The following is a 57671-nucleotide window of genomic DNA, read 5'->3' as shown; positions in this document are numbered from 1 at the left end:
GCGTTCACGCTCGGCCTGACGACGATCATCGACGTTGTGATCGTCTTCCTCGTCACGCACCCGCTGGTCGTGATGGCGAGCCGGACAGATTTCCTGTCACGGCCGAGCATCAACGGCCTCGGCGCCGTGTCCGACGTCGCGCGCAAGCGCCGCGCCGCCGCCGCGCGTGCCAAGAAGGCAGCGGCCACCGAAGGGGAGGAGTCGTAGTGAGTTCCAACGAGACCACTGCAGAGAAGCCGACGACTGAATGGTCGGACGACGATTACGTCGCCGCCAAGAACACGTCGTTCTTCTCCCGGCTCTACTCGGGCACCGGTGCGTTCGACGTCGTCGGACCACGGTCGCGCCGACGCTTGTACGTGATCTCCGCCGTGATCATGGTGATCTGCGTCCTGTCGATGATCTTCCGCGGATTCACCCCCGGCATCGACTTCGAAGGCGGAACCCAGGTGTCGATCCCAGCGTCGGACACCGTCACGACGTCGTCGGTCAGCGAGGCCTTCACCGCCGCGCTCGGACACGATCCGGAGTCGGTGCAGAAGGCGGGCACCGGTGAGGCCGCCACCATTCAGGTGCGGACCGAGACGCTGTCGCACGAAGACGCGGCGAAGCTGACCGAAGGTCTCGCGTCCACGTTCAAGATCAATCAGTCCGATGTGAGCAGTTCCGACGTCAGCTCCACGTGGGGCGCCGAGATCACCCGCAAGATGGTCATCGCGCTGATCGTGTTCCTCGTCGCCGTGTTCATCTACATCGCGATTCGCTTCGACCGGGAGATGTCGGCGGCGGCCCTGGTGTCGCTCCTGTTCGACGTCGTCGCCACCGCGGGTGTCTACTCGATCGTCGGTTGGGAGGTGACGCCGGCGACCGTCATCGGCCTGCTGACGATCCTCGGCTTCTCGGTCTACGACACCGTGGTCGTCTTCGACAAGGTGGAGGAGAACACCAGATCGGTGTTCGCGTCGTCGCGCCGCACCTACTCCGAGCAGACCAACCTGGCCGTCAACCAGACGTTCATGCGGTCGATCAACACCACGGTGATCTCGGTGCTCCCGATCATCGCCCTGATCGTCATCGCGGTCTGGATGCTCGGTGTCGGCACGCTCAAGGACCTCGCCCTGATCCAGCTCGTGGGTGTCGTCGTCGGCACGTACTCGTCGATCTTCCTCGCATCGCCGCTGTTGGTGACGCTGAAGGAGATGCGTGAGGACGTGAAGCGGCACACTGCGAAGGTCATCGCCCGACGGGAACGGGCAGCGGCATGATCGGCCCGCGGCTGCGCCGGGTCGCAGCGCTCACTGCGACCCTCGCGGCCGCGGGATCTCTTCTCGTGGCATGCGGCGACGACGAGCAGTCGAGCGTCGACTATCTCGTCGACGCACGCGTCCGCAGCCTCAACGTGAACACCAGGGACGGCTACGCGGACGGTGCGCTGATGGCGCTCACCCGCGTGCTGCCCGGATTCTCCTACGTCGGGCCCCAGGGCCAGACGGTGGCCGACCGGGACGTCGGCACCGCCACCGTTCAGGAGTCGACGCCCCTCACGGTCCGCTACGAGTTCACTGACGGTGCCGTCTACTCCGACGGGCACGCGATGTCGTGCGACGACCTTCTGCTCGCTGCAACAGCGATGGGCGGCAAGGTCAAGGGCTTCGACGCGTCGACCAACGCCGGTTACCGGAACATCGACAAGGTCGACTGCAAGCCCGGCGCTCGTACCGCGACAGTCACTTTCGCCTCCGGATCCACTTTTGGCGACTGGTCGAGTCTGTTCGGTGCAGGTTCCCTGCTGCCGGCCCACGTCGTCGGACGCCTTGCCGGGGTGCCCGATGTCGTCGGCGCGATCAACCGCAAGGACTCCAAGGCGTTGGCGAAGATCGCGACCGCGTGGAACACCGGCTTCGGATTGAAGCCGGGCGGTGAGATCGACCCGAAGACGATCCTCTCGTCGGGCCCGTACCGCCTGGAGTCGTACACCACTGACAAAGGCCTGCGTCTGGTGGCCAACGACAAGTGGTGGGGCAGGAAGCCCGCGCTGGGCGACGTGACAGTCTGGCCTCGCGGCACCGACGGCGCGGCCGCGCTGGCCGACGGGCGTGTCGAGGTCGTCGACTCGGGCGACCTGTCCGCATCCGACGTCCTCGCCGGTCGTGAGACCCCGATCACGGACCGGGGCTCCGCGCGCGACATCGCGCCGGTGTCGGTGACGAATCTCGTCTTCGCCCGGACCGGCGTCGCTTCCGACATCCTGGTGCGCCGTGCGCTCGCGTCGTGCATGCCGCGAAACCAATTGGCCCGTGCTCACGGGTCGAACGGGCTCGTCTGGAACCTGCGGAGCGCCGCGCCCGCGGACACCCTGGGGCCGTCCCTCAACGCGCAGTTCGGCAGGCGGTACCCGCGGTCGGACGTCGCGCGAGCGCGCGGTCTTCTGGAGCAGCGACCCGTCGACGCCAACGGTCGTCGTGCCAAGCCCGTGATCCGCATCGGCTACCCGGCGGGATCGACGGTCGACAAGTCGATCGTCGACACGATCGCCCAGTCGTGTGTGAAAGCCGGGATCACCGTGCGCGACGCCTCGTCGCCCGACTTCTCCGTCTCGTCGCTCGGCTCGACGGTCGACGCCGTGATCCTGTCCGGCGACACGTTCGCCGCATCGGGCACCACGAGTGGTGTGCCCGCGGTGTTCGCCCTGTACCCGGGTGATCCGCTGAACCTGTCCGGATTCCGGGACGGGACCGTCCGCACGTCGATCAACGAGCTCGTCGCGACGAGCAGTGACAGTGGTCGACTTCCGCTGCTGCGGTCCATTGAGACGGCGGCCTGGGACCAACTCCCGTCGATCCCGCTGTTCGGAACAGTGCGGGGACGCGAATCGTCCGGCGTCAGCAATGTCGTCGTCGGACTCGGCCGGTCGGGCACCGGCTGGAACATGGACCGTTGGGGAGGAGCCTGATGACCACCGCCGTCCATCTGGACCGTGCACGCATCGCGATCGAGACGCACGCACGTCTGGTGCCGGACTTCCCCGAGCCGGGTGTCGCGTTCAAAGACCTCACCCCGGTCTTGGCTGCGGCCGACGGGCTCGACGCGCTCACCGCGGCGCTCGCCGACGCGTGTGCGGGTGCGGACCTGATCGCGGGCATCGACGCACGCGGGTTCCTGCTTGGCGGCGCGATCGCGCATCGCCTCGGGATCGGCGTGGTGGCCGTCCGCAAGGGCGGCAAACTCCCGCCGCCGGTGATCGGCGTCGACTACGCCCTCGAGTACGGGTCGGCGAGGTTGGAGATCCCGGCCTCCGGAATCGACTTCCACGGCCGTCGTGTGGCCGTTGTCGACGACGTCCTCGCCACCGGTGGGACGATTGCCGCGACGCTTGCACTTCTTGCTGAAGTCGGCGCAGAAGTGACCGATGTCGCCGTCGTCATGGAGCTCGACGGGTTCCCCGGACGCGATGTCATCACCGCAGCGGCACCCGTTCGAGTTCACACGCTCTGCACGGGTTGAACCCGGCGTTCGCTCACGCGCAACACCCGAGAGAACCCCAGTCCGACCGCACCGACGCGGTGATGCCATAAACTCGGGCCATGAGCGAACCGGATGCCGCGCGACGCAGTGATGACATCGCTGCACCGTTGAGTTCTCGCAGGGTACGGGCCCGATTGGCGCGGCGCATGACGGCTCCGCCACGCGGCGGCGTCGCGGCAGTGCTCGAACCGCTCGTCACGTTGCACCGGGGTGTGTATCCGAAAGCCGACGTCACAGTCTTGCAGCAGGCGTACGACGTCGCCGAACAGCGTCACACCGGACAGTTCCGCAAGTCGGGCGACCCGTACATCACCCATCCGCTCGCAGTCGCGACAATCCTCGCGGACCTCGGAATGGACACGACGACGCTGGTAGCTGCGCTGTTGCACGACACCGTCGAAGACACCGGCTACTCGCTCGAAGAACTCGAGAAGGACTTCGGCGCCGAGGTGGCACATCTCGTCGACGGTGTCACCAAACTCGACAAGGTGGCGCTCGGCAGCGCGGCCGAGGGCGAGACGATCCGCAAGATGATCATCGCCATGGCTCGGGACCCGCGCGTCCTCGTGATCAAGGTGGCGGACCGCCTCCACAACATGCGCACCATGCGTTTCCTGCCGCCGGAGAAGCAGGCGCGCAAGGCTCGAGAGACACTCGAAGTGATCGCTCCTCTAGCCCACCGACTCGGCATGGCGACTGTGAAATGGGAGCTCGAAGACCTCTCGTTCGCGATCCTGCACCCCAAGAAGTACGAGGAGATCGTTCGCCTCGTCGCCGACCGGGCGCCGAGTCGGGACACGTACCTCGCGCGGGTGCGGAGCGATCTGAACAACGCACTCGGCGGGGCGCACATCGAAGCGACCGTCGAGGGACGTCCCAAGCACTACTGGTCGATCTACCAGAAGATGATCGTGCGGGGGAAAGACTTCGACGACATCCACGATCTGGTCGGGATGCGAGTCCTGTGCGACGAAGTGCGCGACTGCTACGCGGCGATCGGCGTGGTGCACTCCCTGTGGCAGCCGATGGCGGGCCGATTCAAGGACTACATCGCGCAGCCGAGCTTCGGCGTGTACCAGTCGCTGCACACGACGGTGATCGGCCCCGAGGGAAAACCACTCGAGATCCAGATCCGGACAGTGGAGATGCACCGGACCGCCGAGTTCGGCATCGCCGCGCACTGGCGGTACAAGGAAGGGCGAAAAGGGAAGGGACGCAAGGCGACTGATGTCGCCGAGGTCGACGACATGGCGTGGATGCGCCAGCTCCTGGACTGGCAGCGGGAAGCCGCCGACCCGGGGGAGTTCCTCGAGTCCCTGCGCTATGACCTCGCCGTCAAGGAGATCTTCGTCTTCACCCCGAAGGGCGACGTCATCACCCTGCCCGCCGGTTCGACGCCTGTCGACTTCGCGTACGCCGTGCACACCGAAGTCGGGCACCGGTGCATCGGAGCCCGGGTGAACGGTCGCCTCGTGGCGTTGGAACGACCGTTGGAGAACGGTGAGGTGATCGAGGTCTTCACATCGAAGGCCGAGAACGCCGGACCGAGCAAGGACTGGCAGAACTTCGTCGTCTCGCCGCGGGCGAAGGCCAAGATCCGGCAGTGGTTCGCCAAGGAGCGTCGCGAAGAAGCTCTGGAGGCGGGCAAGGAGGCGATCGTCAAGGAGGTCCGGCGCGGTGGTCTCCCGCTGCATCGCCTCCTGTCGGCCGAATCGGTGACCGCGGTGGCGAAGGAGTTCGGTTTCGCCGACGTCGACGCACTGTACTCGGCGGTCGGCGAGGGGCACGTACCCGCCGGGCGCATGGTCCACCGGCTCGTCGCACTCCTCGGCGGGGTCGAGGCGGCCGAGGAAGAGATCGCGAACCGCGCCACTCCGTCCACCCAGAGCGGGAGATCACGTCAGGGCGGCGACAGCGGAGTGGTCGTCGAGGGCATCGACAACGTCATGGTGAAGCTCGCCAAGTGCTGCACTCCGGTGCCCGGCGACGAGATCATCGGGTTCATCACGCGAGGCGGCGGTGTGAGTGTGCACCGATCCGACTGCACCAACGCGGACGAACTGCGGTCGCAACCCGAACGGCTCCACGAGGTGTCGTGGGCGCCGAACAGTACCGCGGTCTTCCTCGTCGCTATCCAGGTGGAGGCGCTCGATCGTCACCGCCTGCTGTCGGACGTGACCCGCGTGCTGGCCGACGAACGCGTGAATCTGCTGTCGGCGTCGCTGACCACCAGCCGTGACCGCGTCGCGGTCAGCCGTTTCACGTTCGAGATGGGTGATCCGAAGCACCTCGGTCACGTGCTGAACGTGGTCCGCAATGTGGAAGGCGTCTACGACGTCTACCGGGTGACCTCGGCGGCCTGACCGTACTCAGTCGTCAGACGACGAACGGCCCGACCCCGAGAATTCGGGATCGGGCCGTTCGTGGTGTCGGATCAGGCGACTGACGCCGTCTTGATCTGCAACGGAAGCTTGGGAGTACCGTCCTCTGCGCTGCCTGTCGCGGTCGGCACTATGCCGCCCTTGGCGACCTGGTCGATGATCTTCATTCCGGCGTCATCCACATGACCGACGACGGCCAGTGTCGGCGTCAGAGTCGAGTCCTTGGTGACGATGAAGAACTGGGCGCTGCCGGTGTTGGCGCGTCCCTGCTCTGCGTTGTTGCTGTTGGCTATCGCAATGGTGCCACGGGGATAGATCACGGTCGGCTGGCTCATGCCCATCGCCGCCATCTGGGGATCGATCGGCACCTCCTTCAAACCGGTGGGGTCCTCGTCCGGCGTGTTCCAGCCAGGGCCGCCCATGCCGGTGAGCGTCGGGTCACCGCACTGGAGGACGGACAGGTTCGCGGAGTTGGTGAGCCGATGGCACTGTGTGCCGTCGTAGAAGCCGTTCGACGCCAGCGACTGGACTGCGTTCACGTTGCACGCGGCGAGTGAACGGTCAAGCGTGATGGGAACGTTGCCGAGGTTGGTGGCCAACGTCAGGTCGAGGGTTCCGGTGTTGAGAGTCCGACCGTCTGGCATGGGCGACGTCCTCTGCTTGGCTTCGCCGTCTCGAAGTTCTTTGAGGAACGCTTCGCCCTGTGCCTTCTGCTCGGCGGGCGCCGTAGCGAGCTGGGTCTCGACAGCCTTGATCGTCTTCGCGAAGTCGACCGGGGCAGCGGTGTAGTCGCAGGTCGTGTGACGCTTGTCGTCCCAGTTCCGATACCAGAAGTAGCCTCCGACGGCGGCGATCGCCACGACGGCGACGCCTGCGGCGGCCAGCATCGACAGCTTGCGCTTCTTCGCGGCCTGTCGCTCGCGGGCCAGCCGGTCCTCCAGCTTCTGGCGGGCGGCTTCGCGACGCTCCTCGTTGGTCGACACGCTCGTGGAACCTCCTGTGGGCGGATGGCTGCGCGGGGCGGTCCGGGCAGCGGGCCCTATGCTATCGCAGTGCTCTGAAAGGTCGATGAGACAATGGTTTCCGACACGCTCCGAACGTCACATACTCGAGGAGAGGCTTACCAAGTGCTGATCGCCGGATTCGCCGCCGGAATGTTCCAGACCAACTGCTATCTGGTGGCCGAGGGGCCCGGGTCGGACGCGATCATCATCGATCCCGGCCAGGATGCCGCGCCGAACGTCCGTGAGGCGTTGGCCGAGTACTCGTTGACTCCCGTCGCGATTTTCTTGACGCACGGGCATCTCGACCACACCTGGAATGCTCAGGAGTTGGCCGATGAGTTCTCCATTCCCGCGTACATCCACGCTGCCGACCGTCCCATGTTGACCGATCCGGGTGTCGGTGTGGGACGCGCACTCTCGCAGATGATCGGGGACACCGTGTTCCGGGAGCCCGAGAAGGTGATCGAGTTCGTCGACGGCGAGGACGTGGAGATCGCGGGAATTCGATGGGGCGTCGCCCACGCGCCTGGGCATTCGCCCGGCAGCGTTCTGTTGACTCCTGATCTGCCCGACGATCCCGAGACGGGGGAGAGCGTGTCGGTCTGCTTCTCGGGTGATGTGCTGTTCAACGGGTCGATCGGTCGCACCGATCTGCCCGGAGGCAATCACCAGCAGTTGCTCGACTCGATCGCCGCGACCCTGATGGGTCGCGACGATCACCAAGTGATCCTTCCGGGTCACGGACCCCAGACCACCATCGGCGCGGAACGCACGGGCAACCCGTTCCTCGTCGACCTGCCCGATGCACAGAAGAAGGGACGGTTCGGACTGTGAGCGAATTCTCCGCGCCGAAAGGCATTCCGGACTACTTTCCGCCTGCGTCGGCCGATTTCCTCGCCGTCCGCAATGCGCTGACCGACGCCGCGTACCGCGCGGGCTACGGCCACATCGAACTGCCGATCTTCGAAGAGACCGCGCTGTTCGCGCGCGGTGTCGGCGAGTCGACCGACGTCGTCTCCAAGGAGATGTACACCTTCGCCGACCGAGGCGGCCGCACCGTGACGCTGCGCCCGGAAGGCACCGCGGGTGTCATGCGCGCCGTCATCCAGCATGGACTGGACCGTGGTCAGCTTCCGGTGAAGCTGTGCTACTCGGGGCCGTTCTTCCGGTATGAGCGTCCGCAGGCCGGCCGTTATCGCCAGTTGCAGCAGGTGGGTGTCGAGGCGATCGGCGTCGACGATCCGGCATTGGACGCCGAGGTCATCGCCATCGCCGACGAGGGGTACAAGCGGCTCGGTCTCACCGGATATCGGCTGGATCTGACGTCGCTCGGCGACGACACCTGCCGACCGCAGTACCGAGAGCGTCTGCAGGAGTTCCTGCTCGGTCTCGATCTGGACGAGCCGACTCGAGAACGCGCCCGCATCAACCCGCTGCGTGTGCTCGACGACAAGCGTCCCGAGGTTCGCGAGGCCACGGCCGACGCCCCGCTGATGCTCGATCACCTCAGTGATTCGGCGAAGGACCACTTCGAGCAGGTCAAGGGCCACCTGGACCGGCTCGGCGTCGACTACGTCGTCAATCCGCGTCTGGTTCGCGGCCTCGACTACTACACGAAGACGACGTTCGAGTTCGTCCACGACGGTCTCGGCGCACAGTCGGGCATCGGTGGCGGCGGACGGTACGACGGCCTGATGAAGCAGATCGGCGGGAAGCAGGAGCTGTCGGGCATCGGTTTCGGCATCGGTGTGGACCGCACTGTCCTCGCGCTCGAGGCGGAAGGCGTCTCCGTCGCCGGAGTCGGGCGTGTCGACGTGTTCGGCGTGCCGATGGGAGCAGCGGCCAAAGCCGAGCTCGTCGCTCTCGCCGGTGAGCTTCGCGCAGCCGGGGTGAAAGTCGACCTCGCATACGGTGACCGCGCCCTCAAGGGCGCGATGAAGGCCGCCGACCGCTCCGGCGCCCGCCTCGCTCTCGTCCTCGGCGACCGCGAACTCGACGAACGCACCATCGAGATCAAGGACCTCACCAACGGCGACCAGCACAAGGTGCCCCTCGACGCCGCCCTCGCAGAGATCCGCTCCCGCCTCGGCATCTGACAAACGAGGTACTCAGCGACAAACGAGGCACGCATGCGTGCCTCGTTTGTGCTGGAATGCCTCGTTTGCAAGCCTGTGGACAACGTATGTGACGAATCCGTGAATTCGGGCTTCAATCTGGATATGTGGCCTACGGACGAGCACGGGATCATCAGTCGCAGCGAAGCACTCGACGCAGGAGTCTCCGAGCGGCAGCTCACGGACGCGATCCGTCGCGGCGAACTACTGATTGTCGGGCGTGGACACTATTCGCTGCCGATCACGGATCGCTCGTCGGCAGAAGCTGCAGAAGAGGAGTACCGACGCCGAAGTCTGGTCGCGGGGCGGTGCGGGCCGCTGGTCCTCAGCCATGAGTCAGCCGCGTCACTGCACGGGCTGAGACTCTTGTACCCGGATCACGAGCGCATTCACATGACAAACGGTCGAGGGGACGGCGGGTACCGGCAGTCGAGACGGATTGTGCACCCTCGCACGTTGACCGACAACGAGATCGTGGTGATCGATGGCGTACTGGCGACTAGTCTCGAGCGAACAGTCGTCGACGTCGCCCTCGGAGCGAGGAACTTTGCGCAGGCGCTGACTGCGTTCGACTGCGCGCTCGCGCGAGACGCCGATGTCGAGGCGATCGGACAGCTGCTCGCTGAACGGCGCCGAGGAGTGAACCTCGCTCGTCGCGCTTTCGGGTTCGCGGACGGGCGCTCGGAATCGCCAGGGGAGTCGTGGAGTCGAGCCCAGATGATCGACGACGGACTTCCCGTGCCCGACTTGCAGGTCGAGTATGCCCTTCGGTCAGGTCGGACGGCGCGTTGCGACTTCGGCATCGACGACGTATTCGTCGGCGAGTTCGACGGTCTCGTCAAGTATCGGCGGAACATGCGACGAGGTGAGGAGCCCGAGGACGTCGTCATCCGGGAGAAGATCCGCGAGGACGAGCTTCGTGATTTGGGACTCGTCGTAGTGCGATGGGTCTGGGAGGATCTGCGGCGAGGACGACTGATGCGCATCCTGCGCTCGCACTACGCCCGACTCGGGATTCGTGTCTGAACGAGGCACTCAACGACAAACGAGGCACGCATGCGTGCCTCGTTTGTCGTTAAAGCCCTCGTTTACAGGTCGTTCGTCGCGAAGGTGTCGCAGCGGGACGGCTTGCCGCCGTCGTAGCCGATCTTGAACCAGCGGACGCGTTGGGTGGACGATCCGTGAGTCCAGCCCTCGGGGTTCGAGTTGGAACCTTGAATGGTGTCGTCGCCGATCGCTTGGGCCGACCTGATCACAGTGGCGATCTGGTCCTCGGTGAGCGGCTTCAGCATCGCGTCCGGGCCCTTGTCGGCGTGGTACGCCCACACGCCGGCGAGGCAGTCGGCCTGCAGTTCGATGCGGCGCGAACCGTCGTTGCCCATCCGCTGACCTTTGGCGAGCACACCGGTCAGATTCTCGACGTGGTGACCGAACTCGTGGGCCACGACGTACTCCTGGGCGAGCGGGCCGTCGGAGCCGCCCATCCTCTTCAGGTCGGCGAAGAACGCCGGATCGAAGTACGCGGTGCGGTCGGCGGGGCAGTAGAACGGGCCCATCGCCGACGACGCAGCGCCACAGCCAGTCGAGATGTTGCCGGCGAAGATCTTCGTCTCCGGCTTGGTGTAGCCGCGCATCTGCTTGGCCCAGACCTTGTTCAGGCTGTCCTTCGTCGCGACGATGCGGCACACGTCATCGGTGTTCGCCATCTCCACCGTGCACGAATCGATGTGGGCTTGGAGCTCTCGGCTGTCGGCGCTGTCCGTGCCCTGACTGCCCGGAGCAGCCTGCTGGTTGGACGAATCGCCGCCCAGGATGTCGCCCGGATTGAGGCCGAACAGCAGCGCGACGATCGTCACGATCACGCCGACACCGCCGCCGAGGGCGATCTTTCCGCCGCCGAAACCGCCCCCGCCAGATCCACCGGCCGACACGTCACTGGTGTCGAGAGGCCCGCTCCCCTGAAAAGTCATGGGCTAACAGTAAGCCAAGCGTCCGGCCCGAAGTCGCTTTGTCGGTGGCGATCCGTAGAATTGACCGGAACCGTCACCAATCCTGCCAGCGACCCCGCTGCGCACAAGGAAGGAATCCAGTGCTCCGCACGCATTTCGCCGGATCGTTGCGCCGCGAGGACGCCTCGCAGACCGTCACCGTCACCGGTTGGGTCGCACGTCGTCGTGACCACGGAGGCGTCGTCTTCATCGACCTCCGCGACTCGTCCGGCCTCGTGCAGGTCGTCTTCCGCGACGACGAGGTCGCCGAAGCAGCTCACCGCCTGCGCGCCGAGTGCTGCGTCAAGGTGACCGGTGTCGTCGAGGAACGTCCCGAAGGCAGCGAGAACGCCGCCCTCGCATCGGGCGCCGTCGAACTGAACGCCACCGAACTCGTCGTCCTGAACGAATCGGCGCCGCTGCCGTTCCAGCTCGACGAGCAGCCCGGCGAGGAAGCACGCCTGCGCCACCGCTACCTCGATCTGCGCCGTGAAGGTCCGGCCCGCGCGATCCGTCTGCGTTCGCAGGTCAGCGCTGCGGCACGTGCCGTTCTCGGCTCGCACGACTTCGTCGAGATCGAGACTCCCACCCTCACTCGGTCGACGCCCGAAGGCGCCCGCGACTTCCTGGTGCCAGCACGCCTCCAGCCCGGCACGTTCTACGCGTTGCCGCAGAGCCCCCAGCTGTTCAAGCAGCTGCTCATGGTCGCGGGCATGGAGCGGTACTACCAGATCGCCCGCTGCTACCGCGACGAAGACTTCCGCGCCGATCGCCAGCCGGAGTTCACGCAGCTCGACATCGAGATGAGCTTCGTCGACGAAGACGACGTGATCGCCCTCGCCGAAGAGATCCTGGCATCGCTGTGGAAGCTCATCGGTCACGAGATCACCGCGCCGATCCCGCGCATCACCTACGCCGATGCGATGCGTCGTTTCGGCAGCGACAAGCCCGACCTGCGTTTCGACATCGAACTCGTCGAGTGCACCGAGTTCTTCGCCGACTCCCCGTTCCGCGTGTTCAAGGCCCCGTATGTTGGCGCCGTCGTGATGACCGGTGGTGCGTCGCAGCCGCGTCGTCAGCTCGACGCGTGGCAGGAATGGGCCAAGCAGCGCGGTGCCAAGGGGCTCGCCTACGTGCTCGTCCAGGAGGACGGCACCCTGACCGGTCCGGTCGCGAAGAACATCTCCGACGCCGAGCGTGAGGGAATCGCTGCCCACGTCGGCGCGAAACCGGGCGACTGCATCTTCTTCGCCGCGGGCGCCGTGAAGCCGATGCGCGCGCTCCTCGGTGCGGCACGCGGCGAGATCGCACGCAAGCTCGACCTGATCAAGGACGGCGACTGGGCGTTCACCTGGGTCGTCGACGCCCCGATGTTCGAGCCTGCGGGCGACGCCGTCGAAGCAGGCGATGTGGCCGTCGGCTCCGGTGCCTGGACCGCGGTGCACCACGCGTTCACCTCCCCGAAGCCGGAGTGCCTCGACAACCTCGAAGCCGACCCGGGTGCGGCCGTGGCCTACGCCTACGACATCGTCTGCAACGGAAACGAGATCGGTGGCGGTTCGATCCGTATCCACCGCCGTGACGTGCAGGAACGTGTGTTCAAGATCATGGGCATCGGCGAAGAGGAAGCACAGGAGAAGTTCGGGTTCCTCCTCGACGCCTTCTCCTACGGTGCACCGCCGCACGGCGGCATCGCCTTCGGGTGGGACCGCATCACCTCGCTCCTCGCGGGCGAGTCGTCGATCCGCGAAGTGATCGCGTTCCCGAAGTCCGGCGGCGGCGTCGACCCGCTGACCGACGCTCCGGCCGCCATCACGCCGGAACAGCGCAAGGAGTCGGGAATCGACTTCAAGCCCGCACCCAAGGCCGCCGCTGAAGCGGCTGGAGAGGGACAGGCGAACGCCTGAGTCTCATCATGACCGTAGTGGCACATGATCGAATCGATTCGGTGCTCGAGACCGCGCAGGACGTCCTGACGCGGCGAGCGGGCAGCCGAGTCCGTATCGACGACCCCGAGGATCTCGGAGGCTCGGGCCGCAGCACCGTGCTGCGTGTCCGAGTCGCCGACAACCCGGTGTCGCTCGACCGCACCGTCGTCGTCAAAGCGTTCGACGAACACTCGTCGGCCGACCAGGTGCTGCGCGAGATCGCGTCGTACCGGTACGCCACGGCGCTGCCGACCGCGTCACGGCCCGGCCCACAGTTGCTGGCCTCCGACCTCGACAGCCGGATCCTCGTCCTCACCGATCTCGGCGACGGCCGTCGAATGATCGACCTGCTCGGCTCGACCGACGTCGACGAGGTCGGCCGCGGCGTGAGCGCGTGGGGCCAGGCCCTCGGACGCATGCACGCAGCGACCTTCGGCGGCGAAGACGACTTCGACACTCTGCTGAGGGTCAGCGGCCGCCGTGGAGACGGTCGCCGAGACGCACCGATCTGCTCGTCGGGCATCGACGCGCAGGCCGCGGAGGCGGTGCGTCGTACCGCCGACGTCGCCGACGAGATCGGGGTGAGTGTGCCCGACGAGTTCCGGGCCGTGCTCGATGCGGGTCTGGCACTGTTCGGCGACGGCCGGTTCCGGGCGTTCAGCACGTCGGACGTCGGTCCCGAGAACATCCTGATCAACGACGACGGCGTCCAGTTCATGGACTACGAGTGGGGCGCGTTCCGCGACGCCACCCTCGACGTGGCGTACGCGCTGGCCACGTTCCCGTCGGCGCTGTCCGAGCCCGCGTCGCACCGAGCCGCCGAGCTGGAGACGGCTCTGGCCGACGCGTGGCGGGCGGAGGTGTCCCCGTTGTGGCCTGCCCTCGCCGACGACCAGACCCTCCGGGACCTGCTGACCACCGCACGCACCCTCTGGGTGTGGCTCGGCACCTACTGGATGCTGGAGTCGGACACGTCGGGCGACGACTGGGCACTGCACACCGCCGATCCGCGCGTCGTGACCGCCCGCTGGGCCGATCTCGCCCGGTCGTCGGCCGACCCGGTGGTCTCAGACGTCGCACGAGACGTCGGGCGCGCGCTGCAACGTCTCTGGTTCGAATGACCGGCCAGTCGGGGGACGGCGGGGACCTCTTCGACGACATCGGCACGGCACAGAGGTCGAACCCGCCGATGCCGTCACCGTCCGCACCACTCGCAGTCCGGATGCGGCCGACCTCGCTCGAGGAGGTCGTCGGCCAGGATCATCTCCTCGGCGAACGGTCGCCGCTGCGACGGCTGATCGCCGGGTCCGGCGGCTCGTCGGTGCTGCTGTACGGCCCGCCCGGCACCGGCAAGACGACGATGGCGTCGTTGATCAGCCAGGCCACCGGTGGCAGCTTCGAGGCCCTCTCCGCGCTGTCCGCCGGAGTCAAAGAGGTCCGGGCCGTCATCGACGTCGCCCGCCGACGGCTGATTCAAGGCCAACAGACAGTCCTGTTCATCGACGAAGTCCACCGTTTCTCCAAGACCCAGCAGGATGCGCTGCTCGACGCAGTCGAGAACCGGATCGTGCTGCTCGTCGCGGCGACCACCGAGAATCCGTCGTTCTCGGTGGTGGCTCCGCTCCTGTCACGGTCGCTGGTGCTGCAGCTGCGGTCGCTCACCGACGACGACATCAAGGACGTCGTGGCGCGTGCGGTCGCCGACCCGCGTGGCTTGGACGGATCGGTGGAGCTGTCGGAGGAGGCACTCGACCATCTCGTCGCGGTGGCCGGGGGAGATGCGCGGCGAGCGTTGACCGCACTCGAGGCGAGCGCCGACGGCAGCGACGGGGAGACCGTCACCGTCGCCGACGTCGAAGCGGCGATCGACCGCGCAGCCGTGCGGTACGACCGTTCTGGCGACCAGCATTACGACGTGACCAGTGCGTTCATCAAGTCGATGCGCGGCTCGGACGTCGACGCGGCCCTGCACTATCTCGCCCGGATGCTGAGTGCGGGGGAGGATCCCCGATTCATCGCTCGACGGTTGATGATCCATGCCAGCGAGGACGTCGGCATGGCAGATCCGACGGCACTGCAGACCGCGGTGGCCGCTGCTCAGGTGGTGCAACTCGTCGGAATGCCGGAGGCGAAGCTCGCGTTGGCGCAGGCCACCATCCATATCGCGACGGCCCCGAAGTCGGGCTCGGTCACGTCAGCGCTCGGCGCCGCCATGACCGACATCTCGTCGGGCAAGGCGGGTGCGGTTCCGTCACACCTGCGCGACGGTCATTACGCGGGAGCGAAGAAGCTCGGCAACGCCGTCGGCTACCGCTTCCCACACGACGATCCGGACGGAGTCCTCGCCCAGCAGTACGCACCGGACACGCTGGTCGGCGTCGATTACTACCTGCCGACCGACCACGGCTTCGAACGTGAACTCGGCCCGCGCGTGGGCAGACTGCGCTCGATCGTCCGCGGCCTCGCCGGACGTGCGCGCCGTCGTTGACGCGTGCGACGTCAACTCCCTTGTCACAGCCCGGTAAACTCGGGTTCCGGTATCACCACTTCAACGAAGGACACCGCCGCAGTGCAGACGCATGACATCCGGAAGCGTTTCCTGGATCACTTCATCCGGGCCGGTCACACCGAGGTTCCCAGCGCCTCGCTGATCCTCGACGACCCGAATCTGCTGTTCGTCAACGCGGGCATGGTGCCCTTCAAGCCGTACTTCCTCGGCGATCAGACTCCTGCGTACGACCGTGCCACCAGTGTGCAGAAGTGCGTGCGCACGCTGGACATCGAAGAGGTCGGCATCACCACCCGCCACAACACGTTCTTCCAGATGGCGGGCAACTTCTCCTTCGGCGACTACTTCAAGCGCGAAGCGATCCAGTTCGCCTGGACCCTGCTGACCAACTCGGTCGACGACGGCGGCTACGGCATCGACCCGACGCGCCTGTGGCCGACGGTGTACCTCGACGACGACGAGGCCGAGACCATCTGGCGTGACGAGATCGGCGTGCCCGCCGAGCGCATTCAGCGACGTGGCCTCAAGGACAACTACTGGTCGATGGGTGTGCCCGGCCCGTGCGGACCGTGCTCGGAGATCTTCTACGACCGCGGCCCGGCGTACGGCGTCGAAGGCGGCCCCGAGGCCGACGAGGACCGGTACATCGAGATCTGGAATCTCGTGTTCATGCAGAACATCCGCGGCGAGGGCGGCGGCAAGGACAATTACGAGATCCTCGGCCCGCTGCCGAAGAAGAACATCGACACGGGCATGGGCGTCGAACGAGTCGCCTGCATCCTGCAGGGTGTCGACAACGTCTACGAGACCGACCTGTGCCGCCCGATCATCGACCTCGCCGCCGAGCTGACCGGCCGCGGCTACGGTGCAGGCAACCACGACGACGACGTCCGCTTCCGCGTGATCGCCGACCATGCCCGCACCTCGGTCATGTTGATCGGCGACGGCGTGGTCCCCTCCAACGACGGACGTGGTTACGTTCTCCGTCGCCTGCTCCGCCGCGTGGTGCGGTCGGTCCGTCTGCTGGGCGCCGACCAGCCGACGATGGGACGGATCGTGGAGGCGGTCATCGATCTGATGAGCCCGTCGTACCCGAACCTCGCCGAACAGCGCGCACACATCGTGTCGGTCGCCGTCGGTGAGGAGACGAGCTTCGCGAAGACTCTCGCCGCGGGTTCCAAGCTGTTCTCCGAGGCCGCAGACGCCACCAAGGCGTCGGGCAAGTCGCGGATCAGCGGCGACGACGCGTTCGCTCTGCACGACACGTACGGGTTCCCGATCGACTTGACCCTGGAGATGGCCTCCGAGGCAGGCCTCGAGGTGGACCGTGACGGTTTCACCGAGCTGATGGCCGAGCAGCGCAGGCGCGCCAAGGCCGACGCGAGTTCGCGCAAGGCGTCGCACGCCGACCAGACCGTGTATCGCGAGTTCCTCGACCGCGGCCCGACTGTGTTCACCGGATTCGACGAACTCGTGTCCGAAGCTCGCGTCCTCGGGCTCGTCGCCGACGGCGAACGTGTTCGTTCGGCGGTTCCGGGCACCGAACTCGAAGTGATCCTCGACCGCAGTCCGCTGTACGCGGAGTCGGGCGGCCAGATCGCCGATCAGGGTGTCATCACCACATCCGACGGTGTGCGCATGTCGGTGAAGGACGTCCAGAAGGTCGGCAAGCAGGTGTGGCTGCACCGCGTGATCGTCGACGAGGGCGAGATCACCGAGGGCGCCGACGTGCTAGCCAGCGTGGACGCCGCATGGCGCCACGGCGCAACGCAGGGGCACTCGGGTACTCACCTCGTGGGCGCCGCTCTCCGGCAGATCCTCGGACCCACCGCCACTCAGGCCGGTTCGCTGAACCGTCCCGGGTACCTGCGTTTCGACTTCCACGCGGGCAGCGGTCTCACCGACGACCAGCGTGCGCAGATCGAGCAGATCAGCAATGAGGCAGTCGAGGCGAACTTCGGAGTCAACACTTTCGAGACCGACCTGGACAAGGCCAAGGCGATGGGCGCGATGGCGCTCTTCGGCGAGAACTACGGCGACCGCGTGCGCGTGGTCGAGATCGGCGGACCCTTCTCGATGGAACTGTGCGGCGGAACGCACGTCGGCAGCTCGGCTCAGATCGGCCCCATCACGCTCATCGGCGAGTCGTCGGTCGGCTCGGGTGTCCGACGAGTCGAGGCATACGTCGGCATGGACTCGTTCCGGTACCTGTCGCGTGAACGTGCGCTGATGGCCGGCCTCGCGTCGAGCCTCAAGGTGCCGTCGGAGCAGGTGCCCGATCGTGTCGACCAACTCGTCGCGAAGCTGCGCGAGGCGGAGAAGGCGCTCGACGCACTCAAAGCCGATCAGGCCCGCGCAGCGGTGTCGGGCCTGATCGACCAGGCGCAGACCATCGGCGAGACCCTCGTGGTCGCTGGCCGCGTCGCCGACGGTGTGGACGCCAACGGCCTGCGGACCCTGGTCACCGACCTTCGTGGGCGCGTCGCCGACCGCAATGCGGTCGTCGCGCTGTTCTCGGCTGATGGTGACAAGGTGCCGTTCGCGGTGGGTACGACGGACGCAGCACGCGCCGCCGGTATCAAGGCGGGGGACGTCGTCAAGGAGATTGCGCCGCTCGTGGCCGGTCGCGGTGGCGGCAAGCCCGATCTGGCACAGGGATCCGGCACGGACGCCGCCGGTGTCGATGCCGCGCTGGTCCGTCTCCGTGACGTCGTCGGAGGGCGATGATCACGCCCCGCGGGCGTCGTGTCGCGATCGATGTGGGCAGTGTCCGTGTCGGGGTCGCGGTGTGCGATCCGGACGGAATCCTGGCGACGCCTGTCGAGACCGTCCAGCGGACGAAACACGACGGCGACGTCGAGCGTGTTGTCGCGATCGTCGACGAGTACGAGGCGATCGGCGTGATCGTCGGACTGCCGCGGACGCTTCGCAACACCGACGGCCCGGCTGTCGAGGCGGCTCGCGCATTCGGCGACCGTGTCGAGGCGAAGCTGACGGGCCGAGACACGTTGCCCGATGTGAGCGTCGAGTATCACGATGAACGACTGACCACCGTCACCGCGACGACCGCGCTCCGCGCAAGCGGCGTGAAGGCGAAGAATGCGCGCGCCGTCGTCGATCAGGCCGCCGCGGTGGCTATTCTGCAGGGATGGCTGGACGCGCGTCGCTGACGCGGGCACGCCGATGAGGAGGACCGACCGACGTGACTGACCAGGACCGTACGCCCCGTCACGGGGACGACGCACGGCCCCGCCATTCGGGTTCCACCCCGGACGGCAACGCCGGTGACCCTCGTCGATTCTTCGCCGATCCCTCAGCGGTGCAGGAGGGGAACCGCCGCCGACGGCGCCGTGGGCCCGGCGACCCGACGACGACGGGGAGCATTCCGATCGTTCGAGTCGAGAGCGCGTTGCCCGATCCGACGATCGAGTACCGCACACCCCAGCCGCCTCAGGGCGCTCCGTCGCCGTACTTCGAGGTGCGCTACCGGGACGCCTCGCCCGAGCCGATGATGCGTCTGAACGAACCGCACGCGCAGGCGCCGGTCCCCGAAGCGCCCGTCACCGGGAACGACCAGCAGCTGTTCGCATCGCCGGTCCCGCAGGAGCCGGAGCCATTCTATGCGGAGCCGGAACAGCCGGTGGCCGCACCTGCGGTGCCGGACGTTGCGCCCACCCGACCGGTGTACGCCCAGTCCGCGCCCACTGCGCCGGTGGACGTTCCGCCCGCCGCGGAACCCCAGGAACCCCAGGAACGGCCGGAGCCGCCGGTGTTCGTCCCCGACATCCTCGAGTCTCGTGACGACGACGCCGACACGGGTGAGATCCCCGTCCACGGTGGTGCCATGCCGTCGCGGAAGAAGAACCGAGGCATCCTCCTCGGCATCGGTGCGCTCGTCCTCGTCGCAGTTCTCGTCGTCGGCGGACTGGGCCTCAAATGGCTCGGTGTGTTCGATTCACGCACGGACTTCAGCAGCGACACCGGTTCCGGTTCGACGCTCGTCGAGGTGCCCGCCGACGCCGCGATCCGCGATGTGGGTCAGACTCTCGCCGATGCGGGAGTCGTCGGCAGCCAGCGTGCCTTCGTCGACGCCGCAGAAGGCGGCGCGGGCGTGTCCGCAGGTTTCTACGCGCTTCCGAAGGGAATCTCGGGCAAGGCGGCACTGGAGATGATGTCCGGTGACGACAAGCGCGTCGGACGGTTCATCGTCCCCGAGGGACTGCAACTCGACTCCAAGAAGAGCTCGGACGGCACCACCCGGCCCGGCGTGTTCCAGATGATCTCGAAGGCGACCACGTTCACCACGGACGACCGCGAGTACGGCGTGACCGCCGAACAGTTGCAGCAGGCGGCGGCGACGTCGACGCCCGAGGAGCTCGGGGTGCCCGACTGGGCTGCGGCGAAGGTGAAGGAACTGACCGGCGATCACCGCCGGATCGAGGGTCTGATCGCGTCGGGCGCGTGGGAGGACATCGACCCGCGTCTCGACGCGCGGACCATCCTCAAGGACTTGATCACCAGGAGCGTCGCCCGCTTCACCGCGTGGGGCCTGCTCAGCGGCAACAATTCGGGGAAGTCGCCGTACGACACGCTGACCATCGCGTCGATCGTCGAAGCCGAGGCTCAGCACGAGGACGATTTCCCGAAGGTCGCGCGCGTGATCGTGAACCGTCTGGACCAGGACATCCGACTTCAGATGGACTCGACGGTCAACTACACCGCGGCGGTCGCCGACATCGATGTGCACGGCGAGTCGTACATGGACGACAACAAGTGGAACACCTACCAGCACGACGGGCTTCCCCTGACGCCGATCGGCGCGGTCGGTGAACGTGCGCTGTCGGCGACCGAAGACCCGGCACCGGGCGACTGGCTGTACTTCGTGACCGTCGACAAGAAGGGCACGACGCTCTTCGCGAAGACGTTCGCGCAGCACAAGAAGAACCGCCAGGTCGCGTGCAGGAACAACCTGCTGGCGGTCAACTGTGAGTAGAGCGGCGGTCCTCGGATCGCCGGTCGGTCACTCCCGATCGCCTGATCTCCACCGTGCGGCGTACGCGGCGCTCGGACTCGACGGGTGGACCTACGACGCCATCGAGACGACCGCCGACGAACTGCCGGCACGCGTCGGCGGCGCAGGCTCGGACTGGGTCGGGTTCTCCGTCACCATGCCGTGCAAACTCGCGGCACTCGCGTTCGCCGACGTCCGGACGGCTCGGGCCGAACTCATCGGCTCTGCGAACACGCTGGTCCGGACCCCCGACGGCTGGCGTGCGGACTGCACCGACGTCGACGGCGTGACAGGAGCACTCGCCGAAGCGGGGCTCCCCACCGGAGCGACACGGGCCGTGATCGTCGGTGCGGGTGGCACTGCGCTCCCGGCGCTCGCAGCGTTGGCCGAAGTCGGAGTCCACGACGTCGCCGTCGTCGCGCGGGACGAGGGGAGGGCACGCGGCGTCCTCGAACTCGCCGAACGGCTCGACGTCCGGGCACGGGTGGTCGACTTCGGCGACGACGATGCGGTGCGCGCGGCCTGCACCGACGGCGACGTGACGATCTCGACCGTCCCGGCACCCGGGGCGGCGACGATCGCCGATGCACTCGCCGCGTCGAAACGCGTCGTCGACGTCATCTACGATCCGTGGCCGACCCCGCTCGCTCAGGCCGTCGAGTCTGCGGGCGGCGTTGTGGTCGGCGGCATCGTGATGCTGCTCAACCAGGCGTACAGCCAGGTGGAGCAGTTCACCGGCCTCACAGCGCCCCGGTCGGCGATGGCCGCCGCGGTCGGCGTCACACTCTGACGGAAAACTCACGACATGGCAGGAACGTGACACCGGGGTGCGTTTCGTACGCCACCACTCTGTGACTTCTAGGGCGTGTCTCCTAACTCGGCAGGTGAAGCACGCCTGTGGAAATCGTGCTGGTCAGATCGCGGATTCCGGGTGATGCTGGCCGCGTGATCACCATCGTGCTGTCCGCGGCCGTCATCGTGTGTGCCGTCGTCGACGCGCGTACCGGACGAATACCGAACGTGATCACCGGACCGGCTGTCGTCGTGGTGGCGGCACTCAGCGCTGCCGATCCGGCCACCGCAGTCGCGGCTGCGGTCTGCGCGGCGCCCTACGCGATCGCGTTCGCGCGAAGATTGTGCGGCGGGGGAGACGTCAAACTCGCATTCGTCTGCGGTGGACTTCTCGGTGATCCGGGACTCGCCGCGCTGGCCGTGGTCGGAGCTGCGATCGTCACGGGCATCGTCCTCGCCGCACGTCGCACGCGGGCCGTCGCGCACGGCCCGGCACTCGTCGCGGTCACATTGGTATGGCTGGTCACCGCCGTCGTCGGGCCTTCTGGAACAATTGACCCGTGTTGCGTTGGATGACTGCCGGAGAATCGCATGGACCGGCCCTGGTGGCCCTGGTCGAAGGCATGGTGGCGGGAGTGGAGATCACCACTGCCGACATCGCCGAACAATTGGCTCGACGCCGCCTGGGCTACGGCCGTGGCGCGCGCATGAAGTTCGAGGCCGACGAAGTGACCGTGATCGGTGGTGTCCGCCACGGTAAGACGCTCGGCGGTCCGATCGCGGTCGAGATCGGGAACACCGAGTGGCCCAAGTGGGAGAAGGTCATGGCGGCCGATCCCGTCGACGAGGACGAACTCGCGGGCAGCGCTCGGAATGCCGCCCTCACCCGGCCGCGCCCCGGGCACGCGGACTACTCCGGCATGCTCAAGTACGGCTTCGACGACGCTCGTCCGATCCTGGAGCGCGCGAGCGCCCGTGAGACCGCCGCGCGTGTGACGGCCGGAACCGTCGCCCGGAACTTCCTCAAGCAGGTCCTCGGCATCGAGATCGTCTCGCACATCGTGTCGATCGGCGACAGTGACCCGTACACCGGCCCCGCACCACGCCCCTCCGACCTCGAGGCCATCGACGCGAGCCCCGTCCGGGCCTTCGGGAAGGACGCCGAGGCGTCGATGATCGAGGAGATCGAGGCGGCAAAGCGCGACGGTGACACCCTCGGCGGCGTCGTCGAAGTGATTGCGACCGGTGTCCCCGTCGGGCTGGGCTCGCACGTCAGCGGCGAGGCACGTCTGGACTCGAGGCTCGCTGCCGCGCTCATGGGCATTCAGGCGATCAAGGGCGTCGAAGTCGGCGACGGTTTCGAGACGGCACGACGTCGCGGAAGCCAGGCGCACGATGAGATGGTCCCCGGCGCGGACGGTGTGCTGCGGTCGACGAACCGGGCCGGCGGCCTCGAAGGCGGCATGACAAACGGTGAGGACGTGCGTGTCCGCATCGCCATGAAGCCGATCTCCACCGTCCCGCGTGCTCTTGCCACCGTCGACATGACGACGGGCGAACCCGCGAGCGCCATCCACCAGCGCAGTGACGTGTGCGCGGTGCCCGCCGCCGGAGTCGTCGCCGAGGCGATGGTCGCGCTTGTCCTCGCTCAGGTGGCGCTCGAGAAGTTCGGTGGCGACTCGGTCGGCGAGACCGGCTCCAACCTGCGCGGATACCTGGACGCCGTCGAAGCGCGTCCACCGCGCCCGTGACGGTCGTCGTACTCGCCGGGTTCATGGGATCCGGCAAGTCCACAGTCGGCCGCGCGGTCGCAGATCGACTCGGACTGCGGTTCGTCGACACCGACATCGAGATCGAACGACGCTCGGGCCGCACCATCCCCGAGATCTTCGACGCCGACGGCGAGGCCGGTTTCCGGGCCGTCGAGGCCGACGTCGTACGGGCCGTGCTCGCCGAGAGCACAGGTGTTGTTGCGCTCGGTGGTGGATCACCGACGGTGCAGGCGATCCGTGAGGCCCTCGTGGGCCATCACGTCGTGTATCTCGAGATCAGTGCCGACGACGGCTTCGCCAGGGTGAAGGGCTCGAACCGGCCGCTGCTGTCGAGCCCCGAACCGGCCGCACGGTACGAGAAACTGCTCCACTCCCGCGTCGACGCCTACGAGAGTGTCGCCGGATTCACCGTCGACGCGACCCGTCCCGTGGACGACATCGTCACCGACATCATCAGAAGCCTGCACGAGGCAGGCCTGCCACAGGAGGACTCATGACCGAACTGGTCACCGTCGCCGTCCGTGCGGCCTCGCCGTACAACGTCACCATCGGACGTGGACTGCTCGACGACGTCGCTGTCGCCGCGAAGGGCGCCGACCGGGTGTGCGTGGTCTATCAGCCCACGCTCGCGCAGACCGCCGAGCAGATCCGCGAGTACCTCGCGGGCAAGGGATTCGACGCACACCGTGTGGAGATTCCGGACGCCGAAGCAGGCAAGGACCTGTCGGTGGCGGCGTTCTGCTGGGAAGTATTCGGCCGTATCGGGATGATGCGCAACGACAAGGTGATCAGCCTGGGGGGCGGCGCCGCGACCGACCTCGCGGGCTTCGCCGCCGCCACGTGGATGCGTGGCATCGGCGTCATCCATGTCCCGACCACACTCCTCGCGATGGTCGACGCCGCGGTCGGCGGGAAGACCGGCATCAACACCGACGCGGGAAAGAACCTCGTCGGGTCGTTCCACGAGCCCGACGCGGTCCTCATCGACCTTGCGACCCTCGAAACGGTTCCGCCGAACGAAGTGGTCGCGGGGCTCGCCGAGGTGATCAAGACCGGTTTCATCGCCGATCCGGTGATCCTCGATCTCATCGAAGGCGACCCGAAGGCCGCGCTCGATCCGGCAGGTGACCTCCTCCCGGAACTGATCCGGCGCTCGGTGCAGGTCAAGGCGGACGTCGTGTCGGCCGACCTGAAGGAGTCGTCGCTCCGCGAGATCCTCAATTACGGTCACACGCTCGGTCACGCGATCGAACGTCGCGAGCAGTACAAGTGGCGTCACGGCGCGGCGATCTCCGTCGGCATGGTGTTCGTCGCCGAACTGGCACGGCTTGCCGGCCGCCTCGACGACGAGACCGCCGATCGACACCGGTCGATCCTCGAACTCGTCGGACTTCCCACGGCGTACGACGAAGACGCTCTGCCCGCGTTGCTCAAGACCATGGCGGGCGACAAGAAGAATCGCTCGGGAATGATCCGCTTCGTCGTTCTCGACGGTCTCGCCAAGCCCGGCCGGCTCGAAGCGCCCGACCCCTCGCTGATCGCGGCCGCGTACTCCTCCGTGGCCAAGGGCAAGCCCTCCGGCGGCGGCGCGATCCTGCTCTGAGGAGCTGAGATGAAGAACGGCGCCGGACCTCGATGAGGTCCGGCGCCGTTCGGCGTTCGCGGGTCGGTCAGGCTGCGGGCACTGCGTGCTGGGTGTTGGCCTCGGCGGCCTCTTCGGCTGCGAGCTCCGCCTTGCGCTGCTCGCGCCGGATCAGGAAACGGCCGACCGAGGCGCCGAAGAAGGCCGGCACGAAGACGATCAGGGCGATGAACGACGTGCCGGCGATCAGCTCGATCGGCAGGCTCGCCTGACCGATGCCGTTCAACCAGACGGTGCCGAGAATCCAGCTCACCAGGCAGGACACGAAACCTGCGAACAGGCCTGCCTTGAGCCAGCGGACAGTGAGGTCCTCGTAGTCGTCGGGGTCGGAATGCGCACGCGCATCCTTCAGGCCGTCCAGGCCGCCCCACACGATGGCGACGACGATGCATGCCGCAATCGTCAGCCACCGGGCGAGGGGAGACGACAGGGGTGCGGAAATCACGACGGCACCGAGGATGATGCGGGCGGCGATATGCACAATGGACATCACGACACCACGAAGAAGCCACGAACTCATGGGGACACAGTAGCCGGGTAGAACATGTTCAACAATGCAGACATGCACTTTTCAACAAATCACGGTGACCGTCGGGCCCGACTCGCCGCCGAGATCGAGGCGTCGGACGTCGATGCGATCATCGTCTCCGACCTGACGAACCTGCGATATCTCACAGGGTTCACCGGGAGTAACGGGGCCGCACTCGTGTGGGCGGGGTCCGACCGTGACCGTGATCGGATATCGACCGACGGTCGCTACATCACCCAGGTGGGGGAGCAGGCCGCCGACCTTCGCGCGGAGATCAACCGTGACTGCCCGTCGGCACTCCTGCGAGTGGCCGCGGCGGAGCGGCCGGGCGTGCGCGTCGCGATCGAAGGTCACGTCGTCACAGTCTCCGACTATTCGCGACTCGCCGAACTCGCCGCGGAGGTCGGTGCGGCGTTGACCCCGGTCACGGATGCAGTCGAGCGGTTACGCATCGTGAAAGACGCCGATGAAGTGGATTTGATCACGTCCGCGTGCCGGGTCGGCGACGCCGCGCTCGCCGCATTGATCGACCGCGGAGCGATCACCCCCGGCCGTACGGAACGCCAGGTCGCTCGCGAACTCGAATGGGAGATGTTCGCTCTCGGCGCGGACGCGATCGCTTTCGAGACAATAGTCGCGACAGGCGCCATGTCGGCGATCCCGCACCACCGCCCGATGGACGTCGTCCTGAGGGCAGGCGACCTGGTCAAGATCGATTTCGGGTGCGTCTGGAGTGGATACCACTCCGACATGACGCGGACCTTTGTGCTCGGCGAGCCTCAGGCGTGGCAGACCGAGATCTTCGACATCGTCCTGACCGCACAGCAGGCCGGCCGCGACGCTCTGACAGTCGGTGCGGAACTCGCCGACATCGACGCCGCAGCCCGACGGATCATCACCGACGCCGGGTACGGCGAGTACTACGTGCACGGGCTCGGGCACGGCGTGGGCCTGCAGATACACGAAGCACCGGGAATCGGGGCCGCTGCGAGCGGTACACTGCCTGACGGCGCAACGGTCACCGTCGAACCAGGTATTTACCTGCCGGGACGCGGAGGCGTGCGGATCGAGGACACCCTTGTTGTCACCGACGCCGGACCGACGTCGCTGACGACCACATCCAGGGCGCTCCGCGTCCTGTAGACAGCAGCCGGCCCCCACCGGGGCAGGCGAACCGCGAGGAGAACATTCATGGCGACGACCGCCGACTTCAAGAACGGACTCGTCCTCAAGATGGACGACCAGCTCTGGCAGATCCTGGAGTTCCAGCATGTGAAGCCCGGCAAGGGGCCGGCTTTCGTGCGCACCAAGATCAAGAACGTGCTCACGGGAAAGGGCGTCGACAAGACGTTCAACGCGGGTGTCAAGGTCGAGACCGCGACCGTCGACCGCCGCGACATGACGTACCTGTACAACGACGGTGACGATTTCGTCTTCATGGACGGCGAGACGTACGACCAGATCAACATCACGCCGGAAACCGTCGGCGACGGTGCACGTTTCCTCCTCGAGAACATGACCGTGCAGGTCGCGACCCACGAGGGCGCGCCGCTGTTCGTCGAGTTGCCTGTCACCGTCGAACTCGTCGTTTCGCAGACCGACCCCGGTCTGCAGGGCGATCGCTCCACCGGAGGCACCAAGCCCGCCACGCTGGAGACCGGCGCCGAGGTCCAGGTCCCGCTCTTCATCAACACCGGCGACAAGCTGAAGATCGATTCGCGCGACGGCAATTACCTCGGCCGCGTCAACAGCTGATCGGCGAGTACTGAACAGCTGGTTAGTGAGCGAGCAAAGCGAGTGGAAGCGTGACTGAAGCAAAAGGCCGCCACCGCATGCGTGCGCGTGCGGTGGACATCCTGTTCGAAGCGGAGGCCAAAGAGGTCCCCGCCACCCAGGTGGTCGCCGACCGCCGCGCATGGTTCGCCGAGCACGACGCCGTCGGCGAGATGACCGGGTACACCGTGACTCTCGTCGAGGGCGTCGCCGCCGACGCGAGTCAGATCGACGCGGTGATCTCCTCGCACTTGGACAACTGGAAGCTGCACCGCCTTCCGGCAGTCGATCGTGCAATCCTGCGTCTCGCGGTCTGGGAGCTGCTGTACTCCAACGAGGTCGACATCCACGTGGTTCTCGACGAGGCGGTCACGCTCGCCAAGGAGCTCTCCACCGACGAGTCGCCCGCATTCGTCAACGGCGTGCTCGGCCGTATCGCCGAACTCGCACCTCAAGTCCGCGCCGCCGCAGCAGCGGAGTAGACTACCTCTCAAGCGAAAATCCTTTAACGACCCGTCCAGTGAGGCGGAGAAGGAGGTCGGCTTGGTTCCGCCGGTCGATGATGCCCACACCCCGGAGAAGGGGCAGCCCCGTGTCCTGCTCGACGCATCAGACGTCGGACGCACGGTGGCGCGAATGGCTCATCAAGTCATAGAGAAGACCGCCCTCGACGCAGTCGGTTCACGCCGAGTGCTGCTGATCGGCATCCCAACACGCGGCACCAGCCTCGCGCAGCGCCTGGCAGGCAAGATCGCCGAGTTCTCCGGAGTGACCGTGGAGACCGGTTACCTTGACATCACGCTGTACCGCGATGATCTCCGGGACAAACCGCACCGCCCGCTCGAGCGCACGCTGGTGCCCGAAGGCGGTGTCGACGGGGCGCTCGTGATCCTCGTCGACGACGTCCTGTTCTCCGGGCGGACGGTCCGCGCAGCCCTCGACGCACTCCGCGACCTCGGTCGGCCCGCAGCCGTTCAGCTGGCCGTTCTGGTCGACCGCGGACACCGTGAACTGCCGCTCCGCGCCGACTACGTCGGAAAGAACATCCCCACCTCACGTGATGAAGACGTACAGGTGCATCTCGCCGAGCACGACGGGCTCGACGAGGTGGTGCTGCGATGAAGCACCTCCTCTCCACCGCCGATCTGTCGCGAGACGATGCGATCGACATCCTCGACGAGGCTCAGCGCTTCGAACAGGCCCTCGCCGGACGCGAGGTGCGCAAGCTCCCCACATTGCGCGGTCGCACAGTGATGACGATGTTCTACGAGAACTCCACCCGCACCCGCGTCTCCTTCGAGGTGGCCGGCAAGTGGATGAGCGCCGACGTCATCAACGTCAGCGCGTCCAGCTCGTCGGTCAACAAGGGGGAGTCCCTCCGCGACACCGCCAAGACTCTGCGTGCGCTCGGCGCAGACGCACTCATCGTCCGACATCCGGCATCGGGTTCGGCAGCGCAGATCGCCCGCTGGACCAACGACGGCAGCGACATCCTCGGAGTCCCCAGTACTGGACCGAGCGTGATCAACGCAGGTGACGGCATGCACGAGCACCCGACACAGGCGCTGCTCGACGCCTACACGATCCGTCAGCGTCTCGGGGGCCTGGACGGACGCAGGATCCTGATCGTCGGTGACATCCTGCACTCCCGTGTCGCACGGTCGAACGCGCTGCTGTTGTCGACTCTCGGCGCCGAAGTCGTGCTCGTCGCGCCGCCCACACTGCTGCCGAAAGGGGTGCAGACCTGGCCGGTCCGCGTCGCCACCGACCTCGACGCGGAACTGCCTGCCGCCGACGCGGTGATGATGCTGCGCGTCCAGGCCGAACGCATGAACGGCGGCTTCTTCCCGAGCTCCCGCGAGTACTCGGTCCGCTACGGACTGTCGGACAACCGACGCTCGATGCTTCGCGACGACGCGGTGCTGCTGCACCCGGGTCCGATGCTCCGCGGCATGGAGATCGGCTTCGACGTCGCCGACACCCCGCAGGCCACCGTCCTCGAACAGGTTCGCAACGGTGTGCACGTCCGGATGGCGGTCCTCTTCCGCCTCCTCGCGAGCGCCGACGAACAGCCGTCGCACCACACTACGATCACCACGTCAGGAGAGCAGTCGTGACCGCCACCGGATCGGTCCTGATCACCAACGTTCGACCCTACGGTGACGGCGAGCCCGTCGATGTCGCCGTCGTCGACGGCGAGATCACCGAGATCGGCTCCGGTCTCACTGCACCCGACGGTGCGGAGACCGTCGACGGGCGCGGAGGGGTCCTGCTGCCCGGCTTCGTCGACCTGCACACTCACCTGCGTGAGCCGGGCCGAGAAGACACCGAGACCGTCGAGTCAGGATCGCGGGCCGCCGCCCGCGGCGGTTACACCGCAGTGTTCGCGATGGCCAACACCGCTCCCGTCGCGGACAACTCCTCGATCACGGATCTGGTGTGGCGCCTCGGTCAGGAAGTCGGCCTCGTCGACGTCCACCCGGTCGGTGCGGTCACCGTCGGCCTGGCGGGCGAACAACTCGCCGAGATGGGCATGATGGCCTCCGGTGCCGCCAAGGTCCGCCTGTTCAGCGACGACGGCAAGTGTGTCCACGATCCGGTGATCATGAAACGCGCTCTCGAATACTCGACCGGACTCGGCGTCCTGATCTCCCAGCACTCCGAAGACCCGCGCCTCACCGAAGGCGCAGTCGCGCACGACGGCCCGACTGCCGCACGCCTCGGCCTGGCAGGCTGGCCGCGCGCCGCAGAGGAGTCGATCGTGGTCCGCGACGCGCTCCTGGCCCGTGACGCGGGCGCGCGTGTCCACATCGCCCACGCGTCCACCGAAGGCACCGTCGAACTTCTTCGATGGGCTCGCAGCCAGGGGATCGACGTCACCGCGGAGGTGACCCCGCATCACCTGCTGCTCGACGACTCGCGGCTGGAGACCTACGACGGCGTCAATCGTGTGAACCCGCCGCTTCGTGAGGAGCGTGACAAGCTCGCCCTGCGTCAGGCGCTGGCCGACGGCATCGTCGACTGCGTCGCCACGGACCACGCACCTCACGCCTCACAAGAGAAGTGTTGCGAGTTCTCCCAGGCCCGGCCGGGGATGCTCGGACTCGAGACCGCGGTCTCGATCGTCGTCGAGACGATGGTGCGCACCGGTCTGCTCGATTGGCGCGGAGTGGCCCGAGTGATGAGCGAACGCCCCGCCGAGATCGTCGGACTGGACGATCAGGGACGCCCGATCGCGGTCGGCGAGCCGGCCAACCTCACAATCATCGACCCGGACTCGTCGTGGACCGTGAACGGCGACGATCTCGCCAGCAAGTCGGCGAACACGCCGTACGAGACGATGACTCTGCCCGGCACTGTGGAGGCGACCTTCCTTCGAGGACGTGTCACCGCGCGCCGCGCCGCCGGATCCCCGAGCGAAGTCGAGGGGTGGCTGTGACGAACTGGCTCTATTACCTGCTGATCGCACTCGGCGCGCTCGCAATCTGGCTGACGCTGGTGACGTTGGCGTTGCGCGGATGGCGCAAGCGCGGCAACCGTCAGATCGACGAACTGGGCGCGTTCCCGGAGACACCGACCGACCTCGGTGATCCGATCCGCGGCCCGCACACCGGTCTGTACGTCGGGAGCACGGTGTCGCCGAGTTGGCAGAACCGCGTCGCCGTCGGCGACAAGGGCGACCGCGCGTCGGCCGAGCTGACCGAGTACAACGACGGACTGTTGCTGACCCGCCAGGGCGCATCGGAGATCTGGATTCCGCGGGACTCTCTCGTCGCAGTCCGCACCGAGAACGGCCTGGCCGGGAAGGTGATGAGCCGCGACGGTGTGCTCGTGATCCGCTGGGCGCTGCCGTCGGGAGTCGAGATCGACTCCGGGCTCCGAGGCGACGACAAGACCGTCTACCCGGACTGGACGTCCGCGTACGCAGACCTGAATGAGAAGGCGTTCGAGGCCTTCGAGAACACCGAGACCACGCCGGCACCTGAGAAGAAGGATTCGTAAGAGATGAGCAAAGCAGTACTGGTGCTGGAGAACGGCCAGGTCTACACCGGGCGCGCCTACGGTTCGACCGGCGAGACCCTGGGCGAAGCGGTGTTCTGCACCGCGATGACGGGATACCAGGAGACGCTCACCGACCCCAGCTACCACCGGCAGATCGTGGTGGCCACAGCTCCGCAGATCGGCAACACCGGCTGGAACACCGAGGACAGCGAGAGCCTGCTCGGCAAGCGGTCGTCAGTCCGCTGGTCGGCGGACTTCATCGACCATGACGATCCGGGCAAGATCTGGGTCGCGGGCTACGCCGTGCGCAACCCCACCCGTCGCGTCTCCAACTGGCGCGCGGGTTCGACCCTCGAAGGTGAACTCGCCGACCAGGACGTCGTGTCCATCTCCGGTATCGACACCCGCGCCGTGGTCCGCGTCCTCCGCGACACCGGTTCGATGCGCGCGGGCATCTTCTCCGGCGACGCGCTCCGCTCGGTCGACGAGATGCTCGACGCGGTGCGGGCGCAGCCGTCGATGGCCGGCGCCGACCTGGCAGCCGAGGTCAGCACCACCGAACCGTATGTGGTCGAAGCCGCAGGCGGGCAGGCCAAGCTGCGTGTCGCCGCGCTCGACATGGGCATCAAGGCGAACACGCCGCGCATGCTCGCGGCGCGCGGCGTCGAAGTCCACGTCCTGCCGTCGAACGCCACGCTCGCCGACATCCGCTCGGTGAACCCGGACGGATTCTTCCTGTCGAACGGTCCGGGCGACCCGGCGACCGCCGACGCCGCGGTGGCTCTGACCAGCGAAGTCATCGACTCCGGTCTGCCGACGTTCGGCATCTGCTTCGGCAACCAGATCATGGGCCGCGCATTCGGCCGCGACACCTACAAGCTCAAGTTCGGTCACCGGGGCATCAACATCCCGGTGCTCGACACCGTCACCGGACGAGTCGCCATCACCTCGCAGAACCACGGGTTCGCCATCGCCGGAGAGGCGGGCGAGGAGTTCGACACGGCGTTCGGCCGCGCCCGAGTCTCACACGTGTGCGCGAACGACGGTGTCGTCGAGGGCGTCGAACTGATCTCCGGTCAGGCCTTCTCCGTCCAGTACCACCCCGAAGCCGCGTCCGGCCCGCACGACGCAGCAAACCTCTTCGACAAGTTCGTCTCCACCATGGAAGGGACCCGTTCCTGATGCCCCGCCGTACAGACATCTCCCACGTCCTGGTGATCGGGTCCGGCCCGATCGTCATCGGCCAGGCCTGCGAGTTCGACTACTCGGGCACCCAGGCATGCCGCGTCCTCAAGGCTGAGGGCCTGCGGGTGTCGCTGGTCAACTCGAACCCCGCGACGATCATGACCGACCCCGAGTTCGCCGACGCGACCTACGTGGAGCCGATCAGCCCCGAATACATCGAGAAGGTCATCCAGACCGAGGCCGCCGCCGGTCATCCCATCGACGCAGTCCTGGCGACCCTCGGCGGACAGACCGCGCTCAACGCCGCCGTCGGCCTGCACGAGAAGGGCATTCTCGCCAAGTACGACATCGAGCTGATCGGCGCCGACTTCGACGCCATCCAGCGTGGTGAGGATCGTCAGATGTTCAAGGACATCGTGACCAAGGTCGGCGGCGAGAGCGCTCGTTCGGCCGTGTGCTTCACGATGGACGAGGTCCGCAAGACCGTCGACGACCTCGGGTTCCCCGTCGTCGTGCGCCCGTCGTTCACCATGGGCGGACTCGGCTCGGGCATGGCGTACAACGACGCCGACCTCGACCGCATCGCGGGCGGCGGCCTCGCCGCGTCCCCGACGGCCAACGTGCTCATCGAGGAGTCGATCCTCGGGTGGAAAGAGTACGAGCTCGAGCTGATGCGCGACAACAAGGACAACGTCGTCGTCATCTGCTCCATCGAGAACGTCGACCCTGTCGGTGTCCACACCGGCGACTCGGTGACGGTCGCGCCCGCGATGACCCTCACCGACGTCGAGTACCAGATCATGCGCGACCTCTCGATCGACATCCTTCGGGAGGTCGGCGTCGACACCGGCGGCTGCAACATCCAGTTCGCGCAGAACCCCGTCGACGGTCGCCTCGTCGTCATCGAGATGAATCCCCGCGTCTCACGGTCGTCGGCTCTCGCATCGAAGGCCACCGGCTACCCGATCGCGAAGATGGCGGCGAAGCTCGCCATCGGGTATTCGCTCGACGAGATCACCAATGACATCACCAAGGTGACGCCCGCCGCGTTCGAGCCGTCGCTCGACTACGTGGTCGTCAAGGCGCCGCGCTTCGCATTCGAGAAGTTCCCCGGCGCCGACGACACCCTCACCACCACGATGAAGTCCGTCGGCGAGGCGATGAGCCTCGGTCGCAGCTTCGCCGAGGCGTTCGGCAAGGTGATGCGCTCGCTGGAGACCAAGGCCGCAGGCTTCTGGACCGAGGCCGACCGGCCCGACCCGGCGACGCTCGACGTCGACGCACTGCTCGCCGACATCGCCGTGGCGCGCGACGGCCGCATGCTGAAGCTGATGCTGGCGCTCGAAGCCGGTGTGAGCATCGAGAAGCTGTACGAGGTCACCGCGATCGATCCGTGGTTCCTCGCCGAGATCGACGGCGTCCGCGAATTGGGCCACGAGGTGCGCGACGCGGCGACGCTCGACGAGGACCTCCTGCGTCTGGCGAAGACGACGGGACTGTCCGACCGGCAGATCGCCGCGCTGCGCGTCGCAGGCGGCGACACGGTGCTCGTCGACGAGGACGCGGTGCGTGCGCACCGCGTGGGCCTCGGTGTCCGCCCGGTGTACAAGACTGTCGACACCTGTGCCGCAGAGTTCGAGGCGAAGACGCCGTACCACTACAGCAGCTACGAACTCGACCCGGCAGCGACCAGCGAGGTCGCCCCGCAGACCGAGCGGCCCAAGGTGCTGATCCTCGGTTCGGGCCCGAACCGCATCGGTCAGGGCATCGAGTTCGACTACTCGTGCGTCCACGCCGCGCTCACCCTCAGCGAGGCCGGCTACGAGACGGTGATGGTCAACTGCAACCCGGAGACGGTCTCCACCGACTACGACACCGCGGACCGTCTCTACTTCGAGCCGCTGACCTTCGAGGACGTCCTCGAAGTGTTCCACGCGGAGTCGGAGTCGGGGACCGTCGCGGGCGTCATCGTCCAGCTCGGCGGTCAGACGCCGCTCGGTCTCGCCGCGCGGCTGCAGGCCGCGGGGGTCCCGATCGTCGGCACCAGCCCGGAAGCGATCGACCTCGCCGAAGATCGTGGCGAGTTCGGCAAGGTGCTCGTCGACGCGGGTCTGCCCGCCCCGAAGTTCGGCACCGCGACCACCTTCGACGGCGCGCGTGACATCGCGGCAGGCATCGGCTACCCGGTGCTCGTCCGCCCGTCGTACGTGCTCGGCGGTCGCGGCATGGAGATCGTGTACGACGAGCAGGCGCTCGCCGACTACATCTCGCGTGCCACGGAGATCTCCGACGACCGTCCGGTCCTCGTGGACCGCTTCCTCGAGGGTGCCGTCGAGATCGACGTCGACGCGCTGTTCGACGGAACCGAGATGTACATCGGCGGCGTCATGGAGCACATCGAGGAGGCAGGCATCCACTCCGGCGACTCGGCGTGTGCTCTGCCGCCGATCACCCTCGGCGCCGCTCAGATCGACGAGGTCCGTCGTTCGACTCTCGCATTGGCGAAGGGGATCGGTGTCCGCGGACTGCTGAACGTCCAGTACGCGCTGGCCGACGGCAAGCTGTATGTCCTCGAGGCCAACCCGCGCGCAAGCCGCACGGTGCCGTTCGTCTCGAAGGCGACGGCGGTGCCGCTCGCCAAGGCATGTGCCCGCGTGATGCTCGGACGCTCGATCGCAGAACTGCGCGCCGAGGGCATCCTGCCCGCTGAGGGCGACGGGTCGGCGTTGCCGTCGAACGCTCCGGTCGCCGTCAAGGAAGCCGTGCTGCCGTTCAACCGGTTCCGTCGTGCCGACGGCACCGGAGTCGATTCGCTGCTCAGCCCGGAGATGAAGTCGACCGGCGAGGTCATGGGCTTCGACAGCGACTTCGGCCGTGCGTTCGCGAAGTCGCAGGAGGCCGCAGGCGGTGCGCTGCCGACCAGCGGGACCGTCTTCGTGTCCGTCGCCGATCGGGACAAGGCGTCGATCCTCTTCCCGATCAAGCGCCTGGCGGATCTCGGGTTCACGATCATGGCGACGTCGGGCACCGCAGACGTGTTGCGCCGCAACGGCATCGAGGTGGTCACGGTCGCCAAGGGCGCCGAAGCGGCCGAAGGCAAGCGGACGGTGGTCGACGAGATCAAGGACCACAACGTCGACATGATCATCAACACGCCGTACGGCACGTCCGGACCGCGCGTCGACGGTTACGAGATCCGCGCCGCCGCCATCGGCGCCTCGGTCCCGTGCATCACGACGGTCTCGGGCGCAGGCGCCGCGGTCCAGGGCATCGAAGCCGCACTGGGCGAGACGATGGGCGTGCAGTCGCTACAGCGCCGTCACGCCGAGATGCGGGCCGGAGCGTGAGTTTCGGCCCGCGGTACGCCGACGCGGTCGCCGCTCGGGGCAGGCTGTGCGCGGGCATCGACCCGCACGCGGCACTGCTCGCCGAGTGGGGACTGTCGGTGTCGGTCGACGGGCTCCGCTCGTTCGCGCAGGCGTGCGTCGAGGGCATCGCGCCGGTCGCCGCGGTCGTGAAGCCGCAGGTGGCGTTCTTCGAGCAGTTCGGCTCGGCTGGATTCGCCGTGCTCGAGGAGACGATCGCGGGGTGCCACGAGGCCGGTGCGATCGTGCTGTCCGACGCCAAGCGCGGTGACATCGGCTCCACGATGGCCGCGTACACGACGGCCTGGCTCGACGACGCGTCGCCGCTGTGCAGTGACGCCGTCACCGTGTCTCCGTACCTCGGCTTCGGTTCGCTCGCCCCGGCGGTCACGGCCGCGCGCGACGCGGATCGGGGACTGTTCGTACTGGCCAGGACGTCGAACCCGGAAGGCGGGGGACTCCAGCAGTCGACCGTCGAGACCGGCGGAACTGTCGCTCAGTCGATCGTGGACGCCGCTGCCGAGGTGAACGCCGCATCGCCGGGCACCATCGGTGTGGTCGTGGGCGCCACGCGTGAGCACGGTCTGGACCTCGCGTCGCTCGGGGGAGCGATCCTCTCGCCCGGCCTCGGTGCACAGGGAGCCACTGCGGCTGACCTCGCGCGCATCTTCGAGGGAGCCGACCTCTCCTGGCTGCTGCCCGCGGCGAGCCGCAGCATCCTCCGCTCGGGTCCCGACTCGGCCGCGCTCCGCGCCGCAGTCGAAGCGACTCGCGACGAGATCGAGAACGCGCTGTCCTGACCTTTCGACTCGCTTCGCTCGCTCAAGGAGCAGTAAGGAAGCCCGCTAGCCCTACTGCTCCTTGAGCGCCTTTCGGTTCGCGGGCTCGCTCAAGACCCGCGAAGCGAGTCGAAAGGTCCGCACCCGCAACCAGAACCGCGTCAGAGGCTCGCGCGGAAGGCGGCGATGGCAGGCCAGGTGTGCGCTGCGGCGTCCGGGCCGGTGAGCAGGCCGAGATGGCTCGACTCCACGGTGTGGAACTCGACGTGCGCCGAGCCGGTCAAGAGTTCCTGACCGTACGCTGCTGCTGCGTGGCTCACGATTGCGTCCCGGTGCGAGCCGACCGTGAACACTGGAGCGGTGAGCGTACGGACGTCCACCGTGTGTCCGCCCAGGTGAAGCACGCCTTCGCCGATCTCGTTCCGAATGACGAGGTTCACCAACATCTGTTCGGTGAGTCGTCCGGGGTAGCCGGGCATAGAGTCCTGGAAACGGTCGATCACCTGCATCCGGATGAGCGCGTCATGGTCATCGATGTTGTCCAGAATGTACTTCGGTTTGCGGAGTTCACGCTGCCAGCTCGTCGCTCGGTACGACAGCTGGACCAACGGCGCCGGAATGCCTCCGATAGCTCGCGCGATTGCGCCGAGCGGTTGCCCGCCGACGGGGCGCAGGAGCTTCCGGACCGCCGAGTACATCGGCATCTTCATGTAGTTCAGGGGAGTGCCGACGGTAATCACCGACCGGATGGGCAGCTCCTTGCGGTATGCGGCGGTCAGGATCGACACGGTTCCGCCGAGACTCCACCCCATGAGGTCGACGGCGTCCGGACCGGCTCGGAAGTCGTCGACGGCGTCCGCGATCGCCCGCGGAACGAATGTGTCGAAGTAGTCGTCGAAGCCGAGATGGCGATCTGCGTAACCGACATCGCCGAAGTCGACGACGTACGGAATGGTTCCCGTCGACAGCAGGAACTCGACGACGGAGTTCGCCGGATCGGCTCCGGGCGCGAGGTCGTAGCAGCTCGCCGGAACCGCCAGCGGCGGCACCAGAACCACCGGAACAGTGCCTGCCGCGCGCGCATCGTCGAGCTGCTGCGCCGTCCCGTACCTGCGGAGACGTCCGTGTGGGCGGTCGACGACGACCACCGACTCTGATGCGGTGCGTGGGGCGAAGTCGTCGCGGAGTACACGCGCGATGGTGCGCAGGTCGCTGAACATGGCAGGCACGCTACTAAAGTCCCTCATTCGGCGGCGCGCCCGGGGTGGTTGATGCGGACTCGCCGGTCAGCGGGGTACCGTTTGGGCTGGTCTCAGCGGCGAGCGTTACGCTCGTTGTGATCGCCGGGGGTCTTCACAGCCCTACGGCGAACCACCACGAGACGCTGATAGCGTCACGTGGACAACCCGAACTGTCGAAAACGAAAGACGGAGGAACCGTGGCTCTTCCCCAGTTGACTGATGAGCAGCGCGCTGCCGCGCTTGAGAAGGCGGCCCAGGCTCGCCGTGTGCGTGCCGAGCTCAAGGAGCGTCTCAAGCGAGGCGGCACCGACCTCAAGCAGGTCCTCGCGGACGCTGAGAACGACGAGATCCTGGGCAAGATGAAGGTCTCGGCTCTCCTCGAGGCCCTGCCGAAGGTCGGCAAGGTCAAGGCGCAGGAGATCATGACCGAGCTGGAGATCGCTCCGACCCGCCGTCTGCGCGGCCTCGGCGATCGTCAGCGCAAGGCTCTGCTCGAGAAGTTCAGCTCCTGAGCGTGCCTGAATCTAGAACCCGTCCGAGGGGCCGACTGGTTGTACTGGTCGGCCCCTCGGCCGTTGGTAAGTCGACCGTCGTCCGTCGGCTCCGTGAACTGTTGCCCGACCTGTACTTCAGCGTCTCCGCGACGACACGCGACCCCCGTCCAGGCGAAGTGGACGGACGCGATTACTACTTCGTGACCCGCGAGGCGTTCGACAAGATGATCGACGCCGACGAGATGTTGGAATGGGCGGACATCCACGGCGGAATCCAACGCTCGGGCACTCCGGCCGCACCGGTCGAGGAAGCGCTGAACGCGGGCCTCCCGGTACTGGTCGAGGTGGACCTGGTCGGCGCACGGAACGTCAGGGAGCATCTGCCTGAAGCGATCACGGTGTTCCTCGCACCGCCGAGTTGGGACGAGCTCGTCGCTCGTCTCACGGGCCGGGGCACCGAGAACGACGACGTCATCGCCCGCAGGTTGGAGACCGCGCGTGTCGAGATGGCGGCCCGTGACGAGTTCCGACACGTCGTGGTGAACCACGATGTCGACACCTCGGCCGAAGAATTGCTAAAATTGCTGGTCGGGCCACGCAGCGAATCGCGGCCGGCACACAATACTGCGCAGGAGAAGTTTTGAGCACTCAGACAGAGATCGATCCGACCGTCGTCGACGAGCCCGTCTACGACACGCCGCTGGGCATCACCAACCCGCCGATCGACGAACTGCTCGAGCGCACCTCGTCGAAGTACGCCCTGGTCATCTACGCGGCCAAGCGTGCGCGTCAGATCAACGACTACTACAACCAGCTCGCAGAGGGCATCCTCGAGTACGTCGGTCCGCTGGTGGAGCCGGGCGTCCAGGAGAAGCCGCTCTCGATCGCGATGCGTGAGATCCACTCCGACCTGCTCGAGCACACCGAAGGCGAGTAGCCGCCACGTGTCGCACATCCTGATCGGGGTGGGCGGGGGGATCGCCGCCTACAAGGTGTGTTCGGTCATCCGGCACTTCACCGAGGCCGGACACGACGTCCGGGTGATTCCCACACGTGCTGCGCTGAACTTCGTCGGCAAGGCGACGTTCGAGGCGCTGTCCGGCAACCCGGTGAGCACCGAGGTGTTCGACGACGTCGACGAAGTCGCTCACGTGGCGCTCGGTCGCAACGCCGACCTCGTGATCGTGGCTCCGGCCACCGCCGACCTGATGTCGAGGGCAGTCGCAGGCCGCGCCGACGATCTGCTGACAGCGTCGCTGCTGACAGCCACCTGCCCGGTGATGTTCGTTCCGGCGATGCACACCGAGATGTGGGAGCATCCGGCGACAGTGGCGAACGTGGCGACACTGCGAGAGCGTGGAGTCACCGTCATGACACCGGCGAGCGGTCGTCTCACCGGCGCCGACACCGGCGCAGGCCGCCTTCCCGAGCCCGCCGAGATCGGTCTGCTCGGGGATCTCCTGCTCGACCGCGCCGATGCGCTCCCGTACGACCTCGCAGGCCGCCGGGTGCTCGTCAGCGCAGGAGGCACCCGAGAGCCGCTCGATCCCGTTCGATATCTCGGCAACCACAGTTCCGGCAAGCAGGGCTATGCGCTCGCCCGGGCTGCGGCGCAGCGGGGTGCGCACGTCACTCTCGTCGCAGGCGCCACCAGCAATCCAGGCGAGCCCGCCGCCGTAGACGTGGTCCACATCGACTCCGCGGTCGAACTGGAACGTGAGATGCACGCCAGGGCTGTCGACGCGGATGTGGTGATCATGGCGGCCGCAGTCGCCGACTTCCGGCCGATCAGTGTCGCCGGATCGAAGATCAAGAAGGGCGCGGACGGACCGGCGCCCATCACCCTCGCCGAGAATCCCGACATCCTCGCCGGGCTCGTCCGGTCGAGGAACGACGGTGTGATTCCCGCCGCCACCCTCATTGTCGGTTTTGCCGCCGAGACCGGGGACGAGAACGGGGGAGTCCTCGATCACGGACGCGCGAAGCTGCGCCGCAAGGGCTGTGACCTGCTCATCGTCAACGCTGTCGGCGACGGCAAGGCGTTCGGCACGGAGGACAACACCGGCTGGGTGCTGACCGCCGACGGCCGCGAGACGGCGTTGCCGTTCGGGTCCAAGACATTGATGGCGAGCAGAATCCTTGACGAAGTGGCCGCCGTCGTGCCGAATGGTGGGCGTGCGGCTGACTCAGACCTCTGATCGAGCGTCTGGCACAGTCGAAAGAGAGTGCGGGGCACAGCCCTGCAGAATTGCATCCCGAGAGGAACCGATGACCGCCTCAGCGTCCCGCCTGTTCACCAGCGAGTCCGTGACTGAAGGGCACCCCGACAAGATCTGCGACGCGATCAGCGACTCGATCCTGGACGCCCTGCTCGCCGTGGACCCGAAGGCCAAGGTGGCGGTGGAGACCCTCGTCACCACCGGTCAGGTGCACGTCGCGGGCGAGGTCAACACGACCGGCTACGTCGACATCCCGACGATCGTCCGCGAGAAGATCATCGACATCGGCTACGACTCGTCCACCAAGGGGTTCGACGGAGCATCGTGCGGCGTGAACGTCGCGATCGGCGCGCAGTCGCCGGAGATCGCTCAGGGACTCACCGATTCCCACGAGGCGCGCACCGGCGAAAGCGCGGACGAGCTCGACCTTCAGGGCGCGGGCGACCAGGGACTGATGTTCGGTTTCGCGACCGACGAGACCCCTGAACTGATGCCGCTGCCGATCGCGCTGGCACACCGTTTGTCGCGTCGCCTCACCGAGGTCCGCAAGAACGGCACGCTCCCGTACCTGCGTCCCGACGGCAAGACCCAGGTCACCATCGAGTACGCGGGCGACGTGCCCGTCCGTCTCGACACCGTCGTCGTGTCGACACAGCACGCGGCCGACATCGACATCGACGGCATGCTTGCGCCGGACATCCGTGCCAACGTCCTGCAGCCGGTGTTCGACGAGCTCGACCTCCCGGTCGCGTTGGACACGAGCAGCCCACGCCTGCTGGTGAACCCGACGGGCAGCTTCGTCCTCGGCGGGCCGATGGGCGACGCGGGCCTCACCGGCCGCAAGATCATCGTCGACACCTACGGCGGAATGGCCCGCCACGGTGGCGGCGCGTTCTCCGGCAAGGATCCGTCGAAGGTCGACCGCAGCGCCGCCTACGCGATGCGGTGGGTCGCGAAGAACGCGGTCGCGGCGGGTCTCGCCAAGCGCATCGAGGTCCAGGTGGCCTACGCGATCGGCAAGGCCGCACCGGTCGGCCTGTTCGTCGAGACGTTCGGCACCGAGAAGGTCGACCCGGGCACCATCCAGAAGGCGATCGCCGAGGTCTTCGATCTGCGTCCGGGCGCAATCGTGCGCGACCTGGAGCTGCTCCAGCCGATCTACGCACCGACCGCCGCGTACGGCCACTTCGGCCGTACCGACATCGATCTCCCCTGGGAGCGCACCAACCGTGTCGACGAACTCCGCAAGGCCGCCGGCCTGTAGGTGTCCTCGCCGACTGACACTCGCAATCAACGGGTCGCTGCATTGCAGCGGCCCGTTGCTCGCGTTCTGCCGATGCTGTCGCTGGCTCATCTGGACCGTCCGTTCGACTACCTGGTCGACGAGAAGTCCGATGCGGCGGCGCAACCCGGCGTGCGGGTGCGGGTGCGGTTCGCCGGTCGCCTTGTCGACGGCTATCTGCTCGAACGCCTGGAGCGCAGCGAGCACACGGGAAAGCTCGCCTGGTTGGACCGCGTGGTGTCGCCCGAGCGTGTGTTGACCGATGAGCTGGCCGTGCTGTGCCGTGCCGTCGCCGACAGGTATGCGGGAACGATGCCGGACGTCCTGAGGCTGGCGATCCCTCCGCGGCACGCCAGAGTCGAGAAGGACGTCCCGGCGCACGGGTGCGCGCCACCGGTTCCCGAACCCGACATGGCCGGGTGGGCGGCGTACGAGACGTCGGCGTCGTTTGTGCGCGCCACGATCGAGGATCGTCACCCGCGTGCGGTGTGGCAGGTGCTTCCGGGTGATGACTGGGCGGCTCGGCTCGCCGAACTGGTGACCGCGGTCGCCGCCGCAGGTCGAGGAGCCATCGTCGTCGTTCCGGATCAACGCGACCTCGACCGGTTGGAGGCCGCGTGCACGCCGCTGCTGGGCGACCGATGTGTGAGCCTGGCAGCGGGGTTGGGCCCGTCGGCGAGGTACCGGCGGTGGTTGTCGGTGCTGCGCGGGCAGGCGTCGGTGGTGATCGGCACTCGCAGTGCGATGTTCGCACCCGTCGTCGATCTGGCGTTGACCGTGGTCTTCGACGACGGCGACCAGAGTCTCGACGAGCCGCGGGCGCCCTACCCGCACCCCCGGGAAGTGGCAGTGCTGCGTGCACACGCCTCGGGCACCGCGATGCTCATCGGCGGCCATTCACGGACCGCCGAAGCGCAAGCGCTCGTCAGTTCGGGGTGGGCTCATGACTTGACCGCATCCCGACAGGACATCCGTTCCGCGGCGCCGTTGATCGAAGGAGTCGCCGACGACGACCGTCGGCTCGGCGGTGACCCGCTCGCCCGATCGGCCCGCATTCCGGCGACCGCTTTCATGGCGGCACGGAAGGCTCTCCAGGCCGGGCTGCCGGTGCTGTTCAGCGTCCCGCGCCGTGGGTACCTTCCGTCGGTGGCGTGCGCCAAGTGCCGCGAGCACGCCCGGTGCCGCGTCTGCCACGGTCCGGTCTCGATGAACGAGCGCGGAGACCTCGCGTGTCGGTGGTGCGGGCGACCCGAACTGCGGTTCGTCTGCCCGTCGTGCGGCGGCAAGGCGGTCCGCGCGCTGATGATCGGCGACAAGCGGACCGCGGAAGAACTGGGGAAGGCGTTCGCCGGGGTGCCGATCGTGACATCCGGAGGAGCGAAGATCGTCGACGAGATCGCGGAGGGGCCTCGTGTGGTGGTTGCGACGCCCGGAGCAGCACCACGGGTGCCGGGTGGCTACGGCGCCGCGGTGATCCTCGACACCTGGGCACAACTCGATCGTGAGGATCTCCGTGCCGGGGAGGAGGCCGTTCGCGGCTGGATGGCGATCGGCACTCTCGTCCGGTCGCGGAACGACGGCGGACGAGTCGTGATCGTCGCCAATTCGTCGGGGGCTCAGGTACAGGCGTTGATCTCGTGGAATCCGATCGGCTACGCCGCATTCGAACTTGAACAGCGCTACGAACTCGGCTTTCCGCCCGCAGTCACGATGGCGTCGATCGACGGCCCGGCGACAGCGGTCAGCGCGTTCTGCGATCTCGTGAGTCTTCCGCCGAGTGCCGAGAAACTCGGACCCGTGCCGCTCCCGGCCGGGGTCCGCAGACCTGCGGGGCTCGACGGGGACGGCGACGTCGAACGAGTCCTGCTGCGCACACCGCGAGCTGTCGGACGGACGTTGGCCGACGCTCTGCGCGCAGCTCAGGTGATCCGAAACGCTCGACATGACGACACGGCGGGCATCCGAGTCCAGATCGATCCGCCTACGATTGGATGATCATGAGAATCGTCTTCGCTGGAACGCCCGATGTGGCTGTACCGACCCTGCAGGAGTTGATCGACTCGGCCGATCACGAGGTGGTCGGGGTCATCACGCGCCCCGACACCACGGCTGGACGCGGCCGGAAGAGTGTCCGGTCCGAGGTCGGTGTGGTCGCTGACGAGCACGGCATCGAGGTGATCACTCCGCGCCGCATGTCTGAGCCGGAGGTTGCTGAGACACTGCGTCGTTGGGCGCCTGATCTCGGCGTCGTCGTCGCCTATGGTGGTCTGATCCCGCAGGACGTGCTCGACATGCCCGTCCACGGTTGGGTGAACCTGCACTTCTCGATCCTGCCCGCGTGGCGCGGGGCGGCACCGGTCCAAGCGTCGATCGCGTCCGGCGACGAGTTCACCGGTGCCAGCGTGTTCGGCCTCGAGGCCGGGCTGGACACCGGCCCGGTGTACGGAACGCTCACCGAACGCATTCGGAGCACCGACACCTCGGGTGATCTGTTGACGCGGCTGTCGACCGCCGGTTCGAGCCTGACGAAGGCAGTCGTCGACGGCATCGCGGCAGGTGAACTCTCGCCCGTTCCGCAGGACGCGGACGGCGTTTCCCATGCTGCGAAGATCACCGTCGACGACGCCCGTGTCCGATGGGATCTGCCGTCGCACGTGGTCGACCGGACCATCCGTGCGCATACCCCGGCGCCCGGTGCCTGGACGACGCTCGGCGACGTCCGCCTCAAACTCGGCCCCGTCACCATCGCCGACACCGATCCGCTGCTCCCGGACCGACTCGAGATCGGGCGACTGGGCGTGACGAAGAAGGCTGTGTTCGTGGGGACTGGCTCCGGTGCGGTGAAGCTCGGGACGGTTCAGGCTCCTGGAAAGAAGGCGATGAACGCCGCCGACTGGGCGCGCGGTACGCGCCTCGATGAGAACGGTGTCCTGGCATGACTCGTGGTGGACGGGGTTCTGATCCTCGACGCGGTGGCGGTTTCCAACGAGGCGGACCCCAGCGAGGGGGCGGGCAGCGGTCGGACGCACCCCGCGACAAGAAGACTCGCGACAAGCCGGTCGATGGAGCACGTTCGGTTGCGCTGAAGGTGCTGCGAGCGGTCCGGAAGGACGACGCGTACGCCAACCTGCTGCTCCCTCGGCTGCTGCGGGAGAGCAAGCTCGACCCGCGGGACCGAGGTCTGGCGACCGAACTCGCCTACGGAACGGCGCGGAGCCTGGGCCTGCTGGACGCGGTGATCGCGTCGGCGGCCGGGCGACCGGTCGCTGACATCGACGGTGACCTCCTCGACGTGCTGCGTCTGGGCGCCTACCAGCTGCTGCGCACCCGGATCGGCTCTCACGCGGCGGTCTCGACGTCGGTGGATCTCGTTCGTGCCGAGCACGGCATGGGCCAGGCCGGCTTCGTCAACGCGGTGCTCCGCAAAGTGAGCCAGCGCGACGAGCAGCTCTGGATCGACGCACTCGCTCCGTCGATGGCGGACGACATGATCGGACACCTCGCGTTCGCATACGCGCATCCGAGGTGGATCGCTGACGTGTTCGCCGACTCGCTCGGCTCGATCGGCGAACTGCAGGCGGCTCTCGCCGCCGACGACGACCGCCCGATCGTGCATCTCGTCGCGCGCCCCGGCCAGATCACGGCCGAGGAACTCGCGCTGATCAGCGGGGGAGACGAAGGCAGGTACTCGCCGTACTGCGTCTACCTGCCCGAAGGTGATCCGGGCTCGCTGGATGCGGTCCGTGACGGGTTCGCAGGCGTCCAGGACGAGGGCAGCCAACTCGTCGCGGTCGCGGCCGCGAGGGCTGGGGTCGGAGAGGACGGGGGACGCTGGCTCGATCTGTGCGCGGGCCCCGGCGGCAAGGCCGCGCTCCTCGGCTCGCTCGCCGACCTCGACGGTGCACACCTGGACGCCGTCGAAGTGTCCGACCACCGCGCGAAGCTCATCGAGAACGTCGTCGACGGACTGCCCGTGACGGTTCACGTCGCAGACGGTCGCGAGTCCGGCCTCGAACCCGGCTACGACCGGGTGCTCGTCGACGCCCCGTGCTCGGGCCTCGGCTCCCTGCGGCGTCGTCCCGAAGCCCGGTGGCGTCGCACGCCGGAGGACGTTCCGGCGCTCGTCGAGCTTCAGAAGGAACTCGTCACCGAGGCGCTGCGCCTCGTCCGGCCGGGCGGAGTGGTCGTCTACTCGACGTGCTCGCCGCATCCTGCCGAGACGACCGCCGTCATCGACGCTGTTCTCGCGGCGGACGACTCGGTCGAGCAGGTCGACGCCCGTCCGCTCGTCGCAGGCGCCGAGAACGACGCGTCGGTGTTCGGCGTCGGACCTCATGTCCAGCTCTGGCCGCACCGCCACGACACCGACGCCATGTTCCTCGCCGTTCTCCGAAAGAAGTAGCCGCTGCGCACTCCGATCTGATCTGTGCCGTTGATCGTGACCACATAGTGGTCACGATCAACGGCATAGATGGCTGTGGGCATCGGGGAGCGGCGCGGCGGGGCGCCGTCGCGACCTCCACTGACAAACGCGGCCTTCAGGGAGGCCGCGTTTGTTGACGAAGTGTCGGTTTCGTCGAGGAGTGGAGCGTTCGTCGTTGAGACGGCCAGTTGTGGCTCACGGCCGAAGCCGCGTCGGAGGTAGAGCGGCCGCGGCCGCGGTTTAGGATGGTCGCCATGTGCAACCCCGGCCGTCCGGCACCGATGATCGCTCCGTCCATCCTGTCCGCCGACTTCGCGAACCTGGCGTCGGAGATCGCGGCCGTCGGGCCGTCCGACGTCGACCCCGGAGTCGACTGGGTGCACGTGGATGTGATGGACAACCACTTCGTGCCCAACCTGACCCTCGGCATGCCGGTGGTCGAGAGTCTGCTGAAGGCCACCGACATCCCGCTCGACTGCCACCTGATGATCGCCGACCCCGGACGCTGGGCGCCGCCGTACGCAGAGGCGGGCGCCTACAACGTGACGTTCCACGCCGAAGCCACGGACGATCCGTCGTCGGTGGCTCGCGACATCCGCGCCGCAGGCGGCAAGGCAGGGCTCGCACTCAAGCCGGGGACTGCACTCGAGCCGTACCTGGAGATCCTTCGCGATTTCGACACGCTGCTCGTGATGAGTGTGGAACCGGGGTTCGGGGGGCAGAAGTTCATGCCCGAGGTCCTCGACAAGGTGCGGGCGATCCGCAAGATCATCGACCGCGGGGATCTCCGCCTTCTCGTCGAGATCGACGGCGGCATCGCCGACTCGACGATCGAGCAGGCCGCTGAGGCCGGCGTCGACTGCTTCGTCGCCGGTTCGGCCGTGTACGGCGGTGACGATCCCGCGGCCCGTGTCGCCGAATTGCGTCGTAAGGCCACCGCAGTCCGTGAGAACGCCTGACCGGCGATGATCGAGACCGCGATGCGCCGAGCGGTCGCCGAATCGGCGAACGCCCGAGGGTCGAGCTCGCCGAATCCTCCGGTCGGGGCGGTGATCCTGGACGCCGACGGCATGGTCGTCGGTGTCGGGCATACCCAGCCGCCCGGCGGTCCGCACGCCGAGGTGATGGCGTTGCGCGCTGCCGGTGACGCGGCGCTCGGCGGCACCGCGGTCGTCACGCTCGAACCGTGCAACCACACAGGTCGCACCGGTCCGTGCGCTCAGGCGCTCATCGACGCGGGCGTCGCCGCCGTGCATTACGCCGTCACCGATCCCAACCCGACGGCTTCCGGTGGTGCGCAGACTCTGCTCGATGCGGGCGTCGAGGTCACGGCGGGAGTGCTCGCCGGCGTCGTCGAGGCGGGCCCTCTGCGAGCGTGGCTGTTTCGGCAGCGCCATGGGCGGCCGATGGTGACCGTGAAAGTGGCTTCCACGCTGGACGGGCGGATCGCTGCACCTGACCGGACCAGCCGGTGGATCACCGGACCGCAGGCCCGGGAACACGCACACGGTGAGCGCGCCGCGGTCGACGCCATCGTCGTCGGCACCGGCACCGCGATCACCGATGATCCGTCGCTCACCGCCCGACGTCCCGACGGTTCGCTGTATCCGCATCAACCGACGAGAGTCGTCATGGGGCGCCGCGACGTTCCGGCAGGCGCACGACTCCGCAGCGGTGAGAACGGCTTCCTCCAGGTGCGGTCACACGATCCGCGCGACGTGCTCGAAGCGCTGCCGGACGCGCTCCGGGTGATCGTCGAGGGCGGACCGCGCATCGTGGGCTCCTTCCTGGCCGCCGGTCTCGCCGATGAAGTGCAGGTCTACCTCGCGCCGACGCTTCTCGGCGGGGGCGCCGCATCCGTGGACGACGGATGCGTTCACACACTCACCGATGCGCACCGCTTCGAGCGCGGGGCCGTCGAGGTCCTGGGCGACGACCTGCTCGTCGTCCTGCATCCACGGACGGATTAACGCCTGCTGCGTCGTCCGACGAACCAGCCGACGACGAACCCGATCAGCGTGACGACCGCGAGCATCAGCCACAGGGGTGCGTCGAGGTTCCACCAGAGCGCGGTGAACTGAGCCGAGTCGGTGTTCGTGGCGATAAAGATCATCGCGATCACAGTGATCACAATCGGCAGCCAGTACTGCCGGAGGAAGCTCGAGGCGTCGTGAGCTGGCGTGTTGGTGTCGTTGACGGACATTTCGGGGGAGTTCCTCTCGCACAGTGGGACGCTTCGCGCCGATGGACCATACGTGTACCACGCTCCTTGTGATGTGCGTGCTACCTTCGAAAGGTAGTTCTCGGGGCGGGGTGAAAGTCCCCACCGGCGGTGATGCCCTTCAACTCAGGGACGAGCCCGCGAGCGCTCCCATCGGACACGATGTGAGGTCAGCAGATTCTGGTGAGATTCCGGAGCCGACGGTCATAGTCCGGATACGAGAGAACGGCAGTGCGGCACCGTGCCGTCATCTGTCTGTCCCGAGCGCACCTGTGCAAAGGAGAGACGGTGTTCACCGGAATTGTTGAGGAACGCGGCGAAATCATCGGCCGCGAGGACCTCGCAGAAGCCGCACGTTTCCGCATCCGCGGACCCCTCGTGACGAGCGATGCGTCGTTCGGCGACTCGATCGCGGTCAACGGCGTGTGCCTCACCGTCGTCGAACTCGACGACGGAGCGTTCACCGTGGACGTGATGGCCGAGACGCTCCGCCGTAGTTCACTCGACAACCTCGGACCCGGCGCGACCGTCAATCTTGAACGAGCGATGGCAGCGGGTGGACGTTTCGGCGGGCACATCGTGCAGGGCCACGTCGACGGCGTCGGCACTGTCGTGTCCGTCTCGCCGTCCGAGAACTGGACCGTCGTCCGCATCGCCGTCCCAGGAGACCTGTCGCGCTACGTCGTCGAGAAGGGGTCGATCACGATCGACGGCATCTCGCTGACGGTCTCGTCGATCGGGCGCGACGACGACCGCGGCGACTGGCTCGAAGTCTCTCTCATTCCGACGACTCTGTCGGAGACCACGCTGGGCATCACCGCGACCGATGCCCGGGTGAACCTGGAAGTCGATGTGATCGCGAAGTACGTCGAGCGCCTGCATGGCGCCGGCCGGGCAGAAGGACAGCAGTGATGAGCGAGCAGACCGAAGTGAAACTGGACTCGATCGACCGGGCCATCGCCGACATCGCGGCGGGCAAGGCCGTCGTCGTCGTCGACGACGAGGACCGCGAGAACGAAGGTGACCTGATCTTCGCGGCGGAGAAGGCGACGCCTGAACTCGTCGCGTTCATGGTCCGCTACACGTCCGGCTACCTGTGCGTTCCGCTCGAAGGCGACGACTGCGACCGGCTCGGTCTGCCGCCGATGATCGCGCAGAACCAGGATCGTCACGGCACGGCGTACACGGTGACCGTCGATGCCCGCGAGGGAGTCGGCACCGGCATCAGTGCGGCGGACCGCGCCACCACGATGGTCAAGCTCGCCGACCAGACGGCGCAGCCGCACGACTTCACCCGTCCCGGTCACGTGGTGCCGCTCCGTGCCCGCGAGGGCGGCGTGCTGCGTCGCCCCGGCCACACCGAGGCCGCGGTCGATCTAGCGAAGTTGGCCGGGCTGTCGCCCGCGGGCGCGATCTGCGAGATCGTCAGCCAGAAGGACGAAGGCCACATGGCCCACGCCGAGGAACTGCGCGTCTTCGCCGACGAGCACGACCTCGCGATGATCTCCATCGCCGACCTGATCGCGTGGCGCCGCCGCAACGAGAAGCACGTCGAGCGGGTCGCCGACGCGCGGATCCCCACCGTCCACGGTGTGTTCCGCGCGGTCGGCTACTCGAGCCCGTACGACGACGCCGAGCACGTGGCACTCGTCATGGGCGACGTCTCGGGTGAGGACGGCAAGGGCGAGGACATCCTGGTCCGCGTCCACTCCGAATGCCTCACCGGCGACGTCTTCGGTTCGCTGCGGTGCGACTGCGGTCCGCAGCTCGAGGCAGCGATGGCGATGGTCGCGGCCGAAGGTCGTGGCGTGGTGCTCTACATGCGTGGCCACGAGGGCCGGGGCATCGGCCTCATGCACAAACTCCAGGCCTACCAGCTGCAGGACGCGGGTCACGACACCGTCGACGCGAACCTCGAACTCGGGTTGCCCGCCGATGCCCGCGACTACGGCCTCGGCGCACAGATCCTCGTCGACCTCGGCGTCCGGTCGATGCGACTGCTGACGAACAATCCGGCCAAGCGCGTCGGACTCGACGGCTACGGTCTGCAGATCGTCGATCGCGTCCCGATGCCGCTCCGCGCCAACTCGGAGAACCTCCACTACCTGAAGACCAAGCGTGACCGGATGGGCCATATGCTCGAAGGACTGGACGACTTCGACGGAGAGGGCACGCAGGCATGAGCGGCCACGGAGAACCCACACTCGACCTGGAGGACGCGAGCGCCCTGAAGGTCGCCATCGCCGCGTCCCAGTGGCATGAGACGATCTGCACCGCGCTGCTCGACGGTGCGACGCGAGCAGCGGCGGGCGCGGGCGTCACCGATCCGACCGTGGTGCGGGTGGCCGGCGCCATCGAACTCCCGGTGATCGTGCAGGCGCTGGCACGCACACACGATGTGGTCGTCGCGCTCGGCGTGGTCATCAAGGGCGGCACACCGCATTTCGAGTACGTCTGCGACGCCGTCACCGCGGGCCTCACCCGCGTGTCACTCGACGAGTCGACGCCGGTCGGCAACGGTGTGCTCACCACTCTCGACGAGCAGCAGGCGCTCGACCGTTCGGGACTTCCCGGATCGTCGGAGGACAAGGGCGCTCAGGCGATGACCGCCGCGATCGCGTCCGCGCTCACGCTCCGGAAGCTGGCGTGAGTGCACTAGGAGCGCCGTCGACCGGGGCGGAGGTGTGGGACTACACCTACCACCCGCAGTGGTTGCGTCGGACCGGACTCTGGGTGGCGGGCGTGGTCATCGCCATTCACCTCGTGTTCGGGCTGCTCTTGGACATCTCGTACACGGGTGTCGGAGTCGAATGGTCCGACAAGATCGGTCTCATCGCGATCGGTCTGGTCATCGCTGGAGCTGTCCTGCTCGTCTTCCGGACGCGACTGCGCGTGGGTCCGGACGGTGTGGGCGTGCGCACCTTGGTGGGCGAGCGGGTCTTCACCTGGGACGTGGTGCGCGGCCTCGAGTACCCGGACAAGGGCTTCGCCGCGCGACTGCTCCTGCCGTCGGACGAGCACGTCCCGGTGCTGGCCGTTCAGTCGCGCGACGGCGACCGCGCCGTCGATGCCATGGAGACCTTCCGCGAGCTGTACACGAAGTACAGTCGGCCGACGCCGTGACCCGGCCCGCGTCGGACGGATACGTCCGCCCGGACCTGCGTGTTTACTCGTTCGTCGCCTGTGACGGACGCGTCGTCGAGTACGGCTCCCGGTTCAATGCCGTCGACTCACAACCCGCCGAGGACGACTACGTCACGATGTCGGCGACGGAACGCTTCGATCAGCTCACCGATGTTGCCGAGTCGGTGATAGCGCACCTGGCCGAGAACTTCGACGTGACGGTCACCCAAGAAGCTGATCCACCGGCGATACAGCCGTACGGCGCGCCGAATCGACGAGTGACGCTGACGCCACGCGACGAGCAGGCAGCGCCGCTCGGCTTCGACTTCCAGAATCCCGGCCTGGTCGTGCGCTGCGGGCTTCTCCACGACGTCGGAATCCCGACGTGCATGTGCGATGCGTGTGATGAATCGTCAATCACCGAGGCGGAACGTGTCGAAGACCTCGCCTTCGCGATCGCCGACGGTCATTACCGCGAGAGTGTCGACGGACGGCTCCGCATGCGGATCTCACATGTCTTCGATGTTCCTGGACGATGGGGCCAGAGTGGAACAGAGTCGGCACTTCAGGACTTTCGGCGCGATCGTGCGCGTGCGGTGAGAGGTCGTCTCGACCAGATCTGCGGCACCTGGCATCCGTGGCCTCGACGCGTTTGAGGTTCCCTGATTCTTGCGGTACTGACGCGTAGGGCGACTTTGCGCCGTGATTCGGGGAACCTCCGCCGTCGACCCGGCGGCGAACGGGTTGTCGGACCCGACGGCTAACCTGGAGACCGTGGCAGACCCGTCGACTTACCGCCCCGCTACCGGGGCGATCCCCACCGATCCGGGCGTCTACAAGTTCCGCGACGCACACCGGCGAGTGATCTATGTCGGCAAGGCGAAGAACCTGCGCTCTCGGTTGACGTCGTACTTCGCCGACATCACCGGACTGCATCCGCGGACCCGGCAGATGGTCACGACGGCGGCGTCTGTCGAGTGGACCGTCGTCGGCACCGAAGTCGAGGCGCTGCAGCTCGAATACAACTGGATCAAGGAGTTCGATCCGCGGTTCAACGTCCGCTACCGGGACGACAAGACCTATCCGATGCTCGCGGTGACGCTCAACGAGACGTACCCGCGAGTGTTCGTCTACCGCGGCGCGCGCAAGCCCGGTGTCCGGTACTTCGGGCCGTATGCCCACGCGTGGGCGATCCGCGAGACTGTCGACCTCTTGACCCGTGTGTTCCCGATCCGCACCTGCTCCACGGGGGTGTTCCGGCGCAACGAGCAGATGGGGCGCCCCTGCCTGCTCGGGTACATCGACAAGTGCTCGGCGCCGTGTGTCGGACGGGTCGACGCCGACGAGCATCGAGCGATCGTCGACGACTTCTGCGACTTCCTCGCCGGCAAGACCGACGGTCTCATCCGTCGACTCGAACGTGAGATGACCAGCGCGGCCGAAGAACTCGATTTCGAACGAGCCGCGCGTCTGCGTGACGACACGTCCGCGCTGCGCCGTGCGATGGAGAAACAGGCGGTGGTGCTCGGGAGCGGCACGGACGCCGACGTGATCGCCATGGTCGGAGACGAACTCGAATCGTCGGTGACCATCTTCCACGTCCGCGACGGACGAGTCCGCGGAGAACGCGGCTGGGTGGTCGAAGTGCAGGAGAATGCGACACTCGCCGAACAGGTCGAGTCGTTCCTCACACAGTTCTACGGCGCCGAGTCGGACATGAGCTCCGGCATTCCCCGCGAGGTGCTCGTCCCGGCATTGCCCGACGACGTCGACCAGATGCAGGACTGGCTCACACAGCGGCGCGGCGCGCGAGTCGACATTCGCGTCCCGCAGCGCGGCGACAAGCGCAACCTGATGACCACCGTCGAACGGAACGCGTCCGACGCGCTCGCTCGCCACAAACTCCAGCGTGCGGGTGACCTGACGACCAGGTCGGCGGCACTGACCGAACTGCAGGAACACCTCGGCCTCGACGTCGCTCCGCTGCGCATCGAATGCATCGACATCTCGCACGTTCAGGGCACCGATGTCGTCGCGTCCCTCGTCGTCTTCGAGGACGGACTGCCCCGCAAGTCCGACTACCGGCACTACGGCATCAAGGAGGCCGCAGGGGACGGTCGCTCGGACGACGTCGCATCGATCGCCGAAGTCACCCGCAGACGTTTCCTCCGACACCGCGGCGGCGAGGCGACGCCGCCTCCTGTCGACGGGGACGAACCCGTTGCGATCGCGGCCGGCGAGGTCTCCGCCGAAGAGGGAAAGAAGCGCCGGTTCGCGTACCCGCCGAATCTGTTCGTGGTCGACGGCGGCGCACCCCAGGTGCACGCCGCCGCGGCAGTCCTCGAAGAACTCGGTGTCACCGACGTCGCGATCATCGGACTGGCCAAAAGGCTCGAAGAAGTGTGGGTTCCGGGCGATGATGAGCCGGTGATCCTGCCACGCAACAGCGAAGCGCTCTTCCTGCTGCAGCGTGTGCGCGACGAGGCGCACCGTTTTGCGATCACCTTTCACCGCAGCAAACGGAGCAAGCGGATGACCGCGTCGGCGCTCGACGGGATCCCGGGACTCGGAGCCACCCGTCGGACGGCGCTCGTCACCCATTTCGGATCGGTCGCCAACCTCAAGAAGGCGACGGTCGACGAGATCTCACAGGTGCCGGGGATCGGTGCAACCACCGCGCAGTCAGTGCGTGACGCGCTCAGCGCAGACGAGTCGACAAGGGAGGATGTGACCAGTGGGTGACAGTCATGGATCGACAGGGGAGGGTCCGGCGACGGTCCTGTTTGTCGCAGGCATGTCCGGCGCGGGCCGGACGTCGGTGGCGAATGTCCTCGAGGACGACGGGTGGTACGTCTCGGACAACGTGCCGGTGTCGCTGATCGGGCAACTGATCGAGATGGTGCGCAGCGACGAAGTGGGCGCGCGAAAGATCGCCCTTGTCGTCCGGGCAGGCGACCCGCAGTTCAGCGAACAGATCGCGGAACTGCGAGACGATCTCGAAGTGGGCGGCGCCCGTACGTCCATCGTGTTCGTGGACGCGTCCGACGACGTCCTCGTGCGACGGTTCGAACAGGTCCGACGCAGGCACCCGCTGCAGGGGAACGGGACGCTCAGCGAGGGAATCGCCGCCGAACGCGCGATGCTCGCCGGAGTTCAGGCGAGCGCGGGAACCGTGATCGACACCTCGAATCTGAGCTCCACTCGCCTGCGGGCCATCGTCGAGAGCACGTTCCCGAACGTCGGTGGAACGGGGCTGACAGTGGCGGTGCAGTCGTTCGGATTCAAGTACGGCCTGCCGATCGACTGCGACCTCGTGGTCGACGTCCGGTTCCTGCCCAACCCGTACTGGATTCCGGAGCTTCGCGAGCACAACGGTCTCGACCCGCAGGTGCGCGACTACGTCCTCGGCCAGGAGGACGCACTCGAGTTCATCAACCGATACGTCGACCTGGTGGGCATCGTAGCGCGCGGATACAAGCGCGAAGGCAAGGGCTACATGACGATCGGTGTCGGCTGCACGGGTGGCAAACACCGTAGCGTAGCGATGTCGCAGCAGCTTGCACGCCGGCTCGAAGAGGCCTCCGACGACGACGGTTCCCCGTTGTACAAGGTGCAGGTGACCAACCGCGACCTGGGACGCGAGTGACGACGCCGATCCGCGCGGCCGCTCTGGGCGGCGGTCACGGGCTCTTCAACACGATCACCGCGTTGCGGTACCTCACGCCCGACGTGACGGCGATCGTCACGGTCGGCGACGACGGCGGTTCGTCGGGCCGACTCCGCAACGAACTCGGCGGCATTCCGCCGGGTGATCTGCGCATGGCGTTGGCGGCCCTGATGGGCGCTCCCGCGGCGATCGATCACTGGAACGCTGTCGACCCGGCGGTGGCTCGCAGGCACAAGCGGTGGGCGCGCATCCTGCAGCACCGCCTCGGCGGGTATGGAGCGCTCGCCGGTCACCCGGTCGGCAACCTGATGTTGGCGGGTGTCGAAGAACTCACCGGCGACGTCGTCGAGGCGTTGGACGCGATGGTCGACCTGTTCGGGATCGACGGTCGGGTACTGCCGATGTCGACGGTGCCGCTTGTCATCGAAGCCGATGTCACGGGGCTCGAATCGGACCCGCGCGTCAGTCGGGTGATCCGCGGACAAGTGGCCGTGGCGACCACTCCCGGAACCGTCCGACGTGTGCGGGTCAATCCGTTCGAGCCCGTGGGATGCGACGAGGCGGCCGCCGCCATCATCGACGCCGACGTCGTCACGTTGGGTCCCGGATCATGGTTCTCCAGCGTGATCCCGCACGTACTCGTCCCATCCCAGGTCAGAGCGTTGAAGTCGACGAACGCACGGAAGGTTCTGTTCGTGAACCTGGCCAACGAGCCAGGGGAGACGACTGGTTTCTCCGTCGAGCGGCACCTGCACGTCCTGCATGCGCACGCAGACACCGTCGGAGTCGACGACGTGGTGGTCGATGCGGCGTCCGTGCCTGCAGGCGCGGAGCGAGATCACCTGGTGCGAGCAGCGGCGTCGTTCGGCGCCCGCCTGGTGGTCGCCGACCTGGCCGTGCCCGGAACTCACGAACACGACCCGCGTAAGTCCGCGAACACTCTGAGTCGCCTGCTGAGTGACCACTCGGACCGGTAAGGTCGACGGCACTACGGTTGACGCCCCCGAGGTTTGCTCGGGGTGTGCTGTCAGTACCCTGGGGGAGATATCACTTTGTTTATAGGAGGCGTCGACACGTGGCGATGACCGGTGCGGTCAAAGACGAGCTGAGCAGGTTGGCGGTCACTCAGATCAGCTGCCGCAAGGCGGAGGTCTCGGCGCTTCTGCGGTTCGCCGGCGGCCTTCACATTCAACAGGGGCGCGTGGTGGTCGAGGCCGAGGTCGATCTCGGCAACGTCGCCCGGCGTCTACGGCAAGAGATCCACGATCTGTTCGGGTATGCCTCCGACGTGCACGTTCTGCGGTCGGGCGGTGCTCGAAAGGGTGCCAGGTACATCGTTCGCGTCACAAAGGACGGTGAGGGCCTCGCCCGCCAGACCGGACTTCTGGACATGCGGGGTCGCCCGGTCCGCGGATTGCCCGCCCAGGTGGTCGGTGGCAGCGTCGGCGATGCCGAAGCCGCGTGGCGTGGTGCGTTCCTCGCGCACGGATCACTGACCGAGCCCGGCCGTTCGTCCGCGCTGGAGGTGAGCTGCCCCGGACCGGAGGCCGCACTCGCGCTCGTCGGCGCCGCCCGTCGACTCGGTGTGACAGCGAAGGCGCGCGAAGTGCGCGGAGCGGATCGCGTGGTCATCCGGGACGGTGAGGCCATCGGAGCGCTCCTGACGCGGATGGGCGCCCACGACACCCGTCTGGTGTGGGAAGAGCGCCGGATGCGCCGTGAGGTGCGGGCGACCGCGAACCGTCTCGCCAATTTCGACGACGCGAATCTGCGTCGTTCGGCGCGGGCCGCCGTCGCAGCCGCAGCCCGAGTGGAACGTGCGCTCGAGATCCTCGGAGACGAGGTGCCCGATCATCTGGTCGCGGCCGGCTCGCTGCGCGTCCAGCACCGACAGGCGTCGTTGGAGGAACTCGGCCAGCTCGCCGATCCACCGATGACAAAAGACGCGGTGGCGGGCCGAATCCGACGCCTGCTGTCGATGGCGGACAAGAAGGCCCGAACGGAAGGCCTGCCGGACACCGAATCGGCCGTCACCGCCGACCTGATGGACGACGCGTAGTCGGCTGGGCGTCTCGACTGCGCTCGACGGGCGGGGGACTGGGCGCTCGACGGGCGGGGACTGCGCGGCCGGTGGGGAGGATCTTGAGACCTTCTGGTGAACCGCGAGAGACGGACCACTAGGCTAGGGGCCAGCGGGTCGCGACACCCTCTCGACCCTTCACTCACCGCTTAAGGAGCACAACAGTGACTGTTCGCGTAGGCGTCAACGGCTTCGGCCGCATCGGCCGCAACTTCTTCCGTGCCGTGGATGCGCAGAAGGCGCTGGGCACCACCGACATCGAGATCGTCGCCGTCAACGATCTGACCGACAACGCGACTCTCGCGCACCTGCTCAAGTACGACTCGATCCTGGGTCGCCTGCCCCACGACGTGTCCCTCGAAGGCGATGACACCATCGTCGTCGGCGACCAGAAGATCAAGGCGCTCTCGCACCGCGGCCCGCTGTCCGAGCTTCCCTGGGGCGAGCTGGGCGTCGACGTCGTCGTCGAGTCGACCGGCATCTTCACCGACGCAGAGAAGGCCAAGGGCCACCTCGAGGCCGGCGCGAAGAAGGTCATCATCTCGGCTCCGGCCAAGGGTGAGGACATCACCATCGTCATGGGCGTCAACGACGACCAGTACGACGGCAGCCAGACCATCAT

Annotated in this window: 54 protein-coding genes, 1 pseudogene and 1 riboswitch (2 of these 56 running past the window's edge); of the genes and pseudogenes, 50 read left to right on the top strand and 5 right to left on the bottom strand. The window is 67.2% G+C overall.

Annotation, left to right across the window (positions count from 1 at the left end; all coding sequences use genetic code 11):
* From secD to WFK36_RS09430, 5 genes are all read left to right on the top strand, one after another.
* Positions 1–207: the final stretch of a protein translocase subunit SecD gene (gene secD / locus WFK36_RS09450; RefSeq protein WP_336791453.1), read on the top strand. It extends 1401 nt beyond the left edge of the window; the window shows 207 of its 1608 coding nt (coding positions 1402–1608); its start codon lies beyond the left edge, outside the window; the stop codon is at positions 205–207.
* Entirely contained in the window at positions 207–1265 is a 1059-nt protein-coding gene (gene secF, locus WFK36_RS09445; protein ID WP_008378018.1) for a protein translocase subunit SecF, read from the top strand. The genes secD and secF overlap by 1 nt, the downstream gene beginning before the upstream one ends.
* On the top strand, positions 1262–2953 hold the full coding sequence (locus tag WFK36_RS09440; protein WP_336791452.1) for an ABC transporter substrate-binding protein: 1692 nt from the start codon (positions 1262–1264) through the stop codon (positions 2951–2953). The genes secF and WFK36_RS09440 overlap by 4 nt, the downstream gene beginning before the upstream one ends.
* Positions 2953–3504, top strand: coding sequence for an adenine phosphoribosyltransferase (locus WFK36_RS09435; protein ID WP_008378014.1), 552 nt, complete (start codon positions 2953–2955; stop codon positions 3502–3504). Before WFK36_RS09440 ends, WFK36_RS09435 begins: the two co-directional genes overlap by 1 nt.
* 80 nt (positions 3505–3584) lie before the next feature.
* Positions 3585–5888: a RelA/SpoT family protein gene (locus WFK36_RS09430; protein ID WP_040519718.1), complete on the top strand. Its 2304-nt coding sequence runs from the start codon at positions 3585–3587 to the stop codon at positions 5886–5888.
* A 71-nt stretch (positions 5889–5959) separates the two neighbouring features.
* On the opposite strand, the gene WFK36_RS09425 is transcribed toward WFK36_RS09430, so the two are convergent.
* Entirely contained in the window at positions 5960–6889 is a 930-nt protein-coding gene (locus tag WFK36_RS09425; protein ID WP_336791451.1) for a peptidylprolyl isomerase, read from the bottom strand.
* A 144-nt stretch (positions 6890–7033) separates the two neighbouring features.
* Between WFK36_RS09425 and WFK36_RS09420 the strand changes: the two genes are divergently transcribed.
* The 4 genes and pseudogenes from WFK36_RS09420 (at position 7034) to WFK36_RS09405 (ending at position 10050) form a co-directional block, all read left to right on the top strand.
* Positions 7034–7744 carry an MBL fold metallo-hydrolase gene (locus WFK36_RS09420; protein ID WP_008378008.1) on the top strand — a complete coding sequence of 237 codons (711 nt, stop codon included), beginning with the start codon at positions 7034–7036 and terminating at the stop codon, positions 7742–7744.
* Complete coding sequence (gene hisS / locus WFK36_RS09415; protein WP_008378006.1) at positions 7741–9006, top strand: histidine--tRNA ligase; 1266 nt, start codon at positions 7741–7743, stop codon at positions 9004–9006. Before WFK36_RS09420 ends, hisS begins: the two co-directional genes overlap by 4 nt.
* 33 nt (positions 9007–9039) lie before the next feature.
* Positions 9040–9252 (top strand): annotated as a pseudogene (locus tag WFK36_RS09410) (type IV toxin-antitoxin system AbiEi family antitoxin domain-containing protein); the annotation flags it as partial.
* Between the two features lie 228 nt (positions 9253–9480).
* Positions 9481–10050: a hypothetical protein gene (locus WFK36_RS09405; protein WP_336791942.1), complete on the top strand. Its 570-nt coding sequence runs from the start codon at positions 9481–9483 to the stop codon at positions 10048–10050.
* 62 nt (positions 10051–10112) lie between these two features.
* Here WFK36_RS09405 and ypfJ read toward each other — a convergent pair whose 3' ends face one another.
* Positions 10113–10994, bottom strand: a complete 882-nt coding sequence (gene ypfJ, locus WFK36_RS09400) for a KPN_02809 family neutral zinc metallopeptidase (RefSeq protein ID WP_336791450.1) — start codon at positions 10992–10994, stop codon at positions 10113–10115.
* Positions 10995–11113: 119 nt separating this feature from the next.
* On the opposite strand from ypfJ, the gene aspS reads away from it, so the two are divergent.
* From aspS to aroB, 11 genes are all read left to right on the top strand, one after another.
* Positions 11114–12919, top strand: a complete 1806-nt coding sequence (gene aspS / locus WFK36_RS09395; protein ID WP_336791449.1) for an aspartate--tRNA ligase — start codon at positions 11114–11116, stop codon at positions 12917–12919.
* 8 nt (positions 12920–12927) lie between these two features.
* On the top strand, positions 12928–14061 hold the full coding sequence (locus tag WFK36_RS09390) for a hypothetical protein (RefSeq protein ID WP_336791448.1): 1134 nt from the start codon (positions 12928–12930) through the stop codon (positions 14059–14061).
* A 68-nt stretch (positions 14062–14129) separates the two neighbouring features.
* Positions 14130–15428, top strand: coding sequence for a replication-associated recombination protein A (locus WFK36_RS09385; protein ID WP_223291429.1), 1299 nt, complete (start codon positions 14130–14132; stop codon positions 15426–15428).
* 81 nt (positions 15429–15509) lie between these two features.
* Positions 15510–18176, top strand: coding sequence for an alanine--tRNA ligase (alaS, locus tag WFK36_RS09380; RefSeq protein WP_336791447.1), 2667 nt, complete (start codon positions 15510–15512; stop codon positions 18174–18176).
* Positions 18173–18619, top strand: a complete 447-nt coding sequence (gene ruvX, locus WFK36_RS09375) for a Holliday junction resolvase RuvX (RefSeq protein ID WP_336791446.1) — start codon at positions 18173–18175, stop codon at positions 18617–18619. The genes alaS and ruvX overlap by 4 nt, the downstream gene beginning before the upstream one ends.
* 32 nt (positions 18620–18651) lie before the next feature.
* Complete coding sequence (locus WFK36_RS09370) at positions 18652–20442, top strand: endolytic transglycosylase MltG (protein ID WP_336791445.1); 1791 nt, start codon at positions 18652–18654, stop codon at positions 20440–20442.
* A complete protein-coding gene (locus WFK36_RS09365; RefSeq protein ID WP_336791444.1) occupies positions 20435–21250 on the top strand; it encodes a shikimate dehydrogenase in 816 nt (271 codons plus the stop codon). The genes WFK36_RS09370 and WFK36_RS09365 overlap by 8 nt, the downstream gene beginning before the upstream one ends.
* Positions 21251–21405: 155 nt before the next feature.
* Positions 21406–21828 carry an A24 family peptidase gene (locus tag WFK36_RS09360; RefSeq protein WP_336791443.1) on the top strand — a complete coding sequence of 141 codons (423 nt, stop codon included), beginning with the start codon at positions 21406–21408 and terminating at the stop codon, positions 21826–21828.
* Entirely contained in the window at positions 21825–23003 is a 1179-nt protein-coding gene (gene aroC, locus WFK36_RS09355; RefSeq protein WP_008377981.1) for a chorismate synthase, read from the top strand. The genes WFK36_RS09360 and aroC overlap by 4 nt, the downstream gene beginning before the upstream one ends.
* On the top strand, positions 23000–23521 hold the full coding sequence (locus WFK36_RS09350) for a shikimate kinase (RefSeq protein WP_336791442.1): 522 nt from the start codon (positions 23000–23002) through the stop codon (positions 23519–23521). The genes aroC and WFK36_RS09350 overlap by 4 nt, the downstream gene beginning before the upstream one ends.
* Positions 23518–24627, top strand: a complete 1110-nt coding sequence (gene aroB, locus WFK36_RS09345; protein ID WP_336791441.1) for a 3-dehydroquinate synthase — start codon at positions 23518–23520, stop codon at positions 24625–24627. The genes WFK36_RS09350 and aroB overlap by 4 nt, the downstream gene beginning before the upstream one ends.
* A gap of 67 nt (positions 24628–24694) precedes the next feature.
* Here aroB and WFK36_RS09340 read toward each other — a convergent pair whose 3' ends face one another.
* Positions 24695–25186 (bottom strand): B-4DMT family transporter, encoded by a 492-nt coding sequence (locus WFK36_RS09340; RefSeq protein ID WP_040519717.1) that lies wholly within the window; start codon positions 25184–25186, stop codon positions 24695–24697.
* 24 nt (positions 25187–25210) lie between these two features.
* On the opposite strand from WFK36_RS09340, the gene WFK36_RS09335 reads away from it, so the two are divergent.
* From WFK36_RS09335 to pyrF, 10 genes are all read left to right on the top strand, one after another.
* The gene (locus tag WFK36_RS09335) at positions 25211–26338 is read left to right on the top strand and encodes a M24 family metallopeptidase (protein ID WP_419717477.1); all 1128 of its coding nucleotides are present in this window, start codon (positions 25211–25213) and stop codon (positions 26336–26338) included.
* A 48-nt stretch (positions 26339–26386) separates the two neighbouring features.
* On the top strand, positions 26387–26950 hold the full coding sequence (gene efp / locus WFK36_RS09330) for an elongation factor P (RefSeq protein ID WP_008377973.1): 564 nt from the start codon (positions 26387–26389) through the stop codon (positions 26948–26950).
* A 50-nt stretch (positions 26951–27000) separates the two neighbouring features.
* Entirely contained in the window at positions 27001–27450 is a 450-nt protein-coding gene (gene nusB, locus WFK36_RS09325) for a transcription antitermination factor NusB (protein WP_373278338.1), read from the top strand.
* A 61-nt stretch (positions 27451–27511) separates the two neighbouring features.
* A complete protein-coding gene (pyrR, locus tag WFK36_RS09320; protein ID WP_008377969.1) occupies positions 27512–28090 on the top strand; it encodes a bifunctional pyr operon transcriptional regulator/uracil phosphoribosyltransferase PyrR in 579 nt (192 codons plus the stop codon).
* Positions 28087–29085, top strand: a complete 999-nt coding sequence (locus WFK36_RS09315) for an aspartate carbamoyltransferase catalytic subunit (protein WP_336791439.1) — start codon at positions 28087–28089, stop codon at positions 29083–29085. The genes pyrR and WFK36_RS09315 overlap by 4 nt, the downstream gene beginning before the upstream one ends.
* Complete coding sequence (locus WFK36_RS09310; protein WP_336791438.1) at positions 29082–30407, top strand: dihydroorotase; 1326 nt, start codon at positions 29082–29084, stop codon at positions 30405–30407. The genes WFK36_RS09315 and WFK36_RS09310 overlap by 4 nt, the downstream gene beginning before the upstream one ends.
* The gene (locus tag WFK36_RS09305; protein ID WP_008377964.1) at positions 30404–30970 is read left to right on the top strand and encodes a PH-like domain-containing protein; all 567 of its coding nucleotides are present in this window, start codon (positions 30404–30406) and stop codon (positions 30968–30970) included. Before WFK36_RS09310 ends, WFK36_RS09305 begins: the two co-directional genes overlap by 4 nt.
* Positions 30971–30973: 3 nt before the next feature.
* Positions 30974–32152, top strand: coding sequence for a glutamine-hydrolyzing carbamoyl-phosphate synthase small subunit (gene carA, locus WFK36_RS09300; RefSeq protein ID WP_336791437.1), 1179 nt, complete (start codon positions 30974–30976; stop codon positions 32150–32152).
* Positions 32152–35502, top strand: a complete 3351-nt coding sequence (carB, locus tag WFK36_RS09295; RefSeq protein WP_336791436.1) for a carbamoyl-phosphate synthase large subunit — start codon at positions 32152–32154, stop codon at positions 35500–35502. The genes carA and carB overlap by 1 nt, the downstream gene beginning before the upstream one ends.
* The gene (pyrF, locus tag WFK36_RS09290) at positions 35499–36320 is read left to right on the top strand and encodes an orotidine-5'-phosphate decarboxylase (RefSeq protein WP_336791435.1); all 822 of its coding nucleotides are present in this window, start codon (positions 35499–35501) and stop codon (positions 36318–36320) included. The genes carB and pyrF overlap by 4 nt, the downstream gene beginning before the upstream one ends.
* 140 nt (positions 36321–36460) lie before the next feature.
* Here the strand turns inward: pyrF and WFK36_RS09285 are convergent, their stop codons facing one another.
* A complete protein-coding gene (locus WFK36_RS09285) occupies positions 36461–37519 on the bottom strand; it encodes an alpha/beta fold hydrolase (protein ID WP_336791434.1) in 1059 nt (352 codons plus the stop codon).
* A 218-nt stretch (positions 37520–37737) separates the two neighbouring features.
* On the opposite strand from WFK36_RS09285, the gene mihF reads away from it, so the two are divergent.
* From mihF to ribD, 10 genes are all read left to right on the top strand, one after another.
* Positions 37738–38052, top strand: a complete 315-nt coding sequence (gene mihF, locus WFK36_RS09280) for an integration host factor, actinobacterial type (RefSeq protein WP_008377956.1) — start codon at positions 37738–37740, stop codon at positions 38050–38052.
* A gap of 2 nt (positions 38053–38054) precedes the next feature.
* On the top strand, positions 38055–38678 hold the full coding sequence (gene gmk / locus WFK36_RS09275; RefSeq protein WP_336791433.1) for a guanylate kinase: 624 nt from the start codon (positions 38055–38057) through the stop codon (positions 38676–38678).
* On the top strand, positions 38675–38971 hold the full coding sequence (gene rpoZ, locus WFK36_RS09270) for a DNA-directed RNA polymerase subunit omega (RefSeq protein WP_336791432.1): 297 nt from the start codon (positions 38675–38677) through the stop codon (positions 38969–38971). Before gmk ends, rpoZ begins: the two co-directional genes overlap by 4 nt.
* Before the next feature lie 7 nt (positions 38972–38978).
* Positions 38979–40232 carry a bifunctional phosphopantothenoylcysteine decarboxylase/phosphopantothenate--cysteine ligase CoaBC gene (gene coaBC, locus WFK36_RS09265; protein WP_336791431.1) on the top strand — a complete coding sequence of 418 codons (1254 nt, stop codon included), beginning with the start codon at positions 38979–38981 and terminating at the stop codon, positions 40230–40232.
* Between the two features lie 70 nt (positions 40233–40302).
* Positions 40303–41517 (top strand): methionine adenosyltransferase, encoded by a 1215-nt coding sequence (gene metK / locus WFK36_RS09260; protein ID WP_336791430.1) that lies wholly within the window; start codon positions 40303–40305, stop codon positions 41515–41517.
* A gap of 72 nt (positions 41518–41589) precedes the next feature.
* A complete protein-coding gene (locus tag WFK36_RS09255) occupies positions 41590–43530 on the top strand; it encodes a primosomal protein N' (RefSeq protein WP_336791429.1) in 1941 nt (646 codons plus the stop codon).
* A gap of 2 nt (positions 43531–43532) precedes the next feature.
* Positions 43533–44474, top strand: coding sequence for a methionyl-tRNA formyltransferase (fmt, locus tag WFK36_RS09250; RefSeq protein ID WP_336791428.1), 942 nt, complete (start codon positions 43533–43535; stop codon positions 44472–44474).
* Positions 44471–45937: an RsmB/NOP family class I SAM-dependent RNA methyltransferase gene (locus WFK36_RS09245; protein ID WP_336791427.1), complete on the top strand. Its 1467-nt coding sequence runs from the start codon at positions 44471–44473 to the stop codon at positions 45935–45937. The genes fmt and WFK36_RS09245 overlap by 4 nt, the downstream gene beginning before the upstream one ends.
* A 275-nt stretch (positions 45938–46212) precedes the next feature.
* The gene (gene rpe / locus WFK36_RS09240) at positions 46213–46917 is read left to right on the top strand and encodes a ribulose-phosphate 3-epimerase (RefSeq protein WP_205331757.1); all 705 of its coding nucleotides are present in this window, start codon (positions 46213–46215) and stop codon (positions 46915–46917) included.
* A 6-nt stretch (positions 46918–46923) separates the two neighbouring features.
* Entirely contained in the window at positions 46924–47928 is a 1005-nt protein-coding gene (gene ribD / locus WFK36_RS09235) for a bifunctional diaminohydroxyphosphoribosylaminopyrimidine deaminase/5-amino-6-(5-phosphoribosylamino)uracil reductase RibD (protein ID WP_336791426.1), read from the top strand.
* Here the strand turns inward: ribD and WFK36_RS09230 are convergent.
* Entirely contained in the window at positions 47925–48161 is a 237-nt protein-coding gene (locus WFK36_RS09230; protein ID WP_008377938.1) for a lipopolysaccharide assembly protein LapA domain-containing protein, read from the bottom strand. The two genes, ribD and WFK36_RS09230, sit on opposite strands and share 4 nt — an antisense overlap.
* A gap of 92 nt (positions 48162–48253) precedes the next feature.
* Positions 48254–48410, top strand: a riboswitch (FMN riboswitch).
* A 57-nt stretch (positions 48411–48467) separates the two neighbouring features.
* On the opposite strand from WFK36_RS09230, the gene WFK36_RS09225 reads away from it, so the two are divergent.
* The 10 genes from WFK36_RS09225 to gap form a co-directional block, all read left to right on the top strand.
* On the top strand, positions 48468–49091 hold the full coding sequence (locus tag WFK36_RS09225) for a riboflavin synthase (protein WP_336791425.1): 624 nt from the start codon (positions 48468–48470) through the stop codon (positions 49089–49091).
* On the top strand, positions 49091–50362 hold the full coding sequence (locus WFK36_RS09220) for a bifunctional 3,4-dihydroxy-2-butanone-4-phosphate synthase/GTP cyclohydrolase II (RefSeq protein WP_008377935.1): 1272 nt from the start codon (positions 49091–49093) through the stop codon (positions 50360–50362). Before WFK36_RS09225 ends, WFK36_RS09220 begins: the two co-directional genes overlap by 1 nt.
* Entirely contained in the window at positions 50359–50829 is a 471-nt protein-coding gene (gene ribH / locus WFK36_RS09215; RefSeq protein ID WP_336791424.1) for a 6,7-dimethyl-8-ribityllumazine synthase, read from the top strand. The genes WFK36_RS09220 and ribH overlap by 4 nt, the downstream gene beginning before the upstream one ends.
* On the top strand, positions 50826–51302 hold the full coding sequence (locus WFK36_RS09210; RefSeq protein WP_008377932.1) for a PH domain-containing protein: 477 nt from the start codon (positions 50826–50828) through the stop codon (positions 51300–51302). Before ribH ends, WFK36_RS09210 begins: the two co-directional genes overlap by 4 nt.
* Entirely contained in the window at positions 51299–51958 is a 660-nt protein-coding gene (locus tag WFK36_RS09205; protein ID WP_336791423.1) for a DUF6226 family protein, read from the top strand. Before WFK36_RS09210 ends, WFK36_RS09205 begins: the two co-directional genes overlap by 4 nt.
* Positions 51959–52076: 118 nt before the next feature.
* Positions 52077–54044 carry an excinuclease ABC subunit UvrC gene (gene uvrC, locus WFK36_RS09200; protein WP_336791921.1) on the top strand — a complete coding sequence of 656 codons (1968 nt, stop codon included), beginning with the start codon at positions 52077–52079 and terminating at the stop codon, positions 54042–54044.
* Positions 54037–54948, top strand: coding sequence for an RNase adapter RapZ (rapZ, locus tag WFK36_RS09195; RefSeq protein ID WP_336791422.1), 912 nt, complete (start codon positions 54037–54039; stop codon positions 54946–54948). Before uvrC ends, rapZ begins: the two co-directional genes overlap by 8 nt.
* Positions 54945–55946, top strand: coding sequence for a gluconeogenesis factor YvcK family protein (locus WFK36_RS09190; RefSeq protein ID WP_336791421.1), 1002 nt, complete (start codon positions 54945–54947; stop codon positions 55944–55946). The genes rapZ and WFK36_RS09190 overlap by 4 nt, the downstream gene beginning before the upstream one ends.
* A 104-nt stretch (positions 55947–56050) precedes the next feature.
* Complete coding sequence (gene whiA, locus WFK36_RS09185) at positions 56051–57028, top strand: DNA-binding protein WhiA (protein WP_174316864.1); 978 nt, start codon at positions 56051–56053, stop codon at positions 57026–57028.
* Between the two features lie 185 nt (positions 57029–57213).
* Positions 57214–57671 carry the beginning of a type I glyceraldehyde-3-phosphate dehydrogenase gene (gap, locus tag WFK36_RS09180; protein WP_008377919.1) on the top strand. It continues 562 nt past the right edge of the window, so only the first 458 of its 1020 coding nucleotides appear in the window; it begins with the start codon at positions 57214–57216; its stop codon lies beyond the right edge, outside the window.

The sequence above is a fragment of the Gordonia malaquae genome (assembly GCF_037148075.1).
GTDB lineage: Bacteria > Actinomycetota > Actinomycetes > Mycobacteriales > Mycobacteriaceae > Gordonia > Gordonia malaquae.
This window is presented reverse-complemented; position numbering and strand designations above follow the sequence as displayed.

Coding starts and splice junctions, on each gene's coding strand:
- WFK36_RS09440 (WP_336791452.1), top strand. CDS start 1,262: ATGATCGGCCCGCGGCTGCGCCGGGTCGCAGCGCTCACTGCGACCCTC.
- WFK36_RS09435 (WP_008378014.1), top strand. CDS start 2,953: ATGACCACCGCCGTCCATCTGGACCGTGCACGCATCGCGATCGAGACG.
- WFK36_RS09430 (WP_040519718.1), top strand. CDS start 3,585: ATGAGCGAACCGGATGCCGCGCGACGCAGTGATGACATCGCTGCACCG.
- ypfJ (WP_336791450.1), bottom strand. CDS start 10,994: ATGACTTTTCAGGGGAGCGGGCCTCTCGACACCAGTGACGTGTCGGCC.
- WFK36_RS09390 (WP_336791448.1), top strand. CDS start 12,928: ATGACCGTAGTGGCACATGATCGAATCGATTCGGTGCTCGAGACCGCG.
- WFK36_RS09385 (WP_223291429.1), top strand. CDS start 14,130: ATGCCGTCACCGTCCGCACCACTCGCAGTCCGGATGCGGCCGACCTCG.
- ruvX (WP_336791446.1), top strand. CDS start 18,173: ATGATCACGCCCCGCGGGCGTCGTGTCGCGATCGATGTGGGCAGTGTC.
- aroC (WP_008377981.1), top strand. CDS start 21,825: ATGACTGCCGGAGAATCGCATGGACCGGCCCTGGTGGCCCTGGTCGAA.
- aroB (WP_336791441.1), top strand. CDS start 23,518: ATGACCGAACTGGTCACCGTCGCCGTCCGTGCGGCCTCGCCGTACAAC.
- WFK36_RS09340 (WP_040519717.1), bottom strand. CDS start 25,186: ATGAGTTCGTGGCTTCTTCGTGGTGTCGTGATGTCCATTGTGCATATC.
- WFK36_RS09335 (WP_419717477.1), top strand. CDS start 25,211: ATGTTCAACAATGCAGACATGCACTTTTCAACAAATCACGGTGACCGT.
- efp (WP_008377973.1), top strand. CDS start 26,387: ATGGCGACGACCGCCGACTTCAAGAACGGACTCGTCCTCAAGATGGAC.
- WFK36_RS09315 (WP_336791439.1), top strand. CDS start 28,087: ATGAAGCACCTCCTCTCCACCGCCGATCTGTCGCGAGACGATGCGATC.
- carA (WP_336791437.1), top strand. CDS start 30,974: ATGAGCAAAGCAGTACTGGTGCTGGAGAACGGCCAGGTCTACACCGGG.
- carB (WP_336791436.1), top strand. CDS start 32,152: ATGCCCCGCCGTACAGACATCTCCCACGTCCTGGTGATCGGGTCCGGC.
- WFK36_RS09285 (WP_336791434.1), bottom strand. CDS start 37,519: ATGTTCAGCGACCTGCGCACCATCGCGCGTGTACTCCGCGACGACTTC.
- metK (WP_336791430.1), top strand. CDS start 40,303: ATGACCGCCTCAGCGTCCCGCCTGTTCACCAGCGAGTCCGTGACTGAA.
- WFK36_RS09255 (WP_336791429.1), top strand. CDS start 41,590: ATGCTGTCGCTGGCTCATCTGGACCGTCCGTTCGACTACCTGGTCGAC.
- fmt (WP_336791428.1), top strand. CDS start 43,533: ATGAGAATCGTCTTCGCTGGAACGCCCGATGTGGCTGTACCGACCCTG.
- WFK36_RS09245 (WP_336791427.1), top strand. CDS start 44,471: ATGACTCGTGGTGGACGGGGTTCTGATCCTCGACGCGGTGGCGGTTTC.
- rpe (WP_205331757.1), top strand. CDS start 46,213: ATGTGCAACCCCGGCCGTCCGGCACCGATGATCGCTCCGTCCATCCTG.
- ribD (WP_336791426.1), top strand. CDS start 46,924: ATGATCGAGACCGCGATGCGCCGAGCGGTCGCCGAATCGGCGAACGCC.
- WFK36_RS09230 (WP_008377938.1), bottom strand. CDS start 48,161: ATGTCCGTCAACGACACCAACACGCCAGCTCACGACGCCTCGAGCTTC.
- WFK36_RS09220 (WP_008377935.1), top strand. CDS start 49,091: ATGAGCGAGCAGACCGAAGTGAAACTGGACTCGATCGACCGGGCCATC.
- ribH (WP_336791424.1), top strand. CDS start 50,359: ATGAGCGGCCACGGAGAACCCACACTCGACCTGGAGGACGCGAGCGCC.
- whiA (WP_174316864.1), top strand. CDS start 56,051: ATGACCGGTGCGGTCAAAGACGAGCTGAGCAGGTTGGCGGTCACTCAG.